The sequence below is a fragment of the Ponticoccus litoralis genome, assembly GCF_039769985.1.
Classification (GTDB): Bacteria; Pseudomonadota; Alphaproteobacteria; order Rhodobacterales; family Rhodobacteraceae; genus Ponticoccus; species Ponticoccus litoralis.
The window spans coordinates 1,940,590-1,996,965 of record NZ_JBDNCH010000002.1 but is presented as its reverse complement, the minus strand read 5'-3'; the positions used below and the strand labels follow the sequence as shown (position 1 = coordinate 1,996,965).

At 68.0% G+C, this 56,376-nt stretch carries 46 protein-coding genes, 1 tRNA gene and 7 pseudogenes (2 of these 54 cut by a window edge); 32 read left to right on the top strand and 22 right to left on the bottom strand.

Translation table 11 applies throughout. The annotated features are described in order from the left end of the window. Positions 1–33, top strand: the 3' portion of a protein-coding gene (locus ABFB10_RS10795) for a DUF2125 domain-containing protein (RefSeq protein WP_347166529.1). The gene continues 936 nt to the left of window position 1, outside the view; 33 of the gene's 969 nt are visible here — the last part of the coding sequence; its start codon lies off the left edge, out of view; the stop codon is at positions 31–33. A 232-nt stretch (positions 34–265) separates the two neighbouring features. On the opposite strand, the gene panC is transcribed toward ABFB10_RS10795, so the two are convergent. Continuing rightward, complete coding sequence (panC, locus tag ABFB10_RS10790; RefSeq protein WP_347167995.1) at positions 266–1,135, bottom strand: pantoate--beta-alanine ligase; 870 nt, start codon at positions 1,133–1,135, stop codon at positions 266–268. After that, positions 1,135–1,967: pseudogene (gene panB, locus ABFB10_RS10785) on the bottom strand (3-methyl-2-oxobutanoate hydroxymethyltransferase). The gene panC and the pseudogene panB overlap by 1 nt, the downstream one beginning before the upstream one ends. 148 nt (positions 1,968–2,115) lie before the next feature. On the opposite strand from panB, the gene ABFB10_RS10780 reads away from it, so the two are divergent. From ABFB10_RS10780 to ABFB10_RS10760, 5 genes and pseudogenes are all read left to right on the top strand, one after another. After that, a complete protein-coding gene (locus tag ABFB10_RS10780) occupies positions 2,116–3,585 on the top strand; it encodes an ABC transporter substrate-binding protein (protein WP_347166528.1) in 1,470 nt (489 codons plus the stop codon). Positions 3,586–3,845: 260 nt separating this feature from the next. Next, complete coding sequence (locus ABFB10_RS10775) at positions 3,846–4,790, top strand: ABC transporter permease (RefSeq protein ID WP_347166527.1); 945 nt, start codon at positions 3,846–3,848, stop codon at positions 4,788–4,790. Then, entirely contained in the window at positions 4,787–5,602 is an 816-nt protein-coding gene (locus ABFB10_RS10770) for an ABC transporter permease (protein ID WP_347166526.1), read from the top strand. Before ABFB10_RS10775 ends, ABFB10_RS10770 begins: the two co-directional genes overlap by 4 nt. Continuing rightward, positions 5,599–7,173: pseudogene (locus tag ABFB10_RS10765) on the top strand (ABC transporter ATP-binding protein). Before ABFB10_RS10770 ends, ABFB10_RS10765 begins: the two are co-directional and overlap by 4 nt. Before the next feature lie 262 nt (positions 7,174–7,435). After that, positions 7,436–8,437, top strand: coding sequence for a P1 family peptidase (locus ABFB10_RS10760; RefSeq protein WP_347166525.1), 1,002 nt, complete (start codon positions 7,436–7,438; stop codon positions 8,435–8,437). A gap of 245 nt (positions 8,438–8,682) precedes the next feature. On the opposite strand, the gene ABFB10_RS10755 is transcribed toward ABFB10_RS10760, so the two are convergent. Together ABFB10_RS10755 and ABFB10_RS10750 are read right to left on the bottom strand one after the other, a co-directional pair. Then, the gene (locus tag ABFB10_RS10755; RefSeq protein WP_347166524.1) at positions 8,683–9,468 is read right to left on the bottom strand and encodes an SseB family protein; all 786 of its coding nucleotides are present in this window, start codon (positions 9,466–9,468) and stop codon (positions 8,683–8,685) included. Next, positions 9,465–10,046, bottom strand: coding sequence for a uracil-DNA glycosylase family protein (locus tag ABFB10_RS10750; protein ID WP_347166523.1), 582 nt, complete (start codon positions 10,044–10,046; stop codon positions 9,465–9,467). Before ABFB10_RS10750 ends, ABFB10_RS10755 begins: the two co-directional genes overlap by 4 nt. Before the next feature lie 103 nt (positions 10,047–10,149). On the opposite strand from ABFB10_RS10750, the gene ABFB10_RS10745 reads away from it, so the two are divergent. The 6 genes from ABFB10_RS10745 to ABFB10_RS10720 all read left to right on the top strand — a co-directional run bounded on the left by ABFB10_RS10745 (position 10,150) and on the right by ABFB10_RS10720 (position 15,926). Then, positions 10,150–10,500 carry a metalloregulator ArsR/SmtB family transcription factor gene (locus ABFB10_RS10745; RefSeq protein ID WP_206563063.1) on the top strand — a complete coding sequence of 117 codons (351 nt, stop codon included), beginning with the start codon at positions 10,150–10,152 and terminating at the stop codon, positions 10,498–10,500. After that, on the top strand, positions 10,493–11,545 hold the full coding sequence (locus tag ABFB10_RS10740) for a permease (protein WP_347166522.1): 1,053 nt from the start codon (positions 10,493–10,495) through the stop codon (positions 11,543–11,545). The genes ABFB10_RS10745 and ABFB10_RS10740 overlap by 8 nt, the downstream gene beginning before the upstream one ends. 260 nt (positions 11,546–11,805) lie before the next feature. Next, entirely contained in the window at positions 11,806–13,188 is a 1,383-nt protein-coding gene (locus tag ABFB10_RS10735; RefSeq protein WP_347166521.1) for a Na+/H+ antiporter NhaA, read from the top strand. Positions 13,189–13,346: 158 nt separating this feature from the next. After that, positions 13,347–14,006 (top strand): ATP-binding cassette domain-containing protein, encoded by a 660-nt coding sequence (locus tag ABFB10_RS10730; protein ID WP_206563060.1) that lies wholly within the window; start codon positions 13,347–13,349, stop codon positions 14,004–14,006. Beyond that, a complete protein-coding gene (locus ABFB10_RS10725; protein ID WP_347166520.1) occupies positions 13,984–15,660 on the top strand; it encodes a KpsE/RkpR family capsule polysaccharide export protein in 1,677 nt (558 codons plus the stop codon). Before ABFB10_RS10730 ends, ABFB10_RS10725 begins: the two co-directional genes overlap by 23 nt. 176 nt (positions 15,661–15,836) lie before the next feature. Beyond that, positions 15,837–15,926, top strand: a tRNA-Ser gene (locus ABFB10_RS10720). A gap of 157 nt (positions 15,927–16,083) precedes the next feature. On the opposite strand, the gene ABFB10_RS10715 is transcribed toward ABFB10_RS10720, so the two are convergent. Further along, a complete protein-coding gene (locus ABFB10_RS10715) occupies positions 16,084–17,217 on the bottom strand; it encodes a putative sulfate/molybdate transporter (RefSeq protein WP_347166519.1) in 1,134 nt (377 codons plus the stop codon). 77 nt (positions 17,218–17,294) lie between these two features. Here ABFB10_RS10715 and ABFB10_RS10710 point away from each other — a divergent pair, with 77 nt between their 5' ends. Next, positions 17,295–17,504: a TOBE domain-containing protein gene (locus tag ABFB10_RS10710; RefSeq protein WP_009179305.1), complete on the top strand. Its 210-nt coding sequence runs from the start codon at positions 17,295–17,297 to the stop codon at positions 17,502–17,504. Here ABFB10_RS10710 and ABFB10_RS10705 read toward each other — a convergent pair. The 8 genes and pseudogenes from ABFB10_RS10705 to ABFB10_RS10670 all read right to left on the bottom strand — a co-directional run bounded on the left by ABFB10_RS10705 (position 17,459) and on the right by ABFB10_RS10670 (position 22,805). Further along, a complete protein-coding gene (locus tag ABFB10_RS10705) occupies positions 17,459–18,280 on the bottom strand; it encodes an ABC transporter ATP-binding protein (protein ID WP_347167994.1) in 822 nt (273 codons plus the stop codon). The two genes, ABFB10_RS10710 and ABFB10_RS10705, sit on opposite strands and share 46 nt — an antisense overlap. Continuing rightward, positions 18,280–18,906 (bottom strand): FecCD family ABC transporter permease, encoded by a 627-nt coding sequence (locus ABFB10_RS10700; RefSeq protein WP_347167993.1) that lies wholly within the window; start codon positions 18,904–18,906, stop codon positions 18,280–18,282. Before ABFB10_RS10700 ends, ABFB10_RS10705 begins: the two co-directional genes overlap by 1 nt. 88 nt (positions 18,907–18,994) lie before the next feature. Then, positions 18,995–19,201, bottom strand: a pseudogene (locus ABFB10_RS10695) (iron chelate uptake ABC transporter family permease subunit); the annotation flags it as partial. 74 nt (positions 19,202–19,275) lie between these two features. Beyond that, positions 19,276–19,422: a hypothetical protein gene (locus tag ABFB10_RS10690; protein WP_347166518.1), complete on the bottom strand. Its 147-nt coding sequence runs from the start codon at positions 19,420–19,422 to the stop codon at positions 19,276–19,278. After that, on the bottom strand, positions 19,400–20,305 hold the full coding sequence (locus ABFB10_RS10685; RefSeq protein WP_347166517.1) for an iron ABC transporter substrate-binding protein: 906 nt from the start codon (positions 20,303–20,305) through the stop codon (positions 19,400–19,402). The genes ABFB10_RS10690 and ABFB10_RS10685 overlap by 23 nt, the downstream gene beginning before the upstream one ends. A 1-nt stretch (position 20,306) precedes the next feature. After that, positions 20,307–21,089, bottom strand: coding sequence for a molybdate ABC transporter substrate-binding protein (locus ABFB10_RS10680; RefSeq protein WP_347166516.1), 783 nt, complete (start codon positions 21,087–21,089; stop codon positions 20,307–20,309). A 22-nt stretch (positions 21,090–21,111) separates the two neighbouring features. Then, entirely contained in the window at positions 21,112–21,597 is a 486-nt protein-coding gene (gene tsaA, locus ABFB10_RS10675) for a tRNA (N6-threonylcarbamoyladenosine(37)-N6)-methyltransferase TrmO (RefSeq protein ID WP_347166515.1), read from the bottom strand. A gap of 443 nt (positions 21,598–22,040) precedes the next feature. Next, positions 22,041–22,805: a DeoR family transcriptional regulator gene (locus ABFB10_RS10670; RefSeq protein ID WP_206563038.1), complete on the bottom strand. Its 765-nt coding sequence runs from the start codon at positions 22,803–22,805 to the stop codon at positions 22,041–22,043. A gap of 231 nt (positions 22,806–23,036) precedes the next feature. Between ABFB10_RS10670 and glpD the strand changes: the two are divergent. The 7 genes and pseudogenes from glpD to ABFB10_RS10635 all read left to right on the top strand — a co-directional run bounded on the left by glpD (position 23,037) and on the right by ABFB10_RS10635 (position 31,133). Further along, positions 23,037–24,631, top strand: a pseudogene (gene glpD / locus ABFB10_RS10665) (glycerol-3-phosphate dehydrogenase). A 13-nt stretch (positions 24,632–24,644) separates the two neighbouring features. Beyond that, the gene (locus ABFB10_RS10660; protein ID WP_347166514.1) at positions 24,645–25,733 is read left to right on the top strand and encodes an ABC transporter ATP-binding protein; all 1,089 of its coding nucleotides are present in this window, start codon (positions 24,645–24,647) and stop codon (positions 25,731–25,733) included. A gap of 10 nt (positions 25,734–25,743) precedes the next feature. Further along, complete coding sequence (locus ABFB10_RS10655) at positions 25,744–26,820, top strand: ABC transporter ATP-binding protein (RefSeq protein WP_347166513.1); 1,077 nt, start codon at positions 25,744–25,746, stop codon at positions 26,818–26,820. Between the two features lie 296 nt (positions 26,821–27,116). Continuing rightward, positions 27,117–27,986 (top strand): carbohydrate ABC transporter permease, encoded by an 870-nt coding sequence (locus ABFB10_RS10650; protein WP_347166512.1) that lies wholly within the window; start codon positions 27,117–27,119, stop codon positions 27,984–27,986. A 1-nt stretch (position 27,987) separates the two neighbouring features. Further along, on the top strand, positions 27,988–28,845 hold the full coding sequence (locus ABFB10_RS10645; protein ID WP_206563033.1) for an ABC transporter permease subunit: 858 nt from the start codon (positions 27,988–27,990) through the stop codon (positions 28,843–28,845). A gap of 221 nt (positions 28,846–29,066) precedes the next feature. Next, positions 29,067–29,342, top strand: a complete 276-nt coding sequence (locus tag ABFB10_RS10640; RefSeq protein ID WP_347166511.1) for a DUF2160 domain-containing protein — start codon at positions 29,067–29,069, stop codon at positions 29,340–29,342. Between the two features lie 69 nt (positions 29,343–29,411). After that, positions 29,412–31,133, top strand: coding sequence for an ABC transporter substrate-binding protein (locus tag ABFB10_RS10635; RefSeq protein WP_347166510.1), 1,722 nt, complete (start codon positions 29,412–29,414; stop codon positions 31,131–31,133). A 218-nt stretch (positions 31,134–31,351) separates the two neighbouring features. Here the strand turns inward: ABFB10_RS10635 and ABFB10_RS10630 are convergent, their stop codons facing one another. The 3 genes from ABFB10_RS10630 to ABFB10_RS10620 all read right to left on the bottom strand — a co-directional run bounded on the left by ABFB10_RS10630 (position 31,352) and on the right by ABFB10_RS10620 (position 36,493). Then, positions 31,352–32,599: a saccharopine dehydrogenase family protein gene (locus ABFB10_RS10630; protein WP_347166509.1), complete on the bottom strand. Its 1,248-nt coding sequence runs from the start codon at positions 32,597–32,599 to the stop codon at positions 31,352–31,354. 49 nt (positions 32,600–32,648) lie between these two features. Continuing rightward, entirely contained in the window at positions 32,649–33,740 is a 1,092-nt protein-coding gene (locus tag ABFB10_RS10625; RefSeq protein WP_347166508.1) for a carboxynorspermidine decarboxylase, read from the bottom strand. Between the two features lie 548 nt (positions 33,741–34,288). Continuing rightward, positions 34,289–36,493: an NADP-dependent isocitrate dehydrogenase gene (locus ABFB10_RS10620; protein ID WP_347166507.1), complete on the bottom strand. Its 2,205-nt coding sequence runs from the start codon at positions 36,491–36,493 to the stop codon at positions 34,289–34,291. Positions 36,494–36,874: 381 nt separating this feature from the next. On the opposite strand from ABFB10_RS10620, the gene ABFB10_RS10615 reads away from it, so the two are divergent. After that, positions 36,875–37,846, top strand: coding sequence for a GGDEF domain-containing protein (locus ABFB10_RS10615; protein WP_347166506.1), 972 nt, complete (start codon positions 36,875–36,877; stop codon positions 37,844–37,846). Positions 37,847–37,848: 2 nt separating this feature from the next. On the opposite strand, the gene ABFB10_RS10610 is transcribed toward ABFB10_RS10615, so the two are convergent. The 4 genes from ABFB10_RS10610 to ABFB10_RS10595 form a co-directional block, all read right to left on the bottom strand. Further along, the gene (locus tag ABFB10_RS10610; protein WP_347166505.1) at positions 37,849–38,262 is read right to left on the bottom strand and encodes a transketolase-like TK C-terminal-containing protein; all 414 of its coding nucleotides are present in this window, start codon (positions 38,260–38,262) and stop codon (positions 37,849–37,851) included. Further along, on the bottom strand, positions 38,189–39,808 hold the full coding sequence (locus ABFB10_RS10605) for a transketolase family protein (protein ID WP_347166504.1): 1,620 nt from the start codon (positions 39,806–39,808) through the stop codon (positions 38,189–38,191). Before ABFB10_RS10605 ends, ABFB10_RS10610 begins: the two co-directional genes overlap by 74 nt. 99 nt (positions 39,809–39,907) lie before the next feature. Then, positions 39,908–40,891, bottom strand: a complete 984-nt coding sequence (locus ABFB10_RS10600; protein WP_347166503.1) for a LysR family transcriptional regulator — start codon at positions 40,889–40,891, stop codon at positions 39,908–39,910. Positions 40,892–41,076: 185 nt separating this feature from the next. Beyond that, positions 41,077–42,417 (bottom strand): NAD(P)H-dependent oxidoreductase, encoded by a 1,341-nt coding sequence (locus ABFB10_RS10595; RefSeq protein WP_347166502.1) that lies wholly within the window; start codon positions 42,415–42,417, stop codon positions 41,077–41,079. A gap of 159 nt (positions 42,418–42,576) precedes the next feature. On the opposite strand from ABFB10_RS10595, the gene ABFB10_RS10590 reads away from it, so the two are divergent. The 3 genes from ABFB10_RS10590 to ABFB10_RS10575 all read left to right on the top strand — a co-directional run bounded on the left by ABFB10_RS10590 (position 42,577) and on the right by ABFB10_RS10575 (position 45,415). Further along, positions 42,577–43,428, top strand: coding sequence for a transketolase (locus ABFB10_RS10590; protein ID WP_347166501.1), 852 nt, complete (start codon positions 42,577–42,579; stop codon positions 43,426–43,428). A gap of 86 nt (positions 43,429–43,514) precedes the next feature. Beyond that, the gene (locus ABFB10_RS10585; protein WP_430523007.1) at positions 43,515–44,663 is read left to right on the top strand and encodes a transketolase family protein; all 1,149 of its coding nucleotides are present in this window, start codon (positions 43,515–43,517) and stop codon (positions 44,661–44,663) included. After that, complete coding sequence (locus tag ABFB10_RS10575) at positions 44,660–45,415, top strand: SDR family NAD(P)-dependent oxidoreductase (protein WP_347166500.1); 756 nt, start codon at positions 44,660–44,662, stop codon at positions 45,413–45,415. Before ABFB10_RS10585 ends, ABFB10_RS10575 begins: the two co-directional genes overlap by 4 nt. Positions 45,416–45,549: 134 nt before the next feature. Here the strand turns inward: ABFB10_RS10575 and ABFB10_RS10570 are convergent. Next, a pseudogene (locus ABFB10_RS10570) lies at positions 45,550–46,396 on the bottom strand (fumarylacetoacetate hydrolase family protein). 57 nt (positions 46,397–46,453) lie between these two features. Further along, positions 46,454–47,125 (bottom strand): GntR family transcriptional regulator, encoded by a 672-nt coding sequence (locus ABFB10_RS10565; RefSeq protein WP_347166499.1) that lies wholly within the window; start codon positions 47,123–47,125, stop codon positions 46,454–46,456. Positions 47,126–47,318: 193 nt separating this feature from the next. On the opposite strand from ABFB10_RS10565, the pseudogene ABFB10_RS10560 reads away from it, so the two are divergent. From ABFB10_RS10560 to ABFB10_RS10525, 8 genes and pseudogenes are all read left to right on the top strand, one after another. After that, positions 47,319–48,331: pseudogene (locus ABFB10_RS10560) on the top strand (TRAP transporter substrate-binding protein). 110 nt (positions 48,332–48,441) lie between these two features. Then, complete coding sequence (locus ABFB10_RS10555; RefSeq protein ID WP_347166498.1) at positions 48,442–49,257, top strand: TRAP transporter small permease subunit; 816 nt, start codon at positions 48,442–48,444, stop codon at positions 49,255–49,257. Continuing rightward, positions 49,257–50,852 (top strand): TRAP transporter large permease, encoded by a 1,596-nt coding sequence (locus ABFB10_RS10550; RefSeq protein WP_347166497.1) that lies wholly within the window; start codon positions 49,257–49,259, stop codon positions 50,850–50,852. The genes ABFB10_RS10555 and ABFB10_RS10550 overlap by 1 nt, the downstream gene beginning before the upstream one ends. A gap of 555 nt (positions 50,853–51,407) precedes the next feature. Beyond that, positions 51,408–52,358 carry a phytanoyl-CoA dioxygenase family protein gene (locus tag ABFB10_RS10545; RefSeq protein WP_347166496.1) on the top strand — a complete coding sequence of 317 codons (951 nt, stop codon included), beginning with the start codon at positions 51,408–51,410 and terminating at the stop codon, positions 52,356–52,358. A 121-nt stretch (positions 52,359–52,479) separates the two neighbouring features. Then, a pseudogene (locus tag ABFB10_RS10540) lies at positions 52,480–53,971 on the top strand (UxaA family hydrolase). Between the two features lie 180 nt (positions 53,972–54,151). Further along, positions 54,152–55,213 carry a Gfo/Idh/MocA family protein gene (locus ABFB10_RS10535; RefSeq protein ID WP_347166495.1) on the top strand — a complete coding sequence of 354 codons (1,062 nt, stop codon included), beginning with the start codon at positions 54,152–54,154 and terminating at the stop codon, positions 55,211–55,213. Positions 55,214–55,225: 12 nt separating this feature from the next. Then, a complete protein-coding gene (locus ABFB10_RS10530) occupies positions 55,226–56,116 on the top strand; it encodes an NAD(P)-dependent oxidoreductase (protein ID WP_347166494.1) in 891 nt (296 codons plus the stop codon). Beyond that, positions 56,113–56,376 carry the 5' portion of an SDR family oxidoreductase gene (locus tag ABFB10_RS10525; RefSeq protein ID WP_347166493.1) on the top strand. The gene runs 462 nt beyond the window's last position, so the window shows 264 of its 726 coding nt (coding positions 1–264); it begins with the start codon at positions 56,113–56,115; the stop codon falls past the right edge of the window. Before ABFB10_RS10530 ends, ABFB10_RS10525 begins: the two co-directional genes overlap by 4 nt.

The following is a 56,376-nucleotide window of genomic DNA, read 5'->3' as shown; positions in this document are numbered from 1 at the left end:
CTCGGCCCCGCCCCGCGCCTGCGTCGGGACTGACCCGAGGCGCACCCGCCACCGCAGGCGCGCACCGGTCCATGCCCGGTGTCCCGGGCCCCGGCGACAGACCACGCCCGGCTTCTTTGGTCCGAAAATACCCTTGGGGGGCGAGCGCAGCGAGCGGGGCAAAGCCCCCTGTCATGCAAGGCATGACAAACAAGACAAAGGGTTCGAGGGGGCCGGGGGGCAAGGCCCCCGGCCGGTCGCCCCGCTGCAGGCGGGGCGAAACCGCTCAGACCGCGATATTGTCGATCAGGCGCACCCCCGCCAGCCAGGCCGCGGCCAGCAGCCGCGCCTCGCGCCCGGGCCTCTCCAGCACCGACAGGTCGTCGCAGGCCCGCAGGTCGATGTAATCGACCTCGGTGAAGCCCGCCGCCAGCATCCGCGCCCGGGCAGCCTCTGCCAGCGCCGGGGCCTTGCCTCCGGCGCGCAGCCCCTCGGCCATTTCCTGCAGGGCGGCGTGCAACGCCAGGGCCACGGCGCGCGCACGATCCGACAGCAGCAGGTTGCGCGAGGACATGGCCAGGCCGTCCTCTTCCCGCATTGTCGGACAGCCCAGCACCTCGACCTCCAGATCCAGATCGCGGACCATCCGGCGGATCACCTGCAACTGCTGGAAATCCTTCTCACCGAAGAAGGCCCGGTCCGCCCGGGTCTGGGTGAAGAGCTTCGTCACCACCGTGGCCACCCCGTCGAAATGCCCGGGCCGGTGCGCGCCGCACAGGACATCGGTCAGCCCCGCCACGGAGACCGTGGTGCAGAAGCCCTGCGGGTAGATCTCGGACACCGGCGGCGCATAGATCGCATCGACCCGGCAGCGCGCCAGCGTCTCGGCGTCCCGCTCTTCGGTGCGCGGATAGTTTTCGAGGTCCGTGGGGCTGTTGAACTGCGCCGGGTTCACGAAGATCGTCACCACCACGCGGTCGCAGCTGGCCTCTGCTGCGCGGACAAGGCTCAGGTGCCCCTCGTGCAGGGCGCCCATGGTCGGCACCAGGCCCACGACCTCTCCGGCTGCCTGCCAGCGGCCCACCGCCTCGCGCAGGGCCGCCTTCGACCGCAGCACCGGGGGCCGCGCCTGCCCGACGATCCTTGCCCCTGCCATCATGCCCCGCCCTCCGGCGCCTTGTCCGAGAACACATGCTCTGCCGCCGGGAACTCGCGCGCCCGCACCGCCGCCGCGTACTCGGCAATCGCCGCCTCGGCCTGCTCGCCCAGCGTGGCGAAGCGTTTCACGAACTTGGCCTTGAAGGCGGTGAACAGCCCCAGCATGTCGTCAACCACGAGGATCTGCCCGTCACAGCCCGCCGAGGCGCCGATGCCGATGGTCGGGATCGCCACCTCTGCGGTGATGCGGTCGGCCAGCCGCTCGGGCACCTTCTCCAGCACCAGGGCAAAGGCGCCGGCCTGCGCCACCGCGCGGGCATCGGCCATCATCTGCGCGGCATCCTCGCCGCGCCCCTGCACCCTGTAGCCGCCCAGCGTGTGGATCGCCTGCGGCGTCAGGCCGATATGCGCCATGACCGGCACGCCGCGCTGGGTCAGAAAGGCGATGGTCTCGGCCATCTGCATCCCGCCTTCCAGCTTCACCGCGCCCGCCCCGGTCTCGCGCATCAGCCGCGCGGCGTTGCGAAAGGCCTGCTGGGGGCTTTCCTCGTAGGCGCCGAAGGGCAGGTCGACGACCATCATCGCCCGGCTCAGGCCGCGCCGCACCGCCTGCCCGTGCAGGATCATCATCTCCATCGTCACATCCAGCGTCGAGGTCAGCCCGTGCAGCACCATGCCGACGCTGTCGCCGACCAGCACGAAATCCACATGGGCATCCATGAACTGTGCCATCGGCGTCGTATAGGCCGTCAGGCTGACGAGGGGTGCGCCCCCTTGCGGGCCCGGATATCCATGGGCATCGGGGCCGTCTTCCTTGCCGTCGCACTCATTGCCGCCTCCTCCGCGCAATAATGTTGCGCGGAAATAGCAGATGCTGCGGCGCGGCGCCAGTGGCCGATTGTGGCCGCCCCGCCCCGGCACCTTGAAGCGGCCCGGGAAACCGGCGACAGTCGGGCGGACCGCAACAGGAGTTCCGCCATGCCCCTCCGTGCCGCCCTTGCCTCTCTGGCGCTTGCCGCCACCGCAGCCAGTGCCCAGCAGACCGACCTGACCATCGCCCTGCAGCTGGAGCCGCCGCATCTCGACCCGACCTCCGCCGCCGCGGGCGCCATCGATTCGGTGCTTTATGCCAATGTCTTCGAGGGGCTGACCCGTTTCACCGAAACCGGCGAGGTGGTGCCCGCGCTGGCCAAGAGCTGGGAGATTTCCGAGGACGGGCTGACCTATACCTTCACCCTGCAAGAGGGCGTGACCTTCCACGACGGCACCGAATTCGACGCCGAGGACGTGGTCTTTACCCTCGACCGCGCGCGCGCCGAGGACAGCACCAACGCGCAGAAGGCGCTGTACGAGGGGATCGACAGCGTCACCGCCACCGGCCCCGATACCGTGGCCATTGCGCTGCGCGAGCCCGACGGCGCGCTGCTGTTCAACCTCGCATGGGGCGACGCGGTGATCGTCGCGCCCGAAAGCATCGACGGCATCAAGCAGACGCCCGTGGGCACCGGCCCCTTCCTGTTCCGCGACTGGGTGCAGGGCGACAGCATCACGCTGGTCGCATACGAGGGCTACTGGGGCGAGAAACCGGCCCTGTCAGAGGCGACCTTCAAGTTCATCTCGGACCCAACGGCGGCTTTCGCCGCGATGATGGCGCAGGACATCGACGCCTTCGCGGGCTTCCCCGCCCCCGAGAACATCCCGCAATTTCAGGCGGATCCGCGCTTTCAGGTGCTGCTGGGTTCGACCGAGGGCGAGACCATCCTTGCCATGAACAACGCCAAGGCGCCGCTGGATGACCCCAAGGTGCGCGCGGCCATTTCCCACGCCATCGACCGGCAGGCGATCATCGACGGCGCCATGTTCGGCCTTGGCACGCCCATCGGCACGCATTTCGCCCCGCACAACCCGGATTACGTCGACCTGACGGCAGGCTCCGCCTACGACCCGGAAGAGGCAAAGCGCCTTCTGGCCGAGGCCGGGATCGCCGAGGGGCTGACCCTGACGCTGAAACTGCCGCCGCCCTCCTACGCGCGCCGGGGCGGAGAGATCATTGCCGCGCAGCTGCGGCAGGTCGGGATCGAGACGCAGATCACCAATGTCGAATGGGCGCAGTGGCTGGAAGAGGTGTTTCGCGGCAAGGACTTCGACCTGACCATCGTCAGCCATACGGAGCCGATGGACATCAACATCTATGGCCGCGAGGATTATTACTTCTCTTACGCCCGCCCCGAGTTCCGGCAGCTCATGGCCGATCTGACCGCCACGGCGGATCCGGACGAACGCTCTGCCCTGCTGAAGCAGGCGCAGGAGATGATCGCAGAGGACCACGTCAACGCCTATCTCTTCCAGCTGTCCTTCCCGACGGTGGCGGACGCGCGGCTTCAGGGCCTCTGGCAGAACCAGCCGACGCAGGCGACCGACCTGACCGGGGTCAGCTGGGCCGAGTGATCGGCCCGGACGCTCCGGCGCATCGATCCCTGCGGCGCCCTGCCGGGGCGGGGCGCCTCGCCCCCGCCTCTCGCACCGCGACGGTGGCGAGGGCGCGCCGGCCCGACAGCGGCCCGATCCTGGCAGCGTGACGGCCCGCAGGGCGGGCCTGCGGCCCACCGCCCGCCGTGGGCCCGCAGCGACCGGCCCCGCGCCAGCCATGCGTGACATCGCCGCGCGGCTGTGGTTCAAGCGGCATCGGAACGCCTGAACGGGACGCCATGCTGACCTACTTGACCCGCCGTCTTGTCTCGCTGATCCTCAGCCTTGCGGTCGCCTCGGTGGTCATCTTCCTCGCCATCGAGGTCGTGCCGGGCGATCCCGCCGCCTACATGCTGGGCATGAACGCGCAGCCCGACACGGTCGCCGCGCTGCGGGCCGAGCTGGGGCTCGATCAGGGGCGGCTGGCGCGCTACCTGTCCTGGGTCACGGGCATGCTGGGCGGAGACTTCGGCACCTCCTACACCTACCGCACGCCGGTCGCCGGGATGATCGCCGACCGGCTCTGGGTCTCGCTGCCGCTGACGCTTTATGCGCTGGCGCTGGCGGTTCTGATGGCGCTGCCCGCGGGCATCCTTGCCGCCGCGCGCCGGGGGCGGGGCGCCGACATGAGCGTGCTGGCCGCCACGCAGGTCGGCATCGCGGTGCCCAACTTCTGGTTCGCCATGCTGCTGGTGCTGGGCTTCGCCATCACCTGGCGGCTGTTCCCCTCGGGCGGTTTCCCGGGCTGGGACGATCCCCTGCAGGCGCTGCGCGCCCTGACCCTGCCCGCCGTGGCACTGGCGCTGCCGCAGGCGGCAATCCTGACCCGCGTCCTGCGCTCCTCGCTGATCGACACGCTGGGCGAGGATTACATCCGCACCGCCCGCGCCAAGGGGCTGTCGCCCTTTCAGGCTCTGTGGCGGCACGGGCTGCGCAATGCCCTGATCCCGGTGCTGACGCTGATCGGCCTGCAATTCTCGTTCCTGCTGGCGGGGGCCATCATCATCGAACAGGTCTTCTACCTGCCCGGCCTCGGGCGGCTGATCTTTCAGGCCATCGGCCAGCGCGACCTGATCGTGGTGGAAAGCACCGTGATGCTGCTGGTCTTCGCGGTCATCGCCGTGACCTTCCTGACCGACCTCGCCTATGCGGTGGCCGATCCCCGGCTGAGGCGGCGGCGATGAACCGCCCGCTGATCCTTGGCGCCGCGATCACCGCGGTCTTTCTTGCCGCCGCGGCGCTGTCCTTCGTCTGGACGCCCGGAGACGTCACGACCATGGCGATCCCCGACCGGCTTCTGCCGCCCTCGGGCACGCATTGGCTGGGCACGGACCATTTCGGGCGGGACATCCTGTCGATGCTGATGGTCGGCGCGCGGACCACCATCGCCGTGGCGCTGGTGGCGGTGGGCATCGGCATGGGCCTCGGCGTGCCCTTGGGCCTGACGGCGGCAGCCCATGCCGGCGGCTGGCTGGACGAGGTGATCTCGCGCTCGGCAGATCTGGTCTTTGCCTTCCCCAGCCTCGTGATCGCGATCCTGATCACCGCCACCTTCGGCCCCGGCGCCGTCAACGCGATCATCGCCATCGGCATCTTCAACGTGCCGGTCTTTGCCCGGCTGACGCGCGGCGCCGCCATGGGGCTTTGGCAGCGCGACTTCGTCAAGGCGGCGCGGCTCTCGGGCAAGCGCGGCGCGCGCATCGGGGCGGAGCACATCCTGCCCAACCTGATGAACCTGCTGATCGTGCAGGGCACCATCCAGTTCTCGCTGGGCATTCTGGCCGAGGCGGGGCTGTCCTACGTCGGCCTTGGCGCGCAGCCGCCGGTGCCCAGCTGGGGGCGGATGCTGGCGGATGCGCAGACGCTGGTCTCGCTGGCACCGCATGTGGCGGTGGTGCCGGGGCTGACGATCATGGCCATGGTGCTGGGGCTGAACCTCTTGGGCGACGGGCTGCGCGACGCGCTGGACCCCCGAATGCGGGCGCTGCGGGCATGACGCTGTTGCAGGTGCAGGGCCTGTCGGTGCGCTTTGGCGGCACGGCGGCGGTCGACGGGGTGAACCTGACGCTGGCCGAGGGCGAGACGCTGGCGCTGACCGGCGAGATCCGGTTCCGGCAAGAGCCTGACGGCGCTGGCGGTCATGGGCCTGCTGCCGCCGGTAGCAGAGGCCGGGGGCGCGGTGCTGTTCCGGGGCCGCGATCTGCGCGGCCTGCCGGACCGGCACATGCGCGCCCTGCGCGGGTCGGAGATCGGGCTGGTCTTTCAGGAGCCGATGAGCGCGCTGAACCCGGTGCAGACCATCGGCGACCAGATCGAAGAGGTGCTGCGCCTGCCCCGCCCCGGCCATGTGCCGCCCCGGCGCGCCGAGGCCCGGGCCCGGGTGCGCGCCCTGCTCGACCGCGTCGGCCTGTCGGTGCCGCCCTCGCGCTATCCGCACGAGCTGTCGGGCGGTCAGCGGCAGCGTGTCGTCATCGCCATGGCGGTGGCCAACCGCCCGCGCCTGCTGATCGCCGACGAGCCGACCACGGCGCTGGACGTCACCACGCAGGCGCAGATCCTCGACCTGCTGAAGTCGCTGACCCGCTCCGAGGGCATGGCGCTTCTGATGATCACCCACGATCTTGCCGTCGTGGCCGGAATGGCCAACCGCATCGCCGTCATGCAGGCCGGGCGCGTGGTCGAACAGGGACCGGCCGCCACGCTTCTGGCCGCGCCGCGCCATCCCTACACGCAGGCCCTTCTGGCGGCCTCGACCCATACGGCCACGCTGCCGCCACCGCGCCCCGGGGCGCCCTTCCTGCGGCTGGACCGGGTATCCTGCCACTACCGGCTGCCGCGCCCGCACCCGCTGGCCCGCGCCCCGGTGTTCGAGGCGGTCCGTTCGGTCTCGCTGACGCTGCATGCGGGCGAGCGGGTCGGTCTGGTGGGCGAATCCGGTTGCGGCAAGTCCACCCTCGCCCGCGCCATCCTGGGGCTGGAGCCGACGGCAGAGGGCCGGATCGCGCTGGCGGATGGCGATCCGCACCGGCACCGGCGCATTCAGGCGGTGTTTCAGGACCCCTACGGCTCTTTCAACCCGCGCCACCGGGTCGCGCGGCTGCTGGGCGAGCCCTTTCACCTGCGCCGCACCCCGCCCCGGGGCGAGGCCCGGCATCAGGCGCTGGCCGAGGCGCTGACGGTACCGTGGGCCTGTCGCCGGATATGCTGGGCCGCCACATCCATGCCTTCTCGGGCGGGCAGCGGCAGCGCCTTGCCATCGCCCGCGCGCTGATGATCCGCCCCGAGATGATCGTCTTCGACGAGGCGGTCTCGGCGCTGGACGTGCGGGTGCGGGCGCAGATCCTCGACCTGCTGGCGGCGCTGGCCGGGACAACCGGGCTGGGCTGGCTGTTCATCAGCCACGACCTGTCGGTGGTGCGCGCCATCTGCGACCGGGTTCTGGTGATGCGGGCCGGGCAGATCGTCGAGGACGGCCCGGCAGAGCAGGTCTTTTCCGACCCGCAGCACCCCTACACCCGCGCCCTTCTGGCCGCCACGCCGCGCCTGCCGGGGCGCCGGGCGGACTGATCGTCTGCACCGTGGGGGGCTTGCGGCAGGGGCAGGGCGCGGAGAAGACCGGCGGGGACAGCCTCCACCCAGCCCACACGGGGACGCCCGGTGCACGCTGGCGTGACCCCGACCCTGCGGTGCCCCGCCGACCCGGACGGAACCCGTCGCACGCCCACACCGGTCGCGGAGGCATCCCGGATGCACCCGGCGCACGGACCACGGCGCCCCTTGTCTTTCCCCGCCGCGCGCCCGAATCTGGCGCACGACACAGGAGCCTGCCATGCACCCCGGACCCCAGAACCTGATCACCGATATTCCGGGCCTGCGCGTCGGCAATGCCCAGGATGCCGCGCTGAAGTCCGGCTGCACCGTGCTGCTCGGCGATGCGCCCTTCGTGGCCTCGGTCGCGGTCCACGGCGGCGCGCCGGGCACACGCGAAACCGACCTTCTGGCACCCGACAAAATGGCGCCCGGCGTCGATGCCCTCGTGCTGTCGGGCGGCAGCGCCTTCGGCCTTGCCTCGGCCCAGGGGGTGATGGATGCGCTGCATGCCATGGGGCGCGGCTTCCCGGTGCTGTCGGCCCGGGTGCCGCTGGTGCCCGCCGCGATCCTCTTCGACCTGCTCAACGGTGGCGACAAGGACTGGTCCGAAAACCCCTACCCAGCGCTTGGCCGGGCGGCGCTGCAACAGGCGGCGAGGCGGTTCGCCCTTGGCAGCCACGGCGCCGGGACCGGCGCGCAGACGGCGATGCACAAGGGTGGGCTGGGATCGGCGAGCCTGATCCTCGACGACGGCACCACGGTGGGCGCGCTGGTGGCGGTGAACCCCATCGGCAGCGTCACCACGCCCTCCGGGCGGCATTTCTGGGCGGCCCCCTTCGAGTTCGGCACGGAATTCGGCGGCCTCGGCCCCGATCCGGCGGGCTTTGCCCCGATGCCGCCCAGCCGCAAGGCGCAGGCCATGGCGATGCAGGGCAACACGACGATCGCCATCGTGGGATGCGATCTCGCGCTGGACAAGGCGCAGTGTCACCGGCTGGCGGTGGCGGCGCATGACGGGCTGGCCCGGGCCATCGTGCCCTCGCATACGCCGATGGACGGGGACCTGGTCTTCGCGCTTGGCACGGGGTCGCGCAGGCTGGAAGACCCGGCGGTGCAGCTGGCGCAGGCGGGCCATGCGGCCAGCCTGTGCCTTGCCCGCGCCATCGCCCGCGCCGTGTGGGAGGCGACGCCCGCCCCGGGCGACCCCCTGCCCTGCCTGCGCGACGAACTGGCGGGCTGACCCTGCCGGGCGGGAGCCGTGGGCGCAGCGTCACCCCGGCCCAGGCGCAGGCGCGCCGCTTGGGACCGCCCGGTGCCGGCACCGGGGCCGCAGGACACTGAGAACCCGTGAACCCGAGCTTAACCGAATCGCCTCACGGTGGAGGGCGGTAGGGAGAGGGACGTTTCCTCAGCATTTCGTTGACCGGGCGCGCGCTTGCCCGGCCCCCTCCGCCGGACCACGATACGGGCCGCCGCCTGCCGGGGCTACCGCAGCTTCGGCGGCTTGTCCGGGTCGCTGCCCGGCGCGGCGCGTTCGACCGCGACCTTCGGCGTTTCGGGTTCCGGCAGGTCGAAGCGCAATGCCACCCGCGCCAGCGCGGCGGTCAGCGGATCGCTGTCCGCAAGGAAGGCCACGTCCAGCACACCCGCGTCCAGCCCGGAAAAGACCAGCGCTTCGTTGACGGCCCCCGCAAGGGCGCGCTCGGCCCCCTCACGCACGCCGGTGATCCCAAGCAGGTGCCCGCGACCGCCGCCTTCGTAGACCACGGCGGCCAGGTAGGCGCGCCGCGCCAGCCCGGCGGCCCCGGCCAGCTTTGCATCCAGCGCCGTCACCAGCACCTCCGGCACCTGCGGGGCGGAAAACTCTTCGGCGCGCGCCTCCGCGGCTTCGGGGCCGGTGCCCAGCGTGTCGACCAGCCAGGTCAGCGCCTCGGGCGGCAGAAGCGTCTGAGAGGCCCCCTGTTCGAGATTCAGCGCCAGCCCGAAACCCTGCGGCGCCAGCATCCCCGCCAGCGCGCGCCCGGACAACGCGGCATAGGGCACGGCGCGCCCGGCAAAGCCCGCCAGGCGGTCCTCCAGGTCGAAGGCCAGCACGTATTGCGTGCCCTCGATCTCGAAGACCTCCGGGGCGATATCCGCGCCCTGCGGCTCCGCCGTCAGCATCAGGAAGAGTTCCGCGCCCGCGAGCGTATCGTAGAACCGCAAGCGGGCGGCATCGCTGCCCGTGGTTTCCATCGCGGCATGCGCCGTATCGAGCGGGGTCGTCGTCATGAAAGCACCTCTGCCACGCGCGCCCGGAGCACCGGCAGAAGCTCTGCCGCGAACCAGGGGTTTCGCTTCAGCCACCCGGTATTGCGCCAGGACGGATGCGGCAAGGGGATCGCCCCGGGCAGAAAGTCGCGCCAGCGCAGGACGGTGGCGGTGACGCCCTCGCGGGTGCCAAGATGCCAGCGTTGCGCCGGGCCGCCGATCGGCAGGATCAGGCGCAGGTTGGGCAGGCCCTGCATCACCGGGCTCCGCCAGGTCCGCGCGCAGATCGGCGGCGGCGGCAGGTCGGCGCCCCTGCGGTAGCCGGGAAAGCAGAAAGCCATGGGCAGGATGGCGACACGGGTGCTGTCGTAGAAGGCGGCCTCGTCCAGCCCCAGCCAGTCGCGCAGGCGGTCGCCCGAGGGGTCTGTGAAGGGTGTGCCAGAGGCATGGACCCGCGCGCCCGGCGCCTGCCCGGCGATCAGCAGCCGCGCCGTCGGCGCGACCCGCAGCACCGGGCGCGGGTGGTGGGCCGTCTCGGTTGCGGCAAAGCGCTCGGCACAAAGGGTGCAGGCGCGGATGCGTGTGGCAAGATCCGTCATCGGCCAGAAGGTAGGGCAAGGCGCACGCCGGTGAAAGGCCGATACTTCGACAAACCTTGAAACGAGAGTTGACACGCAGCCACATTTCTAGAAATCTAGAATCATGAAAATGAATGACTCGCCCCCCGCCCTGCTGACCCTGTCGACCGCCGCCTCGAAATTCGCGGCGCTTGGGTCCGAACAACGTCTTGCCGTCCTGCACGCCCTTGTCCGGTCCGGCCCCGAGGGGCTGAGCATCGGCGACCTCGGGCAGCGCTGCGGCATCACCGGCTCGACGCTGACCCATCACCTGAAGATCCTCGCCGCCGCCGGTCTGGTCCGGCAAGAGCGGCAGGGCCGGTCCACCATCTGCGCGGGCGCCGATTTCGAGGAAGTCCGGGCGCTCTCCGATTACCTTCTGCAACATTGCTGCGCCGATATCGGACGCCCCTCCGGAGTTCACGATCATGGCTGAGACATCCGCCGCCACCGCGTCCCGCCTGCCCCGGCTGCCCAAGGCCTGGCTTGCCTCGGCCCTGATCCTTGGCGCGGTTGCGCTGCTGGACCTGCCGCAGGCCTGGCCGACAGTCACCTTCACCGCGAACGCCCTGCTGCATACCGCGCCCTTCATCCTTTTCGCCGTCTTCGCCGTCGCCTTCCTGAAAGCCTCGGGGGCGGAAGCCCTGCTGGCGCGCGCCTTCGAGGGGCGCGAAACGCGGATGATCGTGATGGCCGCGGCCCTGGGCGGGCTGTCGCCCTTCTGTTCCTGCGAGGTCATCCCCTTCATCGCGGCCCTGCTGGCGGTGGGGGCGCCGCTGAGCGCGGTCATGGCCTTCTGGCTGGCCTCGCCGCTGATGGACCCGGCGATGTTCACGATCACCGCCGGAACGCTGGGGCTGGACTTCGCGCTGGCCAAGGCGCTGGCCGCCATCGGGCTGGGGCTGCTGGGCGGCTTCGGCACCCGGGCCTTCGCGGGCACCGTGGTCTTCCGCGACCCGCTGCGCGCGCAGCCCAAGGTCGGCGGCTGCTGCGCGGCGCAGAAACCCTTCGGCGGGCAGCCGGTCTGGCGCTTCTGGCAGGATCCGGCCCGGCGCGAGACCTTCCGCGAAACGGCGCTGACCAATGGCCTGTTCCTGCTGAAGTGGCTGACGCTGGCCTATGTCATCGAAGCGGTGATGCTGCGCTATATCCCGGCAGAGACTATCGCCGGGGTGCTGGGCGGCACCGGGCTGTGGCCGGTGCTCATGGGGGCCCTTGTCGGGGCGCCGGCCTACCTGAACGGCTATGCCGCCGTGCCGCTGGTCGACGCCCTGCTGCAACAGGGCATGGCACCGGGGGCGGCCATGAGCTTTGTCATCGCGGGCGGCGTCAGCTGCATCCCCGCCGCCGTCGCGGTCTGGGCACTGGTCAAGCCCCGGATCTTCGCGGCCTACGCAGGCTTCGCGCTGACCGGGGCGCTGATCGCCGGGCTGGCCTCGGGGCGCCGTGGCCTGACCGCCGCCGCCCTTGCCCGGCAGTGACCGACAGTGTCCGGCGCGGTAATGCGCGGCGGCACCGGGCGTCCCGCAAGGGGCGCCTCCCCCTCTGGACCGTGGCGACCCCACGCGCCCTGAACGGTGACCCGAGGCGCCCCCAAGGGCCGAACACCGCCACCCTGCGCCCCAAACCGACAAAAAGGCAGCGCCATCCCCCGCTCTGGCGCGTTGCCCGGCAGGTTTCCATCCGTTACACCTGAGGGAAGAACGGAAGAACAAGAGACTATTTTCCGACAGGGGGGCTTATGTATCGCGTCTGGAACTTTCTGGCCAGCTACTCTTTGCTGCTTATCTTCGGCGCCCTCGCGGCGCTGGTCTGGGCCAATCTGGACGTGATCGCCCCGGTCGCCGGGAATCCGCATTACTGGGCCGACACCTATCACAACTTCGTCGAGTTCGTGATCTGGGACCACGCCCCCATCGGGCACTGGCATGCCGCGCATATCGCCGCCTCTGACCCGACCTTCGCCGACCTGGTCGCGGGCGGGGCGGAGGTTCTGACCGACGCCGAGGGGCACGAATACGTGCTGGGCGAAGGCTACCGCACGCTGACCTTCCACTATCTCGTCAACGACATCCTCATGGCCTTCTTCTTCGGCATCGCCGCCAAGGAAGTCTGGGAGGCCGTCATCCTTGAAAACGGGTCGCTGCGCGGCAAGAAGGCCGCGACGCCGCTGTTCGCCACCGCCGGTGGCATGTTCGGCCCGATCGCGGTCTATCTGGGCCTCGCCGCCGTTCTGGGCTCGGAAACCTACAACGCGGTGGCCAACGGCTGGGCCATCCCCACCGCCACCGACATCGCGTTCTCCTACCTCGTCGGGCGCATCGTCTTTGGCGCCGGTCACCCGGCGGTGCGCTTCCTGCTGCTTCTGGCCATCGCGGACGACGCGGCGGGGCTGATCATCCTTGCGATCTTCTACCCCTCCGGGGAACTGGCGCCGGAATGGCTGCTGCTGTCGGTGGGCGCCGCCGCGGGGGTCTTCCTGCTGGCCAACTGGCTGCCGCGCCGCATGGACCGGGGCAAGCAGGACCGCCCGAATTCGACTTGGGTGCGCGAGGTCCTGGGCTTCTGGCCCTATGCGCTGGCGGGCGCCCTGTCGTGGTACGGCTTCATGATGTCGGGCCTGCACCCCGCCCTGGGCCTGCTGCCGGTGGTCCCGGCCATCCCCCATGCCGACCGCGCCTTCGGCATCTTCGCCGCCGCCGAGGAACACCTGACCGACCTGCTGAACCACATCGAACACGGGCTGAAATACCCCGTCGAGGTGGTGCTGTTCTTCTTCGGCCTGCTCAACGCGGGGGTGCAGTTCTCTTCGATGGGCGCCGCCACCTGGCTGGTTCTGGCGGGCCTGCTGATCGGCAAGCCCATCGGGATCTTCCTCTTCGGCTGGATCGCCGCCGTGCCGCTGAAACTGGGCATGCCGCAGGGCATGCGGCTGATCGACCTCGTGGTGATCGGCTTCGTCGCGGCCATCGGGTTCACCGTCTCGCTCTTCGTGGCCTCTGTCGCCTTCGGGCCGGGTGAGGTGCAGGATGCCGCCAAGATGGGCGCCCTTCTGTCCTTCTTCGCCGCCGTGGCCGCCATCGCCGCGGGCAAGATCACCCGCGTCGAAAAACACGAGCTTTAACGAACAATTCGGGCAAAATCCGCATTGTCGAGCGCGCGTCCCCAACCGGGGGCGCGCGTTGTCTTTGTTGCCCCCCGGGTCATAATGTGGCCCAAGTTCTTTTCTAGACCGGCCCGGTTCCCAAATACGGGGAACACGAACACCAAGGGGCACCCCGGATGTTGGAATTCGACATGGTCAGCAAGTCCTTCTGGACCGGCACCCAGCGCAAGGTGATCCTTGACCGTGTGTCGTTCCGCGTGGACCTGGGCGAGTCGCTGGGCATCCTTGCCCCCAACGGCACCGGCAAGACCACCGTGATCAAGATGATGGCCGGACTGGAAAAACCCGACGAGGGCGAGATCCGGCGCGGCTGCCGCATCTCCTTCCCGCTGGGCTTCATGGGCGGGGTGGTGTCGAAGATCTCGGCCAAGGAGAACGCGCGCTTCATCGCGCGGCTCTACGGGCTTGACCCCGATTACGTCGAAAGCTTCTGTCGCTGGCTCTGCGACCTGAAGGAATATTTCGACCAGCCCATCGGCACCTATTCCTCCGGCATGCGGGCGCGCTTTACCTTTGCGCTGATGCTGGCGCTGGACTTCGACATGTACCTGATCGACGAGGGCATGCCGAATTCCACCGACGCGAATTTCAACAAGAAGGCCGGCGACCTGCTGGCGGAACGGCTGCGCACGACAACGATCATCATCGTCAGCCACCAGCCGCAGATCCTCGAGAAATTCGCCCGCAAGGCCGCCGTCCTGATGGATGGCAAGCTGCATATGTTCGACACCTTGGAAGAAGCGAAACGGCTCTATGACTACGAAACCCAAGGCTAAGAAATTCCGCATCCGCCGTCCGTCCGGGGACGAGACGCCCCGCCCCCGCCCCAGTTTTGCCAAGGCGGAGCCCGCCGGTGTCGCCGCGAACCAGCCGCCCCCTGCCACGCCGGATGCGGCGCCTGCGGGCTCCCGCGCCGCGCCGCCGAAGGCCGCGCCCACGCCCGAGACCGCGCCCCGCAGCGGCGCGGTGGACAGCGCCCGGCAGGTCGCCGGGGAAACCGACATGGACGCAATCCGCAAGGAGGGGCTGACCGGTCGCCAGCTGCGCATGGCGCGCCGCGTGGCGCAGAAGCACGGCCTTGCGCCGACCTCGGATTTCGACGCGGTGCGCCTGTTGCGCGCCCGTGGCATCGACCCGTTCCAGCGCGCCAACACGCTGGAACTCGTCCAGCCCGAGCAGGCGCCGGACCCGGACAAGCGCCCCGAGCCCGAGGTGCAGCTGCCGCAGACCATCGCCGTCAAGAAGGACCAGCTTCCCTCGACAGAGACGGTCTCTCCTGCCGAACGCCGCGCCGCTGAAATCCAGCGCATCCAGCGCGACCTTGCCGCCCGCCGCCGCAGGAAAAGCCTGCTGCTGCTGGTGCGTCTGGCCGCCTTCGTGCTGCTGCCGACGGTGCTGGCCGGATATTACTACTACGCCGTCGCCACGCCGATGTATTCGACGAAGTCCGAGTTCCTGATCCTCAAGGCGGAAAGTTCGGGCGGCGCCATGGGCTCTCTGTTCTCGGGCACCCAGTTCGCCACCAACCAGGACGCCATCGCGGTGCAATCCTACCTGACCTCGAAGGACGCGATGCTGCGGCTGGATCAGGACGTGGGCTTCAAATCGCACTACACGCAGGCCTGGATCGACCCGATCCAGCGCCTGTCCGAGGAACCCACCAACGAAGCGGCCTACAAGGTTTACAAGAAGAACATCGAGATCGGCTATGATCCGACCGAGGGCGTGATCAAGATGGAGATCATGGCCGCCGACCCCGAAACCGCCGCCGAATTCAGCCGCGCCCTGATCGGCTACGCCGAAGAGCGGGTCGATACCCTGTCGCTGCGCAAGCGGTCGAACGCGGTCGAGGACGCAGAGGCCGGGCTGATCGCCGCCGAAGAGGACCGCCGCGCCGCGCAGGAGCTTCTGGTGCGCATGCAGCAAGAGGGCAATATCGTCGACCCCGAGGCGCGCATCGCCTCGCTGCGGCAGCAGATCAGCACCTATGAATTGCAGTTGCAGGAAAAGCGGTTGCAGTTGCAGGCCCTGCTGGACAACGCGCGCCCGAACCGGGCCAAGGTCGACGGCACCAGCGGCGACGTCCGGCGGCTGGAGGCCCTGCTTGCGGACCTGAACGCGCAGATGACGCAGGCCGCCGAGGGCGAAGGGTCGCTGGCCGAGAAGGCAATCCAGATCAAGCTGGCCGAGGCCGATCTCGCCACCCGCGACCTGATGCTGCAGACCGCGCTGGAACGGCTGGAGCAGGCCCGCCGCGACGCCGACAGCCGTGCCCGCTACCTGACCACCTCGGTGGTGCCCGTGGCCTCGGAAGACCCGAGCTACCCGCGCAAGTTCGAGAACACGATCCTCGCCTTCCTGATCTTCGGCGGCATCTACCTGATGATCTCGCTGACCGCCTCGATCCTGCGCGAACAGGTCGCCAGCTGACGCCCGGCACCGCCGGTATCCCTTCCGCGCAGCGGCCCTGACCCGGCCTGCCGCATGGGGGACGCCGCCGCCCGCGCATCGCCCACGGTGCTGACGACTGCGATAAATGCGCCGGTGGAAAGGATGTTCGGAAATCTGCTTGCACCTTCCTGCGACGTTTTGCTAAACGCGTCGACGGAGAGGTGGCCGAGTGGTCGAAGGCGCACGCCTGGAAAGTGTGTAGGCGGGGAACCGTCTCGAGGGTTCGAATCCCTTCCTCTCCGCCATAATTCTGGCGACGCAAAGACAAGGCCCCCTGCGGGCCTTTTTCTTTTGGATCAATACGGTTGAGCCGGGGCATCCGACCTGCGAGGGCTGCCTATTGGCCCGAAATCGGTCCCTGAACGCCCTGCCCCCTTTTTTGCCGCGATGGGGCGGCCCGGCCTATCCCTGTCGCGCGATGCGCCTCGAAAGCAGGGCCTTTCGGATCAGCTCGGCCAGGGTGCCGGCGACAAGCCCCAGCATTGGGTTCACCATGACCGTGGCCAGAGCCGTCGCCGCGATGACCGGGCGGCAGGAGGGCCGCGCGTCGATCAGGCGGCGGCTGACGGCAAGATCCCATGCCGCGATCAGCAGCAGGGCGCCAAGCGTCGCGGTGGGAATGGCGGACAGGACCGCCCCCTGCATCTGGGTGGGCAGCAGCGCGACGACCAGCAGCAGGCCCCCGATCAGGCAGGGCGCCGCACCGCTGCGGGCACCGAAGCGGTGATGCGCCGCGACACCGCCCGCGCCGTGGCACATGGGCAGGGCCCCCAGCGGCGCCAGCACAAGATTGGCCAGCCCCGAGGTCAGGCACAGCCGGCGCGGGGTGACATGGGCCGCGCGCGCGCCGAACAGATCGCCCGCGACCAGCGAGGTCAGGAAGACTGCATTGGTCAGGGTCAGGGCCAGCTGCGGCAGGGCCATGTCGGTAACCGCGCGGCGCAGTTCCTGCGCATCGGGGATGCCCATGGGCCAGGGCGCGGCGGCCAGCACGGGCGCCTCGGGCAGGCCCAGCATCATCCCGGCACCGACGCCGGTGGCAATCGTCAGCATGGCCGCATGGGTTCCGACCCGCAGCGCAACCAGAGCGACCCCAAGCGACAGCGCGCCGGTCAGCCAGTGTTCCCGCATCAGCCCGACCGCGACCCAGGCCAGCGACAGCCCCAGCCCCAGTTGCAGACCCGACAGCACCGATTGCGGCACCAGCCGCCTGATCCGGTCGATCAGCCCGGTGCCACCCAGCCCCAGCAAGACCAGCCCGATCAGCACCCCGCTCAGGGCGATCTCGGTCGGCGAGGCGACCCCCAGCAGCGCCACCGCCGCAATCGCCTTCATCGGCTGCACCGGGATCGGCAGGCGATAGACAAGCCCCGTGGCGATGTAGAACAGGCCAAAGCCCAGCAGCACCATCTGCGGCGACAGCCCGGCAAGCGCAATGGCGCCAAGGCCCAGCGGCAGCAGCGTGCCGATGTCGCCCAGGGCCCCGTTGGCCTCGCGCAGGTCGAGGCGGAATGCATGTCCTCGCGGATCACCCATGGCCATTTGCCCCGTTGAAATCGCGTCGCCGCATCATATCCTGAAGGCAAGACAATTTCAGCAACAGAGGAAAGCCCATGAAAATCAGCGCGCGCAACAAGCTGGCCGGAACCGTTGTCGGCATCGAGAAGGGCTCGGTCAATTCCACGGTCCAGATCGATCTTGGCGGGGCGGTGATTGTCACGGCGATGATCACCAATGCCTCGGTCGAGGAGATGGGGCTTGAGATCGGCAAGACCGCCTACGCCATCGTGAAGGCGTCGGACGTCATGGTCGGCGCAGACTGAGACAACGACGGCAGGCAGACCCTGCGGCCCGAAGAGGTGGTTTCGACCGTGACCGGCAGGCCGTAGACGGTGGACAGGTTCGGGTCCGTCAGCACCTCCGGGGCGGGGCCTTCGGCGTGCACACCGCCCCGGCACATCAGCAGAACCCGCGCGTCCAGCGCAAAGGCCTGATCCGGGTCATGGGTGGACAGGATCACCCCGTGACCCTCTGCCGAGGCATCGCGGGCAAGCGCCGCGATCTGCGCCAGCACCTGCGCCTGATTGCCGAAGTCGAGACTGGCGGTCGGCTCGTCCATGACGATCAGCGCCGCCTCCTGCGCCAGCGCACGCGCGATCAGCACCAGCTGCCGCTGGCCGCCGGACAGGCGCGAATAGTCGCGATGGGCAAGGTCGTGGATACCAAGCCGCCGCATGGCGTCATGGGCAGCGGCGCGGTCGGCCTTGCCGGGCTGGGCAAAGGCCCCCAGCCGGGCGGTCCGCCCCATCAGCACGACCTCGACGGCCTCGAAGGGAAAGGGCGGCGCGTGGGCCTGCGGCACATAGGCGACCGCCCGCGCGATCGCGGCCCGGGTCATGGCGGTGATCGGGCGCCCGTTCAGCAGGACCGTGCCCCCTAGCGCCGGCAACAGGCCCAGCAGCGTGCGGAACAGGGTGGTCTTGCCGCAGCCGTTCGGGCCCAGCAGGCAGAGGATCTCTCCGGGCTTCACCGCGACCGACAGGCCGGTCCCGATGGGCCTTGCGCCATAGCCGATGGCAAGGTCGCGCGCCTCCAGCATCACGACCACCCGCGGCGCCCGCGCGCCAGAAGCCAGACAAAGAACGGCGCGCCGATGACGGCGGTCAGCACGCCCAGCGGAACCTCGACCGCGGCGATGGTCCGCGCCAGCGTGTCGACGATCAGCAGGTAACAGGCACCGATCAGCGCCGAGGCGGGCAGCAGCCGCGCAAAACCCGGCCCGACCAGCATGCGCGCGATATGCGGAATGACCAGCCCGACCCAGCCGACAACCCCGGCCAGCGCCGTGACGCTTGCGGTGATCAGCGTCGCCGCCGCGATCACCACGAACCGGGTGCGCCCGGCCTCGATCCCCAGCGCGCGGGCCTCGTCGTCGCCCAGCGACAGCACGTTGATGCGCCAGCGCAGCAGCGCCAGCGGGATCAGCCCCACCAGCACCATGGGCAGGGCTGGCAGGATGTCCCGCGTCGTGATCGAGGCCAGCGAGCCCAGCAGCCAGAAGGTGATCGCGGGCAGTTGATCGTAGGGGTCGGCCATGACCTTCAGCAGCGAGGTCGCCGCCCCCGCCAGCGCGCCGACCACCACCCCCAGAAGGACCAGTGTCAGGGTCCGGTCGGTATTGCGCACCAAAGCGCCGACCAGCATCACAACGCCCACCGCCACCATGCCCCCGACAAAGGCCGAGGCACTGGATCGCCGCCACCGGCAGCGACAGGAAGATGCCCGCCACCGCGCCCAGCCCCGCGCCCGCCGAAACCCCGAGGATGTCCGGCGAAACAAGCGGGTTGCGGAACAGCGCCTGATAGCTTGCCCCCGCCGCCGCAAGGGCCGCGCCGACCAGCAGCGCCGCGCCCACGCGCGGCAGGCGGATGTTCCAGACGACGATCTGCGCCTGCGGGTCGCCCTGCCCGGTCAGCGCCGCCAGAACCTGCCCCGGTGTCAGCGCATAGGGGCCGATCATCACGGCCCCGAAGGCCAGAAGCGCCAGCGCGACCGCCAGCGCCCCGGTCAGGGTCAGACCGGGGCGCGGCAGGCTTACATCGGCGGTCGTCCCTCGGCCCATTCCAGCAGCCTTTCCAGATCCTCGTCGGCCAGGTCGACGTGATAATAGAGCTTGTAGAAAGCCCGGGTGTCCTCGCGCAGGTCGCCCTGCCAGCGGTCAGGATACAGCAGTCCCGCCATCCAGTGCAGCCCGATCATCCGGTTCAGCGACGGCGGCTCGGTCGATCCAGCCGAAGGGCGCGGTGGGCGACAGGTAGACCCGCCCCCGCTGCACCGCGTCAATCCCCTGCCACATCGGATCGTCGAAGACGCTGGCAAAGAAATTCGGATCCCATGTCACGACGGTATCGGGGTTGGCGACGATCAGCTGTTCCATCGAGGCATTCACCAGCCCCTTCGACGCCCCGCCGTCATCGGCCACGTTCCGCCCCCCGGCGCGTTCGATGATCTCGGTGTTGATCGAGCCTTTCATGCCGGTTTCCAGCCCCTCGGGGCCACGGGCAAGATAGACCCTCGGGCGCGCCTCCTCGGGCACCGCCTCCAGCACCGCGTCAAGCCGGGCAAACCGCGCCTCGACATCCTGCGCCAGCGCCGCGCCGCGCCCGGACACGCCAAGGGCCTCGCCCAGGATGCGCAGCGCCTCGACGGTGTTGTCGAAGCGCCCGTCGATCAGCAGGTAGGGGATGCCGGTCTGCTCCTGCACCCGGTCGGCAAGGTCGATATAGGTGTCGCGCACGCTGCCGAAGTCGACGATCAGGTCGGGCTTGATCTCCAGCACGCGCTCGAGGTTCGCCTCGCCGCCCCGCCCGGTCAGGCGCCCCGTCTCGGGCAGGTCGCGGTAGGGCTCTGCCACATAGGTGCGCTCTTCGGGACGCAGGGCGCGTGGCCAACCGGCCAGCGCCTCGGGCTTCAGCACGTAGACCAGAACCGAGGCCGGCGGGCCCGCCGCGAAGACGGTGGTCACCGTATCCGGCACCTCGACCACGCGCCCGGCGCTGTCGGTCACGGTGCGCGCCTGAACCGGCGCGGCCAGAAGCGCGAGGATGACAAGGAGAAACCGCATCTTACCCTCCGTTCGGGGTGTCAAAGCCGTAATCGGCCAGCACCGTCTGCCCGTCCGGCGACAGGATGTAATCGGCCAGCGCCTGCGCACCCTCGGGGGCGCCCTGCAGCACGATCAGCCCGTAATCGGCACCGACGGACAGCGCCTCCGGGATCTGGACGATCTGCAGGTCCGGCACCTCTTTGCGCGCCAGCACGGCATTGGTGCAGTAGGTCAGGAAGACATCCGCCTGATCGCTGTCCATCACCCAGGCATAGGTGTTGCGGCCCTCGGGCGGCGTCGCGCTGTCGGGACCGCCGGTCAGTTGCAGCGCCTTGCCCTTCAGCGCCTCGGCGTGGCCGCTTTTGTCGAACAGGGCAAAGGCATAGTCGCCGGACGGGTCCGCCTTGGGGGTCGAGGTGCCCAGCCGCGTGTCCTCGGCCAGCATGACGTCCAGCAGGCTCTCCGTGGAGACCGCGACCTCGGGCCGGGCCAGCGCACACAGGCGGTTCCGGGCGAACAGCGTCACCGCGCCGCCCTTGCCCGCGTCGGCCAGCGTCTGGGGGTGGCGCATGTTGGCCGAGGCGAAGACATGGGCCGTCTCGCCCGCCTCGATCCGCTCGCGCATCAGGCCCGAGGGGCCAAAGCTGGTGGCAACGGCGGCGCCCGTGGCGTCAGAGTAGTCCTGCGCCACGTCCGACAGCGCGGCCTTGAGGCTGCCCGCCGCGAACAGCGACACCTCCTGTGCCATGGCGGGGGTCAGGGTCACCGCGAGGGCGGCGGCAAGCAGGGGGGTCTTGTGCATGGATAGTCTCCCAAATTCTGTCTCAGGCGGTCTGGCTGTCGCCGGGCTGCGGGGGCGCCTTCGGGGTAAAGGCGCAGCGGTCCGGCTTGAGGTCGAGCAACGGCGTGCCGTCGACGCAATCGAGCCCCTGCACATGCAGCACGGGCCCCTCGATCCGCAGCAGCCGCACCATCGACGTGCCGATCGGGTTGGGCCGCGCGGGCGAGCGCAGGGCAAAGGTGCCCACGGTGCTGCCGTCGCTGCGCGGGCTTTGCCGCGTCAGGTCGCGGCGGCTTTGGTCCAGCCAGTACAGCACCTCGATGCTGTCATAGGCCTCCAGCCCCTCAAGCGCGTCCAGCCAGAGCGGATCAAGCTCGATCCTGCATTCCGGCCCGTCGATGCGGCCCTGCCGGGGGCAGTCCGCCCGGTCGTGCCAGGGTGTGCGAATCCGGCCGATGAAGCGCAGCGCGCCATCCGAGGGCGGCGCAACCGGGACCGTTCTTTCATTCTCGCGGAGATCATCGGACATGGGCGCCGCCTCCTGTAATTTGTGCAGTTGAACATGAGCAGAGGATCGGCATGTTTCTCGGCTTTCAGAAAGAATGCCCACAAAGAACCGGAGATGCCAGCAGGCATCTTGGAGGCCTGCCACCCGGGGCGGTGTCACCTGCGGGACAGAATACAAGGCAATGCATGATTTTGCAGCGCATCGAACAGAAAACCGAACCGGTCGGGGACACCGAGGTCAGCGACCTGCCGTTTCGACCCGAAAGGCCCGGACCCGCATGGCAAAAAAGTTTCCCCGCTCCGATGCCGGCCAGGCCGGGACGACGCGCCGCGCCATCGCGCGGAAGACCGGTCGGCGCATCGCAGGGACCGGCGCACCGTCACAGAAGCCCGCCAGCCTACCGGGGCGGGCAAGCGCCCCGAACCGCGCTGCCTTCAGGTCGCACCGGCCCTGTCGCAGAACCGCTACCCCGGGGTGACCGAGACCTCTGTGCCCCAGTCGCGGCAGGCGGCGGCAAGGCCCGCCCCCGGCGAGCGGTCGGTAAAGAAGACATCGACCTCGCCCAGCGAACAGATCCGCGCCGGGGCGCTGCGCTTGAACTTGGAATGGTCGGCGACAAGGAAGGTCCGCCGGGACTGCTGCAGGATCGACTGGCTGACGCCGACCTCCTGTATGTCGAAATCCAGAAGATCGCCGTCGCGGTCCAGCGCCGAGCAGCCGATCACCGCGAGGTCGAACTTGAACTTGCGGATCGTGTCGGTGGCAAGGCTGCCGATCAACCCGCCATCGGCGCGGCGCAGGTGGCCGCCGGTCACCACCACCTCGCAAGAGGCATTGGCCGCAAGGATCGTGGCCACGTTGATATTGTTGGTCACCACCATCAGCCCGTCGTGGTGCAGAAGCTCGCGGGCGACCGCCTCTGTGCTGGTGCCGATGTTCAGGAACAGCGAGATGTCGTTGGGAATGCGCGCGGCGCAGGCCTGCGCAATGGCCGCCTTGGCGCCGGGGTTCAGGGCGCGGCGCTCTTCGTAGCCGATGTTCATCGTGCCCGAGGGCAGCACCGCGCCGCCATGGACCCGGTCCAGCCGCCCGGCCTCGGCCAGATCGGTCAGGTCGCGGCGGATGGTCTGATGGGTCACGCCGAAATGCGCGGCCAGCCCTTCGACCGTGACCCTGCCGTCACGCCGCGCGATCTCGAGGATTTCCGGATGGCGAAAGGTCTGCGACATGCCCGGCTTTCGAAAATGTTCGGTTTTGCGCGGATCATGCGAAGATGCTGGCGCAGGTGCAAGCGCGATTCGCAAATTGCTGCCATGCGGCGCCACTTTTGCTGCATACGCATCCATGACGGGAGAAATTTTCCCCGCAAAAACAAGCGACCCGCAAAAGGGAACGAAAACGAAAAATTCTTGTTGCGAAAATGCGCGTCTGCCGCCAGTTTCAGCATCGGGAGGATCGTCGTGGATCAGGATCGACCGAAAACAACCGACCTGTTCGTGATCGGGGGCGGCATCAACGGCTGCGGCATCGCGCGCGATGCGGCGGGGCGCGGGCTGACCGTCACGCTGGCCGAGATGAACGACCTCGCCTCGGCCACCTCCTCTGCCTCGACAAAGCTGTTTCACGGCGGGCTGCGCTACCTCGAATATTTCGAGTTCCGCCTCGTCCGCGAGGCGCTGATCGAACGCGAGACGCTTCTGCGCGCCATGCCGCATATCTCCTGGCCGATGCGCTTCGTGCTGCCCTACCACCGCGACATGCGCTTCGACAGCGAAACGCCGACCTCGCGGCTTCTGGGCCTGTTCATGCCGTGGATGAAGGGCCGCCGCCCGGCCTGGCTGATCCGGCTGGGCCTCTTCCTTTACGACACGCTGGGCGGACGGCAGATCCTGCCGGGCACCGCGCGCCTTGATCTGAGAACCGCTGCCGAGGGCGCGCCGCTTCAGGATCGCTTTGAAAAGGCTTACGAATATTCCGACTGCTGGGTCGAGGATCTCGCGGCTTGTCGTGCTGAACGCCCGCGACGCCGAGGCCCGCGGCGCCAAGATCCTGACCCGCACGGCGGTCCTGTCGGCAGAGCGCGCCGGAGAGCTTTGGCGGATCGAGACCGAGGACCGCGAGACCGGCGCCCGCCAGACACACAGCGCCCGGATGCTGGTGAACGCGGGCGGGCCCCGGGTCGGCGACATCCTTCAGTCCAAGGTCCGGGCGAACACCCGCGAAGGCGTGCGGCTGGTGCGCGGATCGCATATCGTGACCCGGCGGCTTTACGACCACGACAAGTGCTATTTCTTTCAGGGCACCGACGGGCGGATCATCTTCTCGATCCCCTACGAGACCGACTTCACCCTGATCGGCACCACCGACGCGGAACACGCCGACCCCGCGCAGCCGCCGGAATGCACGCCCGCGGAACGCCAGTACCTGCTGGATTTCGCGAATACCTACTTCCGCCAGAGGCTGTCGGACGCGGATATCGTCTGGACCTACTCGGGTGTGCGTACCGCTGTATGACGACGGCGCCTCCAGCGCCACGGCGGCGACGCGGGACTATACGCTGAAGGTCGACAAGGCGGGCGGCGCGCCGCTGCTGAACGTCTTCGGCGGCAAGATCACCACCTACCGCCGCCTCGCCGAAAGCGCGCTGGAGAAGATCGGCGCAGAGCTTCCGGGCGTCATCGGCCCATGGACGGCGGGCGTACCGCTGCCCGGCGGGGATTTCCCCGTCGAAGGGTTCGAGGCGCTGGTGGACGACCTGACCGCCCGCTTCCCCTTCCTGACGCCCTTCCACGCCCGCCGCCTGTGCCGCGCCTACGGGACAGAGGCCGCGCAGGTCCCGGGTCAGGCCCGCTGCGCCGAGGACATGGGGCGCGACTTCGGCGCGACCCTGACAGAGGCGGAGGTCCGCTGGCTGATGGACAAGGAATTCGCGCGCACCGCCGAGGACGTGGTGTGGCGCCGCAACAAGCTGGGACTGCGCATGGACGCGGACCAGATCGCCGCTCTGGACGCGTGGATGGCAGACCGCCCGTCCCGCGCCCGCGCGGCGGAATAAGGAGGAGCACGGCGTGACGCTGGAACTGAAAGGCGTGTCGAAAGAGGTGGAGGGCCAGACCCACATCCACCCCACCGACCTGACGCTGGAAAAGGGCACGATGAACGTGCTGCTGGGGCCGACGCTGTCGGGCAAGACATCCCTGATGCGGCTGATGGCCGGTCTGGATCAGCCCGCCACCGGCAAGGTCTTCTGGCAGGGCGAGGACGTGACCGGCCAGCGCGTGCAGGATCGCAAGGTCGCCATGGTCTACCAGCAGTTCATCAACTACCCCTCGATGAGCGTCTACGACAACATCGCCTCTCCGATGAAGCTGATGGGGGTCGACAAGGCCGAGATCGACCGCCGCGTGCGCGAGACCGCCGAGATGATGCAGCTGACGCCGATGCTGACCCGCAAGCCGCTGGAACTGTCCGGCGGCCAGCAGCAGCGCTGCGCGCTGGCCCGCGCGCTGGTCAAGAACGCCGGGCTGGTGCTGCTGGACGAACCGCTGGCGAACCTCGATTACAAGCTGCGCGAAGAGCTGCGGGCTGAGATCCCGCGCATCTTCGAGGCCTCGGGCAGCATCTTCGTCTATGCCACCACCGAACCCGAAGAGGCGCTGCTTCTGGGCGGCAGCACCGCGACGCTCTGGGAGGGGCGCGTGACCCAGTTCGGCCCCACGCCGGATGTCTACCGCAAGCCGGTCGATGCCACGACCGCGCGGGTCTTCAGCGATCCGCCGATGAACTTCCTGCAGGTCTCCAAGACCGGCGGCAAGCTGATGTTCGGCAAGGGCGCCACCGCCGCCGCAACCGGCCCGCTGGCCGACCTGCCCGACGGGCGCTACACGGCGGGCTTCCGGCCCAACCATCTGGAAATCGGGCGGCATTCCCCCGAGGCGGTAGAGTTCACCTGCACCCTGACGGTGACGGAACTGACCGGGTCCGAGACCTTCGTGCACCTCGACCACCACGGCGAGCGCTGGGTCGGGCTGGTGCATGGCGTGCACGAGCTTGGCGCGGGCGAGGCCCTGACGGTCTACCTGGACCCGCGCCACGTCTACATCTTTTCCGAGGAGGGCGCGCTGGTCGCCCCGGCCTCTTACGCGCTTGCAGCCTGAGGGGGACGACATGGCACGGATCACGCTGGACAACCTCGCCCACAGCTACCTCAAGACCCCCGCGTCCGAGGACGATTATGCGCTGAAGGAGCTGAACCACGACTGGGAGGACGGCGCCGCCTACGCGCTGCTGGGCGCCTCGGGCTGCGGCAAGTCCACGCTTCTGAACATCATTTCGGGGCTGCTGATGCCCTCGCAGGGGCGCATCCTGTTTGACGGCCAGGACGTGACCCATGCCGCGACGGCGGAACGCAATATCGCGCAGGTCTTCCAGTTCCCGGTGGTCTACGACACCATGACCGTGCGCGACAACCTCGCCTTCCCGCTGCGCAACCGGGGCCGCGACGAGACCTATGTCGCCGAGCGCGTGCAGGAAATCGCGCGCATGATCGGCATGGAGGACTGGCTTGACCGCAAGGCGCGCGGCCTGACGGCGGATGCCAAGCAGAAGATCAGCCTGGGCCGCGGGATGGTCCGCAAGGACGTGAACGCGCTGCTCTTCGACGAGCCGCTGACGGTGATCGACCCGCACATGAAGTGGGAGCTGCGCACCCAGCTGAAGAAGCTGCACCACGATTTCGGCCACACGATGATCTACGTGACCCACGACCAGACAGAGGCGCTGACCTTCGCCGACAAGGTGGTGGTGATGTACGACGACCGCGTCGTCCAGATCGGCACCCCCGAAGAGCTGTTCGAACGGCCCGAGCATACCTTCGTGGGCTATTTCATCGGCTCGCCGGGCATGAACGTCATCCCCGCCGTGGTCGAGGGCAACCGCGCCTATATCGACGGGACGGAACTGCCGCTGGCCGCCGGATACGGGCCGCTGTCCGGCAAGGTCGAGATCGGCGTCCGGCCCGAGTTCGCGCGGCTGTCGGCCTCCGAAGGGCTGCCGGTCAAGGTCCGCCGTGTCGAGGACGTGGGCCGCCACAAGATCATCCGCGCCGAGTTCTTCGGCCACGACATCAACATCATCGCCGCAGAGGACGAACCGGTGGGCAGCGACATGACCCGCGTCCGCTTCGACCCGGGGCATGTGAACGTCTACAACGACGACTGGCTTGTGCGGGGGGCGGCGGCATGAGGCTTTCCCGATCCGGTTTTCGCGCAGCGTCGCTTTCTCGACCATCAACCATGTCCACAGCAGAAACGTGCATGGTCATCGGCTGCGTATCGGGGGGCGCTTCGAGGTGTCCAAGCGCATCGGGAGGGCCGTGCTGCCGGGTGCTTCGGTCGCTTCTCAGACCCAAGGCCGCAGCGCACGCGTCACTCGTTGGAAGGATGCCCTCCCGGGGGGAGGTCGGGCATGGCGCATGCGCGCCGTGTTGCGGCCAAGACTGCTGTTGCCCCGCATGTTCGGACCGAAGAAGGAGCCGCCTGATGGAAAAGACCGTCAACCAGAAAGCCTGGTTCCTCGTGCTGCCGGTGCTCTTGCTCGTGGCCTTCTCTGCCGTGATCCCGCTGATGACCGTCGTCAATTACTCGGTGCAGGACACCTTCGGGAACAATCAGTTCTTCTGGGCGGGCCTCGAGTGGTTCGAAGAGATGCTGCACGACGACCGCATGTGGAACTCGCTGCGACGGCAGCTTCTGTTCTCGGGCATCATCCTCGCCATCGAGGTGCCGCTGGGCATCTTCGTCGCGCTGAACATGCCGAAGTCGGGCTTCTGGTCCAGCTTCTGCCTTGTGCTGATGTCGCTGCCGCTGCTGATCCCGTGGAACGTGGTGGGCACCATCTGGCAGATCTTCGGGCGGGTCGACATCGGCCTTCTGGGCTACACGCTGGACAAGCTGGGGATCGATTACAACTACACGCAGGACACCCTTGCGGCCTGGATCACCATCATCGTGATGGATGTCTGGCACTGGACCTCGCTGGTGGCGCTGCTGGCCTTCGCGGGCCTGAAGTCGATCCCCGACGCCTATTACCAGGCCGCCAAGATCGACCAGGCGAGCCGCTGGAAGGTCTTCCGCTACATCGAGCTGCCCAAGATGGCGGGCGTGCTGATGATCGCGATCCTCTTGCGCTTCATGGACAGCTTCATGATCTACACCGAACCCTTCGTCGTCACCGGAGGCGGCCCGGGCAATGCCACGACGCTTCTGTCCATCGACCTGGTGAAGATGGCTCTGGGGCAGTTCGACCTCGGCCCCGCCGCCGCCTTCAGCCTGATGTACTTCCTCGTCATCCTGCTGATTTCTTGGGTGTTCTACACCGTCATGACCAACCTCGACAAAAGGGGGATGTAAGATGGCCGACGCAACATCCGGCTCTGTCACCGTCCGCGCACCCGTGGCCAAGCGCCTGAAGGTGAACGGCAGCGCCGTGGTCATGACGCTCTACCTGCTGTTCCTGCTCTTGCCGATCTACTGGCTGCTCAACATGAGCTTCAAGACCAACACCGAGATCCTCAACACCTTCACGCTGATCCCGGCCTACCCGACGCTGGACAACTACCGCACGATCCTGACGGACCCGGCGTGGTACATGGGCTACGTGAACTCGCTGATCTACGTGGTCATGAACACCGCGATCTCGCTGGCCGTGGCCCTGCCCGCCGCCTATGCCTTTTCGCGCTACTCGTTCATGGGCGACAAGCACCTGTTCTTCTGGCTGCTGACCAACCGCATGGCGCCGCCGGCGGTCTTCGCGCTGCCCTTCTTCCAGTTGTATTCCTCGGTCGGTCTCTTCGACACGCATATCGCGGTGGCGCTGGCGCATTGCCTCTTCAACGTGCCGCTGGCGGTCTGGATCCTCGAAGGCTTCATGCGCGGCGTCCCGAAAGAGATCGACGAGACGGCCTATATCGACGGCTACAGCTTCGGCGGCTTCTTCGTGAAGATCTTCATGCCGCTGATCGCAAGCGGGATCGGCGTGGCGGCCTTCTTCTGCTTCATGTTCTCGTGGGTGGAGCTGCTGCTGTCGCGCACCCTGACGACGGTGGACGCCAAGCCCATCGCGGCGATCATGACCCGGACGCAGGGCGCGAGCGGCATCGACTGGGGCGTGCTGGCGGCGGCGGGCATCCTGACCATCGTGCCGGGGGCCTTGGTCATCTGGTTCGTGCGCAACTACATCGCCAAGGGCTTTGCCCTGGGGAGGGTGTGATGAGGGCCGCAACAGAGGCGCGCAGGCGCCAAGCCCGACCTCGGGGGGCGCATGCCCGGAACTGGGCTGGCGTGACCGCGCAAAACCGGACCCTCGCCCGCGTGGGAAAGGGCATCGCAGAGAAGCCCTCCCGGGGGGAGGTCGGGCTTGGCGCATGCGCGCCGGTTCCCTCTGGTGGTTGACGGCATACCCCACAAAATCGTCGCAGGAGGATACCGCTAATGGCATGGATGGCATGGACCTGGCCCACGGCGATCTTCTTCATGGTCATCGCAGGCCTCCTGATCACCTTCACCGTTCTCGCGATCAAGTTCCCCGAGACGCCGCGCACCGGCATCCTGCGGATCGAGACCACGCGCGGCGACCGGCTGTTCATCACGCTTCTGGGCAGCGCCTTCATCAACCTCGCGTGGCTCGGGCTGATCGGCCCCGAGACCCAGCCCCGGGCGCTGGCCGCCTGTCTTGTCTACGCGGCGGCGGTGTTCCGCTGGGTATGACCTGAACCCGCGCCCGCCAAGGAGAGGCGGGCGCAGCGACTACAAGTTCACATAAGGGAGGATCCAAGAATGAACTTGATGCTGAAATCGACCACCGCGCTTGCGGTGGCGCTGAGCCTCACCGGCTCGGGCGCCTGGGCCGACATGGCCGCGGCGACCGAGTTCCTCGACGCGGAGATCGGCGACATGTCCGCCCTGACCCGCGCAGAGCAGGAAGCCGAGATGCAGTGGTTCATCGACGCCGCCGCGCCGATGGCCGGGATGGAAATCAAGGTCGTTTCCGAGACCATCACCACCCACGAATACGAAAGCCAGGTGCTGGCGCCCGCCTTCACCGCGATCACCGGCATTCAGGTCACCCACGACCTGATCGGCGAGGGCGACGTGGTCGAGAAGCTGCAGACGCAGATGCAGTCGGGCGAGAACATCTATGACGGTTATGTCAACGATAGCGACCTGATCGGCACCCACTGGCGCTATCAGCAGGTGCGCAACCTGACCGACTGGATGGCCAACGAAGGCGCCGACGTGACCAGCCCGACGCTGGACATCGAAGACTTCATCGGCACGGATTTCACCACTGCCCCGGATGGCAAGCTGTACCAGTTGCCGACCCAGCAGTTCGCGAACCTCTACTGGTTCCGCTACGACTGGTTCAACGACGAGAAGAACAAGGCCGACTTCCAGGAGAAATACGGCTACGAGCTGGGTGTGCCGGTCAACTGGTCGGCCTACGAGGACATCGCCGAGTTCTTCACCGGGCGCGACCTGTCGCACATGGGCGTCGATGGCGAAATCTTCGGCAACATGGACTACGGCAAGAAGGACCCCAGCCTTGGCTGGCGCTACACCGATGCCTGGCTGTCGATGGCCGGCGCCGGGTCCAAGGGTGAGCCGAACGGCCTGCCGGTGGACGAATGGGGCATCCGCGTGAACGAGCAGTCGCAGCCGGTGGGGTCCTGCGTGGCCCGTGGCGGCGCGACCAACGGCCCCGCTGCGGTCTATGCCGTCACCAAGGCCATCGAGTGGCTGGAGAAATACACGCCCCCGGCTGCCGCGGGCATGACCTTCTCCGAGGCCGGCCCGATCCCGGCGCAGGGCAATGTCGCCCAGCAGATGTTCTGGTACACCGCCTTCACCGCCGACACGGTGAAGCCCGGCCTGCCGGTGATGAACGAGGACGGCACGCCCAAGTGGCGCATGGCCCCCTCGCCGCATGGCGTCTACTGGGAAGAGGGCACCAAGATCGGCTATCAGGACGTGGGTTCCTGGACGCTGATGAAGTCCACCCCCGTCGACCGCGCCAAGGCCGCATGGCTTTACGCGCAGTTCGTGACGTCGAAGACCGTGGACGTGAAGAAGGCCCATGTCGGCCTGACCTTCATCCGCGAGTCGACGATCCAGCACGAGAGCTTCACCGAGCGCGCCGACAAGCTGGGCGGCCTGGTGGAATTCTACCGTTCGCCCGCGCGGGTGGCATGGTCGCCCACGGGCACCAACGTGCCGGACTACCCGAAGCTGGCGCAGCTGTGGTGGCAGAACATCGGCGATGCCATGTCGGGTGCCAAGACCCCGCAAGAGGCGCTGGACGCGCTTTGTGCCGACCAGGAGCGGGTGATGGAGCGCCTGGAGCGTGCCGGCATCCAGGGCGACATCGGCCCCAAGCTGAACGAGGAAAAGGACCCGCAGGAGTGGCTTGCGATGGAAGGCTCGCCCAAGGCGAAGCTGGACAACGAGGACGAAGAGCCCAAGACCGTGTCCTATGACGAGCTGATCAAGTCCTGGCAGTAAGCGGGATTTGAAAGGATATGGCCGGGGCGCTGTAGGCGCGCCCCGGCTTTTTCATGCGCGGGCAAAATTCTTGAAGAATTTTGGGCGCTTCGCGGGTGAGGCTCTCGTGGGAGGCGCGGTTGCAGGGGCTCTGCCCCCGGCCCTCACGGGCCTCCCCCGAGGTATTTGGACGACCAAAGAAGAGGGGGCGCGCCGGTCCGGGCACGCCCCCTCTGCTGTCAGACCTCGGTCCAGCTTTTGTCTTCGCCCTTGAGGCCGCCCACGAGGACGCGGGTCGGCAGGCCGATGGCGTCGAGGAGGGTGAAGAAGGGCTTGGGGTCCAGTTCCTCGACGTTCTTCATGGTCTTCGCGTCCCATGTGCCGTCGGCCACCAGCATGGCGGCGGCCACCGGGGGGACGCCCGCGGTGTAAGAGATGCCCTGGCTGCCCACTTCCTCGTAGGCTTCCTTGTGGTCGGCCACGTTGTAGACGAAGTATTCCACCGGCTGGCCGTCCTTCGTGCCTTTCACGAGGTCGCCGATGCAGGTCTTGCCGGTGTAGTCGGACGCGAGGCTGGCGGGGTCGGGCAGGCAGGCCTTGACGACCTTCAGGGGCACGACCTCTCCGCCGTCGGCCAGTTTGACCGGCTGCTCGGACAGGAGGCCGATGTTCTTCAGCACCGTGAAGACGTTGATGTAGTGGTCGCCGAAGCCCATCCAGAAGCGCACGTCCGCGTCGGGGTAGTTGGTGGCCAGCGAGTGCACCTCGTCATGGCCGGACTGGTAGGCCTTGGAGGGGCCGACCACCGGCAGGTCCCATTCGTGGCCCGAGGCGAACATGGTGGTTTCTTTCCACTGCTTGTCTTCCCAGTAGTAGACCACGCCGGTGAATTCGCGGAAGTTGATCTCGGGGTCGAAGTTGGTGGCGAAATACCTGCCGTGCGAGCCGGCGTTGATGTCGACGATGTCGATGCTTTTGACCTCGTCCATCTGGTCGATGGCAAAGCGCGCGAAGGCATTCACCACGCCCGGGTCGAAGCCCGCGCCGAGGATCGCCGTGACGCCCTTTTCCGCGCAGAGATCGCGTTTCTTCCACTCGTAGTTGGCGTACCAGGGCGGCGTCTCGCAGATCTTTTCGGGCTCTTCGTGGATCGCCGTGTCGATATAGGCGCAGCCGGTCTCGATGCAGCCGTCGAGCACGTGCATGTTCACGAAGGCGGTACCCACGTTGATGCAGATCTGCGCGCCGGTCTGGCGGATCAGCGCGGCGACGGCGGCGCTGTCGGTGGCGTCCACCGCATGTGCCTCGAAGGTGCCCGGCACCTTCATCGCGCCCTTGTCATGGACGCTGGCGATGATGGCGTCGCATTTCGACTTCGTGCGGCTGGCGATATGCAGGTCGCCCAGCACGTCGTTGTTCTGCGCGCATTTATGCGCGACCACCTGAGCGACGCCACCGGCGCCGATGATGAGAACGGTCTTTTTCATGCCGGTCCCTCCTTGGCTGTAAGTCATGCGCCCCGGGGGCGCGGCTGCATCACGACAGGGCCGCCGCGAAATCCTGGTAATCGAAAGAGCGCACGAGGCGTTCGGTTCCGTCAAGTTCCCGGATCGCGATGGACGGCATCTGCACCCCGTTGAACCAGTTCTTCTTGACCATTGTGTAACCGGCGGCGTCGTCGATGGACAAACGGTCGCCGGGCTTCAGCGGCGCCGGGAAGCGGAACTCTCCGAAGATATCGCCCGCAAGGCAGCTCTTGCCGCAGATCATCCATTCCTGTTCGCCCGACTCGGCCATCCCGGCGCTTTCGCGGTAGATCAACAGGTCGAGCATATGCGCCTCGATCGAGCTGTCGACGATGGCGAGGTTCTTGCCGTTGTAGAGCGTGTCGAGCACCGTGACCTCGAGCGTCGTCGACTTGGTGATCGCGGCCTCGCCCGGTTCCAGGTAGACCTGCACCTCGTTGGTGCCGGCGAAGCGCTTCAGCCGTTCTGCCAGCCTGTCCAGCGGATAGCCCTCGCCGGTGAAGTGGATGCCGCCGCCGAGGCTGATCCAGTCCATGCGGCGGATCAGATGGCCGAAGCGCTGCTCGATCATGCCCAGCATGGCGTCGAAGCGTTCGAAATCCGCGTTCTCGCAGTTGTTGTGGAACATGAAGCCGCTGATCAGGTCGGCCACCGGTGCGATGTCCTCGGGCGCGTGTTCGCCGAGGCGCGAGAAGGGGCGCGCCGGGTCGGCAAGGTCGAAGCCGCTGGTGGAGACGCCGGGGTTCACGCGCAGGCCACGGGTATGGCCCCGCGACACCTCTTCGAAGCGGGTCAGCTGCTGGGCGGTGTTGAAGATGATCTTGTCGGAGGAGGCCAGCACCTCGTCGATCTCGTCCGGCGCCCAGGCCACGGAATAGGCGTGGGTCTCGCCGGGGAATTTCTCGCGGCCCAGCTTGACCTCGAAGAGCGAGGAAGAGGTGGTGCCGTCCATGTACTCGCTCATCATGTCGAAGACCGACCAGGTGGCGAAGCATTTCAGCGCCAGCAGGGCCTTGGCGCCCGAGTGTTCGCGCAGCCAGGCGATCTTTTCCATGTTCGGCAGCAGGCGGGCCTTGTCGATCAGGTAATAGGGAGTCTGCATGGTCCTGTCCTCCGCGCGGGTTACGTCCCGACCTAGTGGGGCAGACCCCGAAGGGCAATGGCATGTTGGGCCCGGAGCGCCGGGAAATGCGGTTTTGCCCGGCGCGGCAAAGCGCCTGTCTCCATGGTATGTGGCTTTTCCCGCGCCTGTTCCGCCGTCCCGGCAGGGCCTGCTTCGACAGCCCGCCGGAGCCGGAAAGGCCCTTCCCTGCCCTCGGCGCCCCGCATGGCTGCGGCACATGCTGGACCGGCAGGACCGCCTTGCGCATCCGACCGCGCGGCTGGCCTGCCCGGGCGACAGGCCGGATCGCGGCGAGAGCCGCCGCATGGTGCTGCAGGAGCTTCACGCCCTGTCGCGCAGCGCCGGGGACCGGAGGGCCTGCCTCTTGGGCGCGGACGTACTTCCGACATCGCCGGGGGACCGTTTTCTTTCAAAGAAAACGGCCCGAAGTCTTTGCAAGACTTCGGCGCCTCGGCAGGCCGCGCCGCCCATGAAAAAGGGCGCCCCCGGCAGGGGACGCCCGATCTCGTCAGCACTCGGTTGTCCGATCAGCCGATGATTTCGTTCAGCGTCTGGCTGGGACGCATCACCGCCGCCGTCTTGGCCGGGTCGCTGTGGTAGTAGCCACCCAGATCCGCCGGTTTGCCCTGCGCTGCCGCAAGCTCGCCGGTGATCGCCGCCTCGCCATCGGCCAGCGCCTTGGCGATGGGCGCGAAATGCGCCGCCAGTTCGGCGTCGTCGGACTGCGCGGCCAGGGCCTCGGCCCAGTAGCGGGCGAACCAGTAGTGGCTGTCGCGGTTGTCCGGCTCTCCGACCTTGCGCGAGGGCGAGCGGTCGTGGTCGAGGATGCCCTGCGTCGCGGCCTCTACCGCGTCACCCAGCACCCGCGCCTTGGCGTTGCCCTTCTGGTCGGCGAGGAACTTGAACGATTCCCCCAGAGCGCAGAACTCGCCCAGGCTGTCCCAGCGCAGGTGGTTCTCTTCCTGCAGCTGCTGGACGTGCTTGGGGGCAGAGCCGCCCGCGCCGGTTTCGAACAACCCGCCGCCCTGCATCAGCTTGACGATCGACAGCATCTTGGCCGAGGTCGCCAGTTCGAGGATCGGGAAGAGGTCGGTCAGGTAGTCGCGCAGCACGTTGCCGGTGATGGCAATGGTGTTCTCGCCCTTGGTGATGGTCTCCAGCGAGGCAATGGTCGCCTCGCGGGGCGCCATGATCTCGAACTTGTCCGCCACGCCCTTGGCGTCGAGGATCGGCTTGACCATGGCGATCAGCTGGGCGTCATGGGCCCGCTTCGCGTCCAGCCAGAAGATCGACCGGTAGCCGGTGGCCTTCTGCCGCTCGATGGCCAGGTTCACCCAGTCCTCGATGGGTGCCTTGCGGGCCGAGGCAGAGCGCCAGATGTCGCCCGCTTCGACCTTGTGCGAATGCAGCACGGTGCCGTCGTCCAGCACCATCTTCACGGTGCCGTTCTCGGGGATTTCGAAGGTGGTCGGGTGGCTGCCGTATTCTTCCGCCTTCTGCGCCATCAGGCCAAGGTTCTGGACCGTGCCCGCGGTGGCCGGGTTCAGCGCGCCGTTCTCTTTGAAGAACGCGATGGAGGCCTCATAGACCGGCGCATAGCTGTTGTCGGGGATCACGCAGTTGGTGTCGTGTTCCTTGCCGTCGGGGCCCCAGCCCTTGCCGCCCGCGCGGATCAGCGCCGGCATCGAGGCGTCGATGATCACGTCCGACGGGACGTGCAGGTTGGTGATGCCCTTGTCCGAGTTCACCATGTACATCGGCGGACGGGTGTCGCGCACCGCGTCGATGGCGGCCATGATGTCGGCCTCGTCCTTCACCTTCTCCAGCAGCGAGCCCAGGCCGCCGTTGGGGTCGACGCCCAGTTCCTTCATGCGGTCGCCATACTGGTCGAAGACCGGCTTCAGCCACTGCGTCACCGCGTGGCCGAAGATGATCGGGTCAGAGACCTTCATCATCGTGGCCTTCATGTGCAGCGAGAAGAGCGTGCCCTCGTCCTTGGTCTTGGCGATCTCGTCGGCGAGGAAGGCATCCAGCGCCTTGGCCGACATGTAGGTCGCGTCGACAACGGTGCCTGCGGGGTAGGACACGCCGTCCTTGAGGACCGTCTCGCCAGCGGCGGTTTCCAGCACGATCTTCGCGGTCGCGGGTTTGTCGAGGGTCGCGGACACTTCGTTCGAGAAGAAGTCGCCGCCCGACATGGAGGCGACGCGGGTCTTGCTGTCCGCGGTCCACGCGCCCATCCGGTGCGGGTTGTTCTGCGCGAATTTCTTCACGGCGGCGGCGGCGCGGCGGTCAGAGTTGCCCTCGCGCAGGACCGGGTTCACGGCAGAGCCCTTGATGGTGTCGTACTTGGCCCGCGCGGCTTTTTCCGCGTCGGTCGCGGGCGCCTCGGGGTAGTCGGGCAGCGCGTAGCCCTGCGCCTGAAGCTCCTTGATCGCGGCGACCAGCTGCGGGACCGAGGCCGAGATGTTCGGCAGCTTGATCACGTTGGCCTCGGGCGTCTTGACCAGTTCGCCGAGGATCGCGAGGTCGTCGGGGATACGCTGCTCTTCGGCCAGCGCCTCGGGGAAGGTCGCGATGATGCGCCCGGCGAGGCTGATGTCCTTCGTGCCGACGGTCACGCCGGCGGCAGAGGCGAATTTCTGGATGATCGGCAGGAAAGAGGCCGAGGCCAGCTCGGGCGCCTCGTCGACCTTGGTGTAGATGATGTCAGGCGTGGTCTGATCGGACATGAAGAATTCCCTTCGTTCGAGTCTGGCCACCCATAGGCCAAAGTTGGGCACAGGTCCACAGTATGCAGCCGTATACATTGCCGCAGCGCGAGCCGGGCAACCCCCGCCCATGAGAGGATCCTTGCCGACCCCTCGCCGCTTTCCCGCGGGCATTAACCGATCATTAGGGACTCGGCTCCTAAGAGACTTATTGAGCGGTTTTTTTGTCCGGGGGACGACCATGAGCCACAGACTGCACGGACCGGCGGGACCACGCCCTACCGGATGCCCCTTGCCTGCGTCCCCCGCCACACCCTTGCAGAGGCGGGGACCGGATGCGCCCGCCGTGCCGCGCCCTTGCCGCTGCGCCGCGATCTGAGGCAAGACAAGGGGTCGCGGGGAATGACACAGCAATCCGGCACCGCCTTCGCGCTGAGCCTGATCGCCCAGTCGATAGAGCGTTCGCCGCAGGCGGCGATCCTGCTCGACTGCTCCCGGCGCATCCTGCTGGCCAACCGCGAGGCGCGCAGGCTGCACGGGCTGACCACCCGCGCCCTATTGCCCGCCGTTGCGACCTCTGACAGCTGCGGGATCGCCCGGGGCCTGGCCCAGGCGCTGTGCGGCACCCGGGCCATCCCGATGAAGCTGAGTTTCGGCAGCACGACGCAGGCCTTTCAGGCCTGGCGGGTCGATCCGCTGCCCGGCGAGAAACACGGCATGGTCATGCTGAAGGCCGACCCCGCGCCCGGCGCGGCGGCGCGGCTGCGCAGCCTCACCGCCGCCCATGCCGAAGCCGAGGAACGGCTGGCCATCGCCGAGGAAGAGCGGCAGCGCCTGCGCCGCACGGCAGCGCAACTGGACACCATCGCCAAGACCGACATGCTGACCGGCCTGCTGAACGCCCATGCCTTCCGCCTGCGCTGCGCCAGCGGCCTTGCGCGGGGCGATCTGGACGGCGCCCTGCTTTTCGTCGACCTGAACGGCTTCAAGCCGGTGAACGACCGTTTCGGTCACGCCGCCGGTGATCATGTGCTGCGGCTGGTGGCCCGCACCCTGCGCGCCGCCCTGGGCGAGGGCGATCTGGTCGGGCGCCTTGGCGGCGACGAGTTCGGGCTATGGCTGCGCGGCGCCGATGCGGAAAGCCTGCCGGACCGGCTGGCCGATCTGCGCGCGGCGCTGGCACAGCCGATCACCCGGGAACGGCAGCCGGGCGTGACGGTGCTGCTGCCGCATGGCGGCGCGGCCATCGGCGCGGCGGTCTGGCCCGCGGACGGGCGCCGCTACGAGGATCTTCTGGCCACCGCCGATCACCGCATGTACGCCGACAAGCCCGAGACCCGCCGGGACCGCCCCGAAAGCCGCAGCCGGGCCTGAGGTCAGCGCCCCAGAAGACCCCGTGCCTCTTTGGCGATCCGCTCTGCCGTAACGCCGAAATGCCGGTACAGCGCCTCTGTCCGATCCGATGCGCCGAAGCCCGTCATCCCGACAAAGGCGTCGCCGCGATCCAGCCAGCGCTGCCAGCCGAACGCCATCGCCGCCTCGACCCCGACGCGCGGCGCGGTGCCAAGGACGTCGGACTGGTAGGCCGCGTCCTGTTCGTCGAACAGCTCCCAGCAGGGCATCGACACGACGGCGGCGCGAATGCCCTCTTGGGCCAGCAGGGCGCGGGCCTCGACGGCCAGCGCGACCTCTGTCCCGGTGGCCAGCAGCGTCACGTCACGCGCGCCCTCGTGCCCCGGCAGCAGGTAGGCGCCCCGGCGGCTGAGGTTCCGCGACCCGTCGCGTCGCACCGGCAGCGCCTCCTGCTTCGACAGGGCCAGCAGCGCGGGCGTGCGGCGGCTTTCCATGCAGATCTCCCAGTGCCTCGGCGGTCTCGATGGCGTCGGCGGGGCGGAAGACGCGAAAGTTCGGCATGGCGCGGTAGCTGGCGAGGATCTCGACCGGCTGGTGGGTCGGCCCGTTCGAGCCGACGCCGATGGAATCGTGGCTGAAGACAAACAGGCCCGGCAGCCCCATCAGCGCGGCCATGCGCATGGCAGGGCGTTCGTAATCGGCGAAGGCCAGATAGGTGACGTTGACCGGTCGCAGCCCGCCATGGGCGGCAATGCCGTCGGTCATGGCGCCCATCAGGTGCTCGCGCACGCCGCAATGCACGTATGACCCGCTGCGGTCCTGCGCCGTCAGCGCATGGCGGCTGCGCTTGTGGTTCGTCGGCGCCTCAAGGTCGGCGCAGAGAACCAGCGTTTCGGGCAGCACCTCGGCCAGCACGTCGCAGACGTCGCCCGAGGACAGGATCGTGGCGCGCGGCTCCAGCGCGGCCTGCGCGCGCAGGCGGTTGGCCGTCCCGGCCCAGTCGTCGGGCAGCGCGCCCGAGGTCCAGCGGTCGAAATCGGCACGCTCGGCATGGCCCGCGCGGCGCTGCTGCCAGTCGCCGTGATCCGTCGCGGCGCGCTGCATGGCCTGCGCCCAGTCGGCGCGGACCGCCTCGGGCACTTCGAAGGACCCGGCGCTCCACCCCAGCTCGGTGCAGGCCTCTTCGCGGTCCTGCGGCGTCAGCGGCGCGCTGTGGCCGCCGCGCTGGCCCTGAAGCCGGGGCAACCCGCGCGCGATGGTCGTGCGGCAGGCCAGCAGCGAGGGACGCGGGTCGTCCTTCGCCGCCGCCAGCGCCGCATCGACGGCGGCGATGTCGTGGCCGTCCAGTTCCTGCACATGCCACCCGGCGGCGCGAAAGCGTGCGGGCACGTCCTCGGAGATCGACAGCAGCGTGTCGCCGTCGTCGGTGATGTGGTTGTCGTCCCAGAGGAAGGTCAGCTTGCCCAGCCGCAGGTGCCCCGCCAGCGACACCGCCTCTTGGCCGACGCCCTCTTGCAGGCAGCCGTCGCCGACAAAGGCCCATGTCCGGTGATCCACCAGATCGCCGCCGAATTCCGCGTTCAGCCGCGCCTCGGCCACGGCCATGCCCACGGCGCAGGCGATGCCCTGCCCCAGAAGGCCGGTGGTGATCTCGATGCCCGCGTGCTGCTCGATCTCGGGATGGCCCGCGCAGGTAGACCCCAGACGGCGGAAGCTCTTCAGCGCGTCCAGCGAGACCGCGTCATAGCCCGCCAGATGCAGCAGCGAATAGAGCAGCGTCGAGCCATGGCCGTTCGACAGAACCACCCGGTCGCGGTCGGGCCAGAGCGGGTCGGCGGGCGCGGCCTTCAGGTGGTTGGCGTAGAGCGTCGCGGCGATCTCTGCCATGCCCAGCGGCACGCCCTGATGCCCCTCGCCCGCGGTCAGGATGGTGTCGAGCGCAAGAAAGCGGATGGCGTTGGCCATGCTCTGGATATCGGTCATGGGTCTTCTCCCGGGGGCCTTGGGGTCGTCTGGCGACAGGCCTTACCCGGTTTTGCACCGGCTGCCTTTGAAGTTCTCCTAACAAGGATGTGTCACGGACTACAGGGTATCGGGGTCAAATCCGGCCTGCGGCACCGGCGGCGCGAAGGAACATCCCAGCGCGGTCAGACAGGCGCGGGTCTCGGCCTCGTGCTCCTTCGCGGCGCCTTCGATCCAGCCGTGAAAGCGCCCGACGATACGGCGGTTCAGGTGGCGCGGCGGGCAGACAAACCAATAGGCCGGGAACTCGATGACCGGCAGCGTGGGGAACAGCGGCACCAGCGATCCCTCGGCCAGTTGCGGCAGGCAGAGCGCCGCGCTGTCCAGTGCCACGCCGCCGCCCTCGCGCGCCATTTCCAACGCCATCGAGGAGCGGTCGAAGCGGAAGGGGTACTGCGGCAGCGCCAGCGTCACGCCGGTGGCCGCCAGCCAGAGATCCCAGCGCAAGAGCGATTTGACGCTGTCGATCAGCCGCGCCGCCGTCAGAAGCTCGGCCGGGTCCGCGCCCACCTCGGCCACCAGCCGGTCGCGGTAGGCCGGGCTGGCCATGGGCAGCACGAGGTCATGCATCAGCGGTTCCACCGTCAGCCCCGCCCAGTCGCCCTGCCCGTAGCGCAGGTCGAGGTCGATGGCCTCGGTCTCGAAGCTGGAATAGTCGGGGGTGGCGTCGACGCGGATCGCCCAGTCCGGGTGCAACTCGGCAAAGCGGGCGATGCGGGTGCCCAGCCAGCGCACGCCGAAGGTCGGACTGACCCGCAGCGACAGGGACCGCATGTCGCGCTGCCGCCCGATGGCATTGCGCGCGTTGCGCAGTGCGCCAAAGGCCTGCGTGGTGACCTGAAACAGCCGGTCGCCGTCCTGCGTCAGCACCAGCCGCCGCTTCTCGCGCCGGAACAGGCGGATGCCAAGCTGCGTCTCCAAAAGGCGGATCTGCTGGCTGACGGCAGAGGGCGAAACGCCAAGCTCTCCGGCGGCGCGGGTCACGGTGCCCAGACGGGCCACCGCCTCGAAATATTCCGTCGCCTTGAGGTTGATGTCGCGCATGGATGCCGCCCTCCCCGTGGCGGCACCCGCTTGATAGCGCGGAAAGCCCGGGCTTTCCCAGCCCTTGCAGGTCTTGACCTTGCCCTGTCTCCGTGCGACCAAACCCCGCCTGTTGGGAGACGGCGCGCCCGGGCCCACCCCGGTCGGACTGGCAGGATGGGCCCCGCCCCATCCTGCACCAGCCCTCAGCCGTCCAGCAGCGCCTTCTGGTCCTCCCGCATCTGCACGATGTCCAGATCCTCCACGATCTCGACGTCGTCGAAGCTGACCACCTGATCCTTCTCGATGGCGCGCTTCAGCTTGACGTGATGCGCCAGCCCGATGGGCAGGGCGTTCTTCTGCACCGATTGCGTGGCCGGGATCGCCTTGGCCCAGACCTTGTAGCCGCCCTCGCCGTCAAAGAACTCGCCCGCCTGAAAGCTGCCCTTGGAGGTCGCAACCGCATCGGCGCGGTAGCGCGTCGAGGACCCCGTCGCCTCGCCCCGCAGCACGGCGGAGAGCACCGAGACCGAGGTCTCCAGCCCGATCAGGTGGAAGGGCCGCCACATGGACCCGTACCAGCCCGACTTGTCGGTCAGCAGGCCGTATTGCTGGAAACAGGCGCGGGTGTATTCGTCGGGCGCCTTGAAGGTCACGAACATGCCGTACTGGATGTTGTTCAGCACCATGCGCCCGTCCGGCTCGCGGCTGGCGGCGATATCGACGATCCCGGCCTTCTCCAGCCGCCCGCCCGCGCTGACCGGCTTGAAGACCTCGGCGAGGTCCTGCAGGCCCGACGGCGGAAAGGCCAGCCCGTCCGAGGGGCAGTCGAGCCCGGTGGCATTGGCGACGGCGGCCATCTCGATCGCCGCCTTGGTGCCATCGGTGAAGGAGTTGTACATCTTCGGGTTAAAGTCGCCTGCCGCGACCTCTTCCTCGCTCCAGCCGAAGTAGCCCCAGACCGTGTCCGGCGTCGAATAGCGGTAGGCTGGCGCGAAGTTCATGCCCTTGCCCGCCGCCATCAGCTCGAAGCCGCAGGCATGCACCCAGTCCACCAGCTCGCAGATCGCCGCGGGCTGGTCGCCGTAGGCCATGGAATAGACCACGCCCTTCTGCCGCGCCCGATCCGCCAGCAGCGCGCCGCAGAGCACATCCGCCTCGACGTTGACCATGACCACATGCTTGCCCGCGTCGATGGCGGCCATGGCATGCCGCAGCCCGGCGATGGGGTGGCCCGTGGCCTCGATGATGCACTCGATCCCCTCGGCCTCGCAAAGCGCCCCGGCGTCCTGCGTCAGGAAGGTCGTGCCGTTGTCCATGGCGTCGCCGAAGGAGGTCGCCGCATAGCGGTCCTCGGACCAGCCGACCCGCGCCAAAGATCCGCGCGCCTTCACCGGGTCCAGATCGGCGATGCCGACGATGTGATAGCCCGGAATGCACTTCGCCTGCGCCAGGATCATCGAGCCGAATTTCCCGGCCCCGATCAGCCCCACCCGCACCGGGCGGCCCTCGGCGGTGCGTTCTGCCAGCATGCGCGACAGGTTCATGGTCTCTCTCCTCCTGCAATGGGTCGCGGCGACCATGCGGCAGCACCCCAGGGCCTTCCATTTAGATCCGCTAACGAAATGCTTAAGAAAACCCGATTGAAAATGCGCCCCCTGCGCGCCAGTGATCGCGCCGACACGACCCGCAGGGAGGCAGGCCCCATGACCACCGACACCGGCAAACCCGGCTCCAACACCAGCCTCGCACAGCGCGCCCGGGCGATCCGCCGCAACGCGCTTCTGATGGGCGAGGTGCAGGGGCAGGGCTACATTGGCCAGGCGCTCGGCGCCGCCGACCTGCTTGCGGTCAGCTACTTCCACGCCATGGACTACCGCCCCGGCGACCCCGAGTGGGAGGGCCGCGACCGCTTCTACCTGTCGATCGGCCACTACGCGATCGCGCTCTATGCCGCGATGATCGAGGCTGGCATCCTGCCCGAGGACGAAATCGCCACCTACGGCATGGACGACTCGCGCCTGCCCATGTCCGGCATGGCCAGCTACACGCCGGGGATGGAGATCACCGGCGGCTCGCTCGGCCACGGCCTCGGCATCGCGGTGGGTGCCGCCATGGGGCTGAAGCGCAAGGGCTCGGACCGCTTCGTCTACAACCTGCTCTCGGACGGCGAGCTGGGCGAGGGCTCGACATGGGAGGCGGTGATGTCCGCGACCCAGTGGAAGCTCGACAACCTGATCGCCATCGTCGACTTCAACAACCAGCAGGCCGACGGCCCGACTCGCGACGCGCTGGCCCAGACCCCCGAGGCCCCCAAGTGGGAGGCCTTCGGCTGGCACGCCCAAGAGGTCGACGGCAACGACATGGACGCGCTGGTGCAGGCCTTCGACACCGCCCGGACGCTGAAAGACGCCAAGCCCCGCGTGATCATCTGCAACACCAGGATGTGCAAGGGCATCCCCTTCCTCGAAGAGCGCGAGATCACCCACTTCGTCCGCGTCGAGCCGGAAGAATGGCAAAAGGCGCTGGCGATCCACGACGCCAACAAGCCCGCCTGATCCGCCCTTCTCTGGTCCCGAAATACCTCGGGGGAGGCGCGCAGCGCCGGGGGCAGAGCCCCTTCACCCCCAGACAGGAGCCCCACATGACCGACGTTCCCTTCGGCCCGAACTCCCGCCGCAAGTCCAAATACGCCCCGCGCACCGCACCGGCCGCCGAGGGCGCCCGCACCTCCGCCATGATCGCCTCGCTGGATGCGGAGGGGCGCAAGACCATTGCCACCCCCTTCGGCACCGCGCTCTGCGAACTGGCGGCGCAGCGCGACGATGTGGTCGGCCTCTCCGCCGACCTGTCGAAATACACCGACATGCACATCTTCGCGAAGGCATACCCCGACCGCTTCTACCAGATGGGCATGGCCGAACAGGTGCTGATCTCCGCCGCCGCCGGGCTGGCGCGCGAGGGTTTCATGCCCTTCGCCACCACCTACGCGGTCTTCGCCGCGCGACGGGCCTATGACTTCATCGCCATGGCCATCGCCGAGGAAAACCTGCCCGTGCGCATCTGCTGCGCCCTGCCGGGTCTGACCACCGGCTACGGCCCCAGCCATCAGGCGACAGAGGATCTCGCGATCTTCCGCGGCATGCCCAACCTGACCATCATCGACCCCTGTGACGCCACCGAGACCGCGCAGGCCACCCACGCCATGGGGACCATCGACGGCCCCGTCTACATGCGCCTCCTGCGCGGCAAGGTGCCCGACGTGCTGGGCGACTACGGCTACCAGTTCAAACCGGGCAAGGCACAGGTGATCCGCGAGGGCCGCGACGTGCTCTTCATCTCCTCGGGCTTCATGACCATGCGCACCCTCGACGCCGCCGCCCAGCTGGCCAAGGACGGTACCGATTGCGCCGTCCTGCACGTGCCCACGATCAAACCGCTCGACACCGAGACCATCCGCGCCGCGGCCGCGAAATCCGTACCGCCTCGTCGTCACTGCCGAAAACCACAGCCTGATCGGCGGCCTCGGCGAAGCCGTCGCCACCGCGCTGATGACCGGCGGCATCCACCCGAGCTTCCGCATGATCGGCCTGCCGGACGAATTTCTCGACGCGGGCGCCCTGCCCACCCTGCACCACCAATACGGGATATCGGTCGAGGCCATCTGCGCCTCGGTCAAATCCTGGCTCTGACCCCAGCTTCTTCTGTCCAGAAATATCCCGGGGAGGCGCAAAGCGCCGGGGCAGAGCCCCCACCTGCCCCCTCCCCCGCCAACATGGAGCACACCGCATGACACTTCTCGACGGCAAGACCGCCATCATCACCGGCGCCGCCTCGGCGCGCGGCCTCGGCAAGGCCACCGCGACGCTCTTCGCCGAACACGGCGCGAAGATCGCGGTGCTGGACCTCGATGCCGAGGCCGCAAAGGCCGCCGCCGCCGACCTGCCCGGCGCGGGCCACATCGGTCTGGCCTGCAACGTCACCGACAAATGGGCCTGCATCGACGCCGCCGCGGCGGTGCTGGAAGCCTTCGGTCAGGCCGACATCCTCGTGAACAACGCGGGCATCACCCAGCCGCTGAAGCTGATGCAGATCGAGCCCGAGAACTACGATGCGGTGACCGACGTGAACCTCCGCGGCACGCTCTACATGAGCCAGGCGATCATCCCGCACATGCGTGAGCGCAGGACCGGCTCGATCGTCAATATCTCGTCGGTCTCGGCACAACGCGGCGGCGGCATCTTCGGCGGGCCGCACTACTCGGCGGCGAAGGCGGGTGTGCTGGGCCTGACCAAGGCCATGGCCCGCGAACTGGCGCCCGACGGCATCCGCTCGAACGCGGTCTGTCCCGGCTTCATCGCCACCGACATCACCGGCGGCAAGCTGACGCCCGAGATGATGGAGATGATCCTCGACGGCATCCCCATGGGCCGCGCCGGAGAGGCCTCGGACGTGGCGGGCTGCTGCCTCTTCCTCGCCTCGGATCTTTCCGCCTATGTCACCGGCTCCGAGGTGGACGTGAACGGCGGATCGCTGATCCACTGAGCCGTTCGATCCGGCGGCGGCCATGCGAGGGGCCAGCCCCTCGCGCTCCCCGGGATATTTCCGGACAGAAGAAACAGGGCGCCGGGGTTTCGACCGCGGCGCCCCTTTTTCGGACCCTTGTCGGGCCGCGCGGCTTACCCGGCGGCGACCACTTCCTGGCGCTGCTCGCCAAGGCCCGCGACGCGCAGCTCCATGACATCACCCGGCTTCAGGAAGCGCTGGGGGTTCATGCCCAGACCCACGCCCGAGGGCGTGCCGGTGGCGATGATGTCGCCCGGCATCAGCTTCATGAACTGGCTCATGTAGCTGACGATCTCGCGCACCGAGAAGATCATGTCCGAGGTGTCGCTGTCCTGCACGCGCTCGCCGTTCAGGTCCAGAGACAGCTCCAGCGCCTGCGGGTCCGGCACCTCGTCCGCGGTCACCAGGTAGGGGCCGCACGGCCCGAAGGTCGGCGCCGACTTGCCCTTGATCCACTGGCCGCTGCGTTCCGCCTCGGAAGGCGCGCTCGGATACGTCGTTGATCACGCAGTAGCCCGCCACGTGATCCAGCGCGTCCTCCTCCGAGACATAGAGCGTCTCGCGCTCGATGATCACGCCCAGCTCGACCTCCCAGTCGGATTTTTCCGAGGTGCGCGGGATCACCACCGGGTCGAAGGGACCGGACAGCGACGAGGTGGCCTTCGAGAAGAGAATCGGCTCTTTCGGGTTCTTGGCGCCGGTCTCTGCCGCATGCTTGGCGTAGTTCAGACCGATACAGAAGAAGTTCGGCACCGAGGCGAGGCAGGCGCCGATGCGGCCCGGCTCTTCGACCAGCGGCAGCGAGGCCGGGTCCAGCGCGCGAATGCGATCCAGCGAGTCCGGCGTCAGCGCCGCGCCGGCCAGAACCGGCAGATGGGCCGACAGATCGCGAACCTTGCCTTCGGCATCCAGCATCCCGGTCTTTTCAGAGCCCGCGGGCCCAAATCGCAACAGTTTCATGGTGCGTTCTTCCTCCTTAGAACTTCGGGTGTCCTGTAACGACCCCCGGCCCGTGGTTTACGTGCGCGCCTCGGTGAGCGCCAGCGCGTCTTCCTCGAAGCGGTGCCGGACGTTGATCGACAGGTGTTCCAGGTGGCCGCCGATCTCGCGGGCGACGCGGGCGGCATCGCGGGCCACCAGCCCCTCGACGATGGCGCGGTGCTGGTTCAGCACCCGGTCGCGGGACCGCTTGCGCGCCGCCGACAGGAAGCGTGCGCGCCAGAGCCGCGAGAGATAGGCGTTGTGGGCTTCGGCCATGGAAGCGTTGTGCGAGGCCTGGGCGATGGCGACGTGGAACCGCATGTCGATCTCGAAGACATCCACGGCATCGAGGTCGTCATAGACCTTCTCCATGTACTCCTGGATCTCGCGAATGCCCGCGATTTCCGCATCCGTCGCCCGTTCGCAGGCGAGTTCCGCCGACTTCAGTTCCAGCGTGGCCAGAACCTCTATGTTGTCGCAGATTTCCTGCAACGAGGGATTGGCCACGATCGGGCTGCGCGAGGGGCGCAGGATCACCAGCCCCTCCTTGGCAAGGATGCGGATCGCCTCGCGCATGGGGGTCCGGCTGACCCCCATCTCTGCGGCGTTGTCGCGTTCCTTGATCGAATCCCCCGGCGCCAGTTTCCCGCGCAGGATCTCGCGGCGCAACTGGTGCGCGATCGTCTCGGGCAGAGTCTTGTCCGCCATGCTCCCCCCAGTCCTTCGACCCTGCGGGAATGTCGCTTTTTCTTCCACGCAGAGCAATTTCCGAAATTTGGTATACCAAAAATGGTTGATTGTCGAGGCGGCTTTCGCTAGCGTTCTAACCCGATGGTATACCATCTGCGCGTGGAGGACGCGCAACTTTTCCGGGGCTCCGGCCCCCTCTGGGAGGATACTGATGAAGCTTGTCTCGATTCTGAAAACCGCGGCGATGGCCTCGGTCGTGGCCGTTCCGGCCTTTGCGCAGGACGTCACCCTGCGCATGCAGACCCATTACGCAACCGAGCACCCGACCGGCCAGATGCTGGCCACCTTCATCGACGACGTGCAGACCATGTCCGACGGCGCCATCGCCATCGAGATGTTCTACAGCTCGTCCGTGGTCGCCACGACCGAAACCTTCGACGCGGCCATCAACGGCATCGTCGACTGCGATGCCACCGGCGGCGCCTACCAGACCGGCAAGAACCCGGCGTTCCAGTTCGTCGGCGACATCATGGGCGGCTACGAGACCCCCGGCAGCAGTACAGCTGGCTGTACCACGGCGGTGGCTACGACGCCGCCCAGGAACTGTACAACGCCAACGACATGCAGCTGATCGGCTGGTCGATCTACGGTCAGGAATCGCTGTCCTCCTCCAAGCCGCTGAACGGTTTCGAAGACATCAAGGGCTGGAAGTTCCGGTCGCCCCCGGGCATGGAAACCGAGATCTTCGAAGAGCTGGGCGCCTCGCCCATCGTGATGGACTTCACCGAGATCTTTACCGCGCTTGAAACCGGCATCATCGACGGCGCCGACGCCTCCGGTCTGGCCAACAACGTCGGTCTTGGCCTCTACGACATCGTCAAGCATGCCACCTACCCCGGCTTCCACTCGATGCCCTCGGACCACCTGGCCTGCAACAAGGCCGTCTGGGACGGTCTGAGCGACGCGCACCGCCGCATCATCGACACCGCGTGGCAGAAGCTGTCCTTCCAGATCGCGCTTGCGAACGAGAAGGCCAATGCCGAAGCCGCCGCCGCGCTGGTCGAGCAGGGCGTGACCCTCTACGACTGGTCGCCGGAAGACCGCGCGGAGTTCCGGCGCGCCGCCCAGGTCGCCTGGGAAGACTGGGGCACCCGGTCGCCCGAGGCAGGCGCGATCCTGGCCAGCCACAAGGAATACATGACCAAGCTGGGCCTGATCGAGTGATCCGGCTGGCCCGACGCGACCACGCGCCGGGCCGCATGGAGGACCATGGCGGGCCCCTTGTTTCAGGGGCTCGCTTTTTTACACCCAAAATCAAGGCAGGGGGCTGAACCATGCAGGACAAAAGCCTGTTTCTGGGCTCTATGAGGCGTCCCGTGAAGCTGGCGATGATCGCTTTCACGGCTGTGACGCTGCTCATCTACGCCTGGCTCGTCGTGAACGCGATCTTTTCCGCCGACGCCATCGGCATGCACCAGATGATCCGCCCCGCCGAGGGTGGCCCCATCGTGGTGCTGATGCTTGTGGCCATGACCGGGGCGCTGCTCTTCGCCTCGCTCTATCTTGCGGACTTCAAGGGCGCCATCGAGGCCGAGCCGGACGGCTTCTTCGACATGGTCAGCCTGGTGATCTCGCGGCTGGCGATGATTTCGGTCGCAATCATCGTGATCGTGATGTTCTACGAGGTCGTCGCGCGCTACGTCTTCTCGGCGCCGACGCTCTGGGCGAACGAGCTGTCGCTCTGGATCGCCGCCATCGTCTTCCTGCTGGCCGGGCAATACGCCATGCAGCAGCGCAGCCACATCCGCATCTACGTGATCTACGACATGATGCCCCGCTGGATGCAGAAGACCTCTGACGTGATCTCGGTCCTGCTGATCGTCCTGTTCTTCTTCGCCCTCGTCTGGGGTGGCTGGAACGACGCCATCCGCCGCCTGATGCGGATGGAGACCTTCGGCACCGCACAGGACCCACCGCTGCCGGGCACCGTGAAGATGGCGATCCTGGTGGCCATCGGCCTGGTGACGATCCGGGCGATTTCCAACCTGATCGCCGACTGGAACAAGGCGCCCGAACATCACAGCGCCGATGACATCGACGAACACGAGATCGAGAACATCCGCCGCACGCTGGAAGAGGACAACACGTAATGGTCGACGTCGGCACACTCTCCCTGATCGTCCTCTTGGCGATGTTCGCATTGCTCGCCATCGGGATGCCGCTGGGCTTTGCCTCGGCCTTCCTTGCCGTGGTGACGCTGGTCCTGAAATTCGACGTCGACATCCTGTTCCGCACCTTCGGACAGGGACCGCTGTCGGTCCTTGGGCAGGCGGTCTACCGGCAGATGACGAACTACGTCCTCATATCGGTGCCCCTGTTCATCTTCATGGCGGCGCTGCTGGAACGATCCGGCATCGCGCGGGACATGTACAACTCGCTGAACGTCTGGCTCAGCCGCGTCCGCGGCGGCATCGCCATCGTGACCTCGATCATGGCCGTCATCATGGCGGCGATGTCGGGGATCATCGGCGGCGAGGTGGTTCTGCTGGGCCTGATCGCCCTGCCGCAGATGCTGCGCCTGAACTACGACCAGAACCTCGCCATCGGCACGATCTGCGCCTCCGGCTCGCTGGGCACCATGATCCCGCCCTCGATCGTCCTGATCTTCTACGGGCTGGTGACCGAGACCTCGATCAAGGCGCTGTTCACCGCCTCCTTCCTGCCGGGCTTCATGCTGGCGACCTTCTTCCTGATCTACATCATCGTGCGCACGCAGATGAATCCCGCGCTGGCGCCGCTGCCGCCCGAAGACCCCGACGCCCCCAAGGGTGGCGAGAAGGGCATGATGTTCCTCGGCTTCCTCGCCAAGTTCACCATGTACTTCACCGGCTTCCTGCTGCTCCGGGCGCTGTTCTTCACGGTGACCGGCGACAACGTCGTGCGCGAGGGCGTGGACCCGATCGTGCTGGGCATGGTCTCGGACATCCCCTGGATCATCGGCGCCTTCGCCATCGCCGCCCTGCTGGTCTTCGTGATCATCGGACGCGAGCGCACGGCGAAGGGCTGGGACATGGGCAAGGGCCTCGTCGCCCCGATCATCGTCATCGGCGTGGTGCTGGGCTCCATCTACATGGGCATCACCGGCATCACCGAAGCGGCGGGCATGGGCGTCGTGGCGGTCTTCGTCATCGGCCTGCTCCGGCGCGAGATGACCTTCGACATCGTCTGGGACAGCCTCATGCGCACCCTGCGGTCGACCGGCACGATCATCTGGGTGACCATCGGCGCGGCGGCCCTCGCGGCGGCCTACACGCTGGCGGGCGGCCCGACCTACGTGGCCAACATGATCGTCAACTCCGACCTGCCCACCATGGGGGTGATCCTGCTGATGATGCTGATCTTCCTCATCATGGGGATGTTCATGGACTGGATCGGCATCGTGCTGCTGATCATGCCGGTCTTCCTGCCCATCGTCATCCGCCTGCCCCCGGAAGAGATCGGCTGGTTCGGCAGCATCGACCCGCGCTTCATCCCGATCTGGTTCGGCGTGGTCTTCTGTATGAACATGCAGGTCAGCTTCCTCTCGCCGCCCTTCGGCCCCGCCGCCTTCTACCTGAAGTCCGTGGCCCCGGCGCATATCTCGCTGACCGACATCTTCAGGGGCTTCCTGCCGTTCATCTGCCTGCAACTGCTGGCACTGATGGTGCTGCTGGCCTGGCCCCCCATCATCACGATCTTCCTCTAGATCGCCCGGGCCGGGACGCCGAAAAGGCGCCCCGGCCTCCCTCTCATCCCGGACGAACGCCCCTCTTTCTCCCCGAACCCGGGCTTCTTCTTGGCCCAAATACCTCCGGGGCTCATCCCTGTCGCGCCATTGGCCCGAAAGACAATGGCGACGGCAGCCCCCAGCCAGAGGCCGCCATGCCCATCTCCGACCGCCTTCAGCCCGACCGCATGCGCATCCCGCCCGACACAGCCGTCGCGGTCTCGATGCAAGAGGCCTCGCCCCGGGGCGAGAGCGCCAAAGGCACCGCCCCCCCTCCGCGGCGCCCCCATCGCGCCCTTTCCGAGGCTCCCCCATCCGGCCCGGCCATGCCCCCTTCCCCCCGCCGCGCAAGCGGCGCGCTGATGCCGCCGTGCACCCGTCTGCCGCGCCCCCGACGCGCAGCCACAGGGCGCCACGGGGCCTCGGGCGCGGCCTCGAAACGCCCCCGCCCCTTTCCGAAGGCATGGCCCCCGCGCCCGAAAGGCCCGGTCCGGGCAGCGCCTTCCACCGCGACAGGCTGAAGGAGGTCCGTCAATGACGCGCATGCTAACCCCGGAACAGGTCGAGTTCTTCGAGACCGAAGGCTACCTCGTCGTCGAGAACGTGCTCTCCGCCGACACCCTGACGGCGATCAGGGCCGAATACGGCGCCGTCATGGACCGGCTCTACGCCGGATGGCAGGCCGAGGGCCGCGTGCCCGACGGCACCGACCTGGATTTCTGGCAAAAGCTGCTCGCCGCCTATGCGGCAGGCTGCGAGTGGTTCCAGCCCATGGACATCACCCTGCCCGGCTCGAAGATCGAGGCCGACACCCCCTTCCACATCGGCCCGGCGGTGATGCAGATGCTGACCGATCCGCGCCTTCTGGACATGGTCGAGGATCTGATCGGCCCGGAACTCACCTCGAACCCGATCCAGCATGTCCGGCTGAAGCCCCCCAGCCGCACCCTGCGCGCCGGCGAGGCAACGGCCCATATCCAGGCCACCGACTGGCATCAGGACCGCGCCGTCGCCCATGAAGAGGGCGACGATACGCAGATCGTCACCGTCTGGCTCGCCATCGGCGACGCCACCCCGGAAAACGGCTGCCTCAAGGTGATCCCCGGCAAGCCGCAGATGTACCCGCATTGCCCGCAGCGCCAGACCTCCATCGCCGCGGGCTGCCTCGACGAGACGAAGGCGGTCGCCCTGCCGGTCAAGGCCGGCGGCGCGGTGCTCTTCCACCCGCTGACGCCGCATTGCTCCTTCGACAACACCTCCGACAGCTTCCGCTGGAGCTTCGACATCCGCTACAACGTCACCGGCCAGCCCACGGGCCGCGCCCATTTCCCGGACTTCGTCGCTCGCTCCCGCGCCAACCCCGACAGCGAGTTCCGCGACTGGCAGCACTGGAAGCGGCAATGGGAAGAAACCCGCGCCGCCCTCGCCCCGAAGGACCACATCCCCATTCACCGCTGGAAAGGCGACAGCCCCGCCTGCGCCTGACCCTTCCACCCCGATGCCCCCTGGTTTCTTCTGTCCGGAAATATCCCGGGGGGCTCCGAAGGAGCGGGGGCAGAGCCCCCTCCGACGCAACCACCCCCGAGCCAGACCAGACAGGCACGCCATGAACACAGTCCGCCTTTCCGACGCCGACAATGTCGTCACAGCCATCCGCCCCCTCGAAATCGGGCAGGACGGCGCCACCCAGCTGATCCCGCGCGGCCACAAGATGGCCAGCCAGCCCATCGCAAGGGGTGAGGCCGTGCGCAAATACGCGCAGGTCATCGGCTACGCCGCCGAGGACATCGCCGAGGGCGCGCATGTCCACACCCACAACCTCGAGTTCCGCAACGTCGATACCGCCTACGAGTTCGGCACCAACCTGCGCGCGGCCCCCAAGGCCACGACCCGCGACACCTTCATGGGCTATCGCCGCCCCACCGGGCGCGTCGGAACGCGCAACACCATCGCCGTGCTGACCAGCGTGAACTGCTCGGCCACCGCCGCGCGCAAGATCGCCGAGCATTTCACCCCCGAACGCCTTGCCGCCTACCCCAATGTCGACGGCGTGACCGCCTTCGTGCACGGCACCGGCTGCGCCATGGGAGGCGACGGCACCGGCTTCGAACTGTTGCAGCGCACGCTCTGGGGCTATGCCCGCAATCCCAATGTCGGCGCCGTGCTGATGGCCGGGCTGGGCTGCGAGATGATGCAGATCGACTGGCTGATCGAGGCCTATGGCCTGACCCCCGGCCCGCTCTTCCAGACCATGAACATCCAGGACGTGGGCGGGCTGCGCAAGACGGTCGAGATGGGCATCGCGAAGATCGAGAAGATGCTGCCCCTGGTCAACGAGGCGCAACGCGAGGAATGCCCCGCCTCCGAGCTGATGGTGGGTCTCGAATGCGGCGGCTCTGACGCCTGGTCGGGCATCACCGCCAACCCCGCCGTGGGCTACGCCTGCGACCTGCTGGTGGCGCAGGGCGGCACCGGCGTGCTGTCCGAAACCCCCGAGATCTACGGCGCCGAGCACATGCTGACGGCCCGCGCCGCCTCGCGCGAGGTCGGCGACAAGCTGATCGAGCTGATCCACTGGTGGGAGCGCTATACCGCCAATGCGGGCGGCTCGATGGACAACAACCCCTCGCCCGGCAACAAGAAGGGCGGGTTGACCACGATCCTCGAAAAATCGCTGGGCGCCTCCGCCAAGGGCGGCACGACACCGCTGATGGGCGTCTTCAAATATGCCGAACCGGTGACCGCCGGGGGCTTCGTCTTCATGGACAGCCCGGGCTACGATCCGGCCTCGGTCACGGGCATGATCGCAAGCGGATGCAACCTCGTGTGCTTCACCACCGGGCGCGGGTCGGCCTTCGGGTCGAAGCCCAGCCCCTGCATGAAAGTGGCCACCAACTCCGAGATGTACGGGCGGCTTCACGAGGACATGGACGTGAACGCGGGCACCATCCTGTCAGACGGCAAGACGGTCGAGGAGGTCGTACCGCGAGATCTACGAGATGTGGCTGCGCATGGCCAGCGGCGAGAAGACCAAGTCGGAACTTCAGGGTCTTGGCGACTACGAGTTCGTGCCCTGGCAGATCGGCGCGGTGATGTGACGGGCGGGCGATCCGCGGTGACGCGGGACGCCCTGAACAACCGGCGGACCGGGGCTCTGCCGTCGTCATTGTCTCTCGGACCAATGGCGCGACAATGACGACCCCGGGATATTTGAAGACAGAAGAAGACCAAGGGGACGGTATGACGGATCGACGTGGGACGCCTGAGGGCGACAGGGCATGACGGCGCTGCCGATCTGTGTCGTGGGAGCGGGCTCCATCGGGCAGCGCCATATCGAGGTGGCGGGGCTCTCGGAGCGGGTGGAGCTGGTCGCGGTCGTGGAGCCGGACGAGGGCCTGCGGACGGCTTTGGCGGCGCGGGGGCTGCCGATGGTGGCCGATGTCTCGGAGGTGCCGGGCCATGTGCGCGCCGCCGTGGTGGCAACGCCCACCCCGGCCCATGCGCCCGCCGCACGGGCCGCGCTTGAACGGGGTTGGGCGGTACTGGTCGAAAAGCCCCTGACCGGCACGCTGGACGAGGGCCGGGCGCTGCTGGATTTTGCCGAGGAGAAGGGCCTGCCGCTCTATTGCGGCCATCACCGGCGCTGCCATCCCTTTTCCACCGCCGCGCGCGCAGCCCTGCAGCGGATCGGCGCCCCCGTGGGGGTGCAGGCCCTGTGGTCCCTGCGCAAGCACGACAGCTATTACGGACCCGAGTGGCGGCGGTCGCCCGGGGCCGGGCCGCTGATGACCAACCTCAGCCACGAGATCGACCTCTTGTCCTTCTTCTACGGCGAGGCCATCGAGGTCACGGCCCTGACCTCTTCCGCCGTGCGCGGCCTGGCCATCGAGGACAGCGCCGCGCTGGCGCTGCGGTTCGAAAGCGGCGCGCTGGGGTCGATCCTGATTTCGGACGCGGGCGCCTCGCCCTGGGCCTTCGAGGCGGCGACCGGCGAGAACCCGGCCATCGCGCCGTCGACCGAGGACTACATGCGCTTCACCGGCACCGAAGGGGCGCTGGCCTTCCCGTCGCTGACGCTCTGGCAGGCCGGCCAGCCCGGAGAGATCGAGTGGTCGAAGCCGCTTGCCCGGGTGCCCGGAGCGCCCTTCGACCCCGTGGACCCCCTGCGGGTGCAGATCGACCGCTTTGCGGCGGTGGTCGGGGGCGGCAGCGACGACGTGCTCTGCACCGGCGCGCAGGGGCTTGCGGCGCTGGAGATGACTTTGGCCGCCGCGCTCTCGGCGCGGACCGGCAAGCCGGTGGCACGCGGAGACGTGCCCGGCGATTTCAACGGTTCCTGAGAGGAGAAGACCATGACCAAACCCCGTATCGGATTCATCGGACTGGGCCTGATGGGCCGCGCCATGGTGGGCTGCCTTCAGGACGCGGGCTACAGCCTGACCGTCCTCGGCAATCGCGACCGCACCGGCGTCGAAGAGGCCGTCTCACGAGGCGGCACCGAGGCCGCGAGCGCCGGGGCGCTGGCCGAGGCGAGCGATATCGTGATGCTCTGCGTCTCGACCTCGGCGCAGGTCGAGGGGCGCATCTACGGCGACGACGGCGTGCTGGCCGGGGTGCGGGAGGGCGCCGTGGTGATCGACTTCGGCACCTCGTTGCCCGGCTCGACCCAGAAGATCGCCGCTGACATGGCGGCGAAGGGCGCGATCTACCTCGACGCGCCGCTGGGCCGCACGCCCGCGCATGCCAAGGAAGGCAAGCTGAACATCATGTGCGCCGGGGACGAGGCGGCCTACCAGAAGGTCAAGCCGGTGCTCGACGTGCTGGGCGAGAACGTCTTTCACCTTGGCAAGACGGGCAATGGCCACACGATCAAGCTGATCAACAACTTCTTCGCCATGACCACCGCGATGGCGATGTCCGAGGCCTTTGCCATGGCCGATGCGGCGGGGATCGACCGCACCGCGCTGTTTGACGTGATGGCGGCGGGGCCGAACCGCTCCGGCATGATGGAATTCATCCGCAACTACGCCGTCGACGGCAAGATCGACCTTGCCTTCTCGGTCGAGAACGGCGCCAAGGACGTGGGCTACTACGGCACCATGGCGGACGATCTGGGCCGCGACAGCCGCATGTCCCGAAGCACCGTGGCGGTTCTGGAAGAGGCCAAGGGCACCGGCGACGGCAGCCGCATGATCCCCGAGATGGTCGACTGGATGATCAAGCACCTCGGAGACAAGGCATGAGGCTGAAGGGCAAGACGGCCTTCGTGACGGCGGCAGGTCAGGGCATCGGCCGCGCCATCGCCGAGGCCTACCTGCGCGAGGGCGCCACGGTCACGGCGACCGACCTGAAGGCGGAGCTGCTGGAGGGGCTGGAGGGCGCGACCTGCTTTGCGCTGGACGTGACCGACAAGGATGCGGTGACGGAAGCGATCCAGAGTGCCGCGCCCGACGTCCTGGTCAACTGCGCGGGCTACGTGCACGGCGGCACCATTCTGGAGGCC

Excerpts from the sequence above, each read along its gene's own strand:
- ABFB10_RS10645 (WP_206563033.1), top strand. The coding sequence starts at position 27,988 with ATGGCCGACGCAACATCCGGCTCTGTCACCGTCCGCGCACCCGTGGCC.
- ABFB10_RS10535 (WP_347166495.1), top strand. The coding sequence starts at position 54,152 with ATGACGGCGCTGCCGATCTGTGTCGTGGGAGCGGGCTCCATCGGGCAG.
- ABFB10_RS10585 (WP_430523007.1), top strand. The coding sequence starts at position 43,515 with ATGACCGACGTTCCCTTCGGCCCGAACTCCCGCCGCAAGTCCAAATAC.
- ABFB10_RS10715 (WP_347166519.1), bottom strand. The coding sequence starts at position 17,217 with ATGGGTGATCCGCGAGGACATGCATTCCGCCTCGACCTGCGCGAGGCC.
- ABFB10_RS10615 (WP_347166506.1), top strand. The coding sequence starts at position 36,875 with ATGACACAGCAATCCGGCACCGCCTTCGCGCTGAGCCTGATCGCCCAG.
- ABFB10_RS10625 (WP_347166508.1), bottom strand. The coding sequence starts at position 33,740 with ATGCAGACTCCCTATTACCTGATCGACAAGGCCCGCCTGCTGCCGAAC.
- ABFB10_RS10530 (WP_347166494.1), top strand. The coding sequence starts at position 55,226 with ATGACCAAACCCCGTATCGGATTCATCGGACTGGGCCTGATGGGCCGC.
- ABFB10_RS10725 (WP_347166520.1), top strand. The coding sequence starts at position 13,984 with ATGACTACGAAACCCAAGGCTAAGAAATTCCGCATCCGCCGTCCGTCC.
- ABFB10_RS10550 (WP_347166497.1), top strand. The coding sequence starts at position 49,257 with ATGGTCGACGTCGGCACACTCTCCCTGATCGTCCTCTTGGCGATGTTC.
- ABFB10_RS10780 (WP_347166528.1), top strand. The coding sequence starts at position 2,116 with ATGCCCCTCCGTGCCGCCCTTGCCTCTCTGGCGCTTGCCGCCACCGCA.
- ABFB10_RS10690 (WP_347166518.1), bottom strand. The coding sequence starts at position 19,422 with ATGGCGGGACTGCTGTATCCTGACCGCTGGCAGGGCGACCTGCGCGAG.
- ABFB10_RS10755 (WP_347166524.1), bottom strand. The coding sequence starts at position 9,468 with ATGACGACGACCCCGCTCGATACGGCGCATGCCGCGATGGAAACCACG.
- ABFB10_RS10775 (WP_347166527.1), top strand. The coding sequence starts at position 3,846 with ATGCTGACCTACTTGACCCGCCGTCTTGTCTCGCTGATCCTCAGCCTT.
- ABFB10_RS10750 (WP_347166523.1), bottom strand. The coding sequence starts at position 10,046 with ATGACGGATCTTGCCACACGCATCCGCGCCTGCACCCTTTGTGCCGAG.
- ABFB10_RS10630 (WP_347166509.1), bottom strand. The coding sequence starts at position 32,599 with ATGAAAAAGACCGTTCTCATCATCGGCGCCGGTGGCGTCGCTCAGGTG.
- ABFB10_RS10740 (WP_347166522.1), top strand. The coding sequence starts at position 10,493 with ATGGCTGAGACATCCGCCGCCACCGCGTCCCGCCTGCCCCGGCTGCCC.
- ABFB10_RS10595 (WP_347166502.1), bottom strand. The coding sequence starts at position 42,417 with ATGAACCTGTCGCGCATGCTGGCAGAACGCACCGCCGAGGGCCGCCCG.
- ABFB10_RS10730 (WP_206563060.1), top strand. The coding sequence starts at position 13,347 with ATGTTGGAATTCGACATGGTCAGCAAGTCCTTCTGGACCGGCACCCAG.
- ABFB10_RS10620 (WP_347166507.1), bottom strand. The coding sequence starts at position 36,493 with ATGTCCGATCAGACCACGCCTGACATCATCTACACCAAGGTCGACGAG.
- ABFB10_RS10735 (WP_347166521.1), top strand. The coding sequence starts at position 11,806 with ATGTATCGCGTCTGGAACTTTCTGGCCAGCTACTCTTTGCTGCTTATC.
- ABFB10_RS10685 (WP_347166517.1), bottom strand. The coding sequence starts at position 20,305 with ATGCGGTTTCTCCTTGTCATCCTCGCGCTTCTGGCCGCGCCGGTTCAG.
- ABFB10_RS10670 (WP_206563038.1), bottom strand. The coding sequence starts at position 22,805 with ATGTCGCAGACCTTTCGCCATCCGGAAATCCTCGAGATCGCGCGGCGT.
- ABFB10_RS10680 (WP_347166516.1), bottom strand. The coding sequence starts at position 21,089 with ATGCACAAGACCCCCCTGCTTGCCGCCGCCCTCGCGGTGACCCTGACC.
- ABFB10_RS10640 (WP_347166511.1), top strand. The coding sequence starts at position 29,067 with ATGGCATGGATGGCATGGACCTGGCCCACGGCGATCTTCTTCATGGTC.
- ABFB10_RS10650 (WP_347166512.1), top strand. The coding sequence starts at position 27,117 with ATGGAAAAGACCGTCAACCAGAAAGCCTGGTTCCTCGTGCTGCCGGTG.
- ABFB10_RS10600 (WP_347166503.1), bottom strand. The coding sequence starts at position 40,891 with ATGCGCGACATCAACCTCAAGGCGACGGAATATTTCGAGGCGGTGGCC.
- panC (WP_347167995.1), bottom strand. The coding sequence starts at position 1,135 with ATGGCAGGGGCAAGGATCGTCGGGCAGGCGCGGCCCCCGGTGCTGCGG.
- ABFB10_RS10605 (WP_347166504.1), bottom strand. The coding sequence starts at position 39,808 with ATGACCGATATCCAGAGCATGGCCAACGCCATCCGCTTTCTTGCGCTC.
- ABFB10_RS10655 (WP_347166513.1), top strand. The coding sequence starts at position 25,744 with ATGGCACGGATCACGCTGGACAACCTCGCCCACAGCTACCTCAAGACC.
- ABFB10_RS10710 (WP_009179305.1), top strand. The coding sequence starts at position 17,295 with ATGAAAATCAGCGCGCGCAACAAGCTGGCCGGAACCGTTGTCGGCATC.
- ABFB10_RS10700 (WP_347167993.1), bottom strand. The coding sequence starts at position 18,906 with ATGGTGGCGGTGGGCGTTGTGATGCTGGTCGGCGCTTTGGTGCGCAAT.
- ABFB10_RS10555 (WP_347166498.1), top strand. The coding sequence starts at position 48,442 with ATGCAGGACAAAAGCCTGTTTCTGGGCTCTATGAGGCGTCCCGTGAAG.
- ABFB10_RS10745 (WP_206563063.1), top strand. The coding sequence starts at position 10,150 with ATGAAAATGAATGACTCGCCCCCCGCCCTGCTGACCCTGTCGACCGCC.
- ABFB10_RS10770 (WP_347166526.1), top strand. The coding sequence starts at position 4,787 with ATGAACCGCCCGCTGATCCTTGGCGCCGCGATCACCGCGGTCTTTCTT.
- ABFB10_RS10705 (WP_347167994.1), bottom strand. The coding sequence starts at position 18,280 with ATGCTGGAGGCGCGCGACCTTGCCATCGGCTATGGCGCAAGGCCCATC.
- ABFB10_RS10565 (WP_347166499.1), bottom strand. The coding sequence starts at position 47,125 with ATGGCGGACAAGACTCTGCCCGAGACGATCGCGCACCAGTTGCGCCGC.
- ABFB10_RS10575 (WP_347166500.1), top strand. The coding sequence starts at position 44,660 with ATGACACTTCTCGACGGCAAGACCGCCATCATCACCGGCGCCGCCTCG.
- tsaA (WP_347166515.1), bottom strand. The coding sequence starts at position 21,597 with ATGTCCGATGATCTCCGCGAGAATGAAAGAACGGTCCCGGTTGCGCCG.
- ABFB10_RS10590 (WP_347166501.1), top strand. The coding sequence starts at position 42,577 with ATGACCACCGACACCGGCAAACCCGGCTCCAACACCAGCCTCGCACAG.
- ABFB10_RS10760 (WP_347166525.1), top strand. The coding sequence starts at position 7,436 with ATGCACCCCGGACCCCAGAACCTGATCACCGATATTCCGGGCCTGCGC.
- ABFB10_RS10545 (WP_347166496.1), top strand. The coding sequence starts at position 51,408 with ATGACGCGCATGCTAACCCCGGAACAGGTCGAGTTCTTCGAGACCGAA.
- ABFB10_RS10635 (WP_347166510.1), top strand. The coding sequence starts at position 29,412 with ATGAACTTGATGCTGAAATCGACCACCGCGCTTGCGGTGGCGCTGAGC.